Below are 57,671 nucleotides of genomic sequence, written 5' to 3' on the forward strand. Positions count from 1 at the left end.
TCCAAACGGGTTATCGCGGGACCCATTGGTTAATGTACTAATGTGTTAATGTGCTAATGTGCTAATGTGTTAATGTGCTAATGTGCTAATGTGCTAATGAGTTAATGTGTTAATGTGCTAATGAGTTAATGTGCTAATGAGTTAATCTGCGAATAAATCAGTCGACAAAGTCCTTTACCTGTTTACGTTTAAAATAGGAAACAATTGATACAAAAGCTATTACGGCCAGGGTGTAATAAACAAATGAAGGTACCGGCAATGGATCGCCTTTCGCATAGGAATGTAATCCCGACAAATAATAGTTTACACCAAAATAGGTCATAATTACTGTTGAGAATCCAAGTAATGAGGCAAGATTGAATGAGTAACAGCTTCTCATTCCGGGTATCATCCGCATGTGGATAATAAAGGCATATACAAGCACTGTTATAAGGGCCCATGTTTCCTTGGGATCCCAGCCCCAGTATCTTCCCCATGATTCATTTGCCCAAACAGCTCCCAGAAACACACCTATAGTGAGCAAATACAACCCGATAGTCATCGATAACTCAATTGTATCGGTAAGTTCAGCAACCAGGTTACCGAGACGAACCTTATTAACTTCCGAAATGAAAACAATTAGTACAAGATTCAGAAATCCCAAAAGGGCACACATGGCAAGGAAACCATAGCTTGCTGTTATGGTTGCCACATGAATTACAAGCCAGTTTGATTTAAGCACAGGAACCAGGTTGGTTATCTGGGGATCCATCCAGCTCAGATGGGCAACAAACAGTATGAGTGCTGAAAGCACAGATGTGACGCTTAGGGCAACCGGCGACCGCGCTGAAAATACCAGTCCGGCAAGAACTGTAGCCCAGGCAACATATGTTAAAGCCTCATAACCGTTACTCAAAGGAGCATGACCTGACACGTACCACCTTACTATTAATCCTACAGTGTGAATACTGAATATTAAGATTATTAATATAGTAGACAATGCTACAGGAAGCTTTACTTTAATACGGTCAAACAGCAGCGAAACGAACTGAAACAGCAGCAAAACAAATCCGACAAGACCATAAAACTTTGAGATTCGTGAAAAAATATCCGATTTGTTTAATAGCAATTCGGCAGAAATACTCCTTGATGAAGGAATTATTTCTGCAGAATATTTCTGCTGATACCTGTAAATGGCCTCCAATATTTTCTCCGGGGTATCCCAGATGCCAGTTTGCATGCTCTTTTGCACCTCCTGTTCATACAGGTTCAACACATGATTTGTAAATGTTGAATCTTCAGTGATTGCTTTATTTTTAACTGATTGATAAGTATACCATGTTTGAGAACTGTCACCGGGAACCGGGAAAATTTTTAGCAATCCGCCAGAGAATACAAGATAACATATGTTAATTTTTTCATCAAGCCGGATCAATTCATTATCAGTTTTTGAGCGCAACGAAGGTTTCTTCCTGAACGCTTCAGCCACTGAGGCTTCCAGAACATAGCGGTCATCCCTGAAAAAATCGAAGAAACTGAAATACTTTTTGTCGACCCCGACCATTTCCCTGATTTCCTTATTGGATACCCTGATAAGCGGTTCATATTGCCATGTCATCGGATCGCTCATCATTCCCAGGAATACCTGGTCAGCATTCATACCCTTATACCGGTCACTTCGGTATAGTTTACGAAGAACCTGAGAGCTCAGCGTATTTAAGGGCTCAATCCTTCCATCGTTATCCTGTACGAGCATCCGTCCGAATAATCGGGCATGGTCAGCTTTCACCGGTAAAGCAGGTTTCACTTCCTGCGCAGTTCCACAAATTGCGGAACCCATTAGAAGAACAATAATTAATTTCGATGGAAGAGACGCACTCCTGTGAGTCTTTTCGATCTGTTTACTGCGTTTTGATAGTTTTATAAACCTGCTGTTCTTATTAAAAACGCTGAGAATCATGCCCAATGCCATGAGAATATATCCCGAATAGGTAATGGTTGTACCGGTTAAATCATGGTTAACCGAAAGAATGGTTCCCCTTTCATCGGGGTCATAAGATGATTGGTAAAATCTGAATCCTCTGTATTTTAATATATTATTCATGAAAATGCGTTGTTCCCGGGTAATATTCCTTTGCGTGTCGGTCAGAACAACGCGACTTTCAAAAGAAGAAGGACTGGTGGAACCGGGATAACGCTCAACTATGAAATCGTTAAGTTTAAGTTCAAAAGGTATTTCTATCTGTGCTGATCCATAACTAAATATAATTTCAGTATTATTGATCTCTACAGGTTGAGCCTCGCCGGTCCTACCGGATGTCCCTGACAGAATAATTTCCTTTTTTTCGGAACCTGAAGATACTTCAAGTACGACAGCATCCGGGAGTTTTCCCTGCTCCTGAGGTAATTGCTGAACTGCAATTTTTGCATCCTGTAAAAACCGATTTAATACAACAACTTGATTTTTAAATTTATACAGAACTCCCCGATCGAATAAATGTGTTTCTCCGGGCCTGAGGATTGTAAAATTCTGAGAGCCCATGCCGGTTAAAGTTACAGGGAAACCGGCTGTAAAAAACAGGGAATCACCGTGAAAAGTTAAAACTACTGTATCTGAATCCTTTTGATTCTCTTTAAAACTAAAAACATAACCAGTCATTTCCGTGTTACTTTCCTCCGAAACCAGTATACTCTTCCTGCCTGTTTTGTCAGCGTATATCAATTCGGCTGCCGGTATCCCTTTATCCACAGGAGCAATTGTTTTATAAGCGTTAGGAACAAAGTTTTTAAGCTTTACTTCAACAGACTGATCTCCCAGTGAAATTTTATGGTCAAACCTGTTTTTACGGAATTCGTCGAAGGTAACTCTGATATTCCGTGAATATGAACCTTTGCTAATTTGAATGTAAGCTTTATCGGTGAGTACATGGTTGGTTGATTGGCCTTCCCTGATAGATACACTTCCCTCCCAGCCTGTATACCTTGTAAGAAATGCTCCTGCAAGAATCACTATAAAAGCTATATGGAAAAGAAAGATTGTCAGGGTTTCTTTCCTGTATAATTTACGATTAACAATACGGCCAGTGAGATTTACAGCACCCATGAGCAGCAGCAATTCAAACCACCTGGCATTATAAACCAGTACTCTTGCTGATGAACTGCCAAAATCGTTTTCAATGAATGTTGCAATTCCGACAGAAAGAGCAAATACAATAAGGATTACTGCCATTAACTCGGCAGAAAATAAAAAGGCGGTGATTTTTTTCATTACCTGAATATTTAAAGGTATATCCAGGTGTTAAAGTACTATTTTTCCCTGAGCTTATCGGCAAACACTTTTTTGAATTTTTCAATCTTCGGAGTGATTACCATCCTGCAATAGGGCTGTTCGGTATTATTGAAGTAATATTCCTGGTGATAATCTTCAGCTTTGTAGAAGTTTGAAAATGGCTGAATATCAGTGATTACAGGATTATCCCAGATATGGGCCTGGTTTAACCTGTCCTTCATTTCCTGTGCCAGCTTATGCTGTTCTTCGGTATGATAGAAGATTACAGAACGGTATTGGGTTCCTACATCAGCACCCTGGCGATTGAGAGTTGTAGGATCATGTGTTTTCCAGTATACTTCAAGAATTTCACTTAAAGAGATCTCATCCGGATTATACGTAATCTGGCATACTTCAGCGTGCCCTGTATTACCTGTGCACACTTCTTTATATGAAGGATTTTTGACATGGCCTCCTGAATAGCCTGATTCAACCTTATAAACGCCTTTTAATTGCTGAAAAACAGCTTCCACGCACCAAAAACAGCCGGCGCCAAGTGTGATTGTGTCCAGTTTACCCGGTGATGTCATAACCGATTCGATATTTTCATGTTTATCCTGCGCACAGGATGTATTTAAAATCCCTATAAAAATAAGTGTTAAAAAGGAAATTCTGATCATGATCCTTCAAGCATTTTTGAACTGCTGTGATAACACAGGAAGGCATTAAATGTTCAGGTGTTACTTGTTGGCAGTATTCATTTCATCCTCGAAAAACAAAGGAGGCATGAATTTGCTTACCTGGGCTGTGAATCCCTTATTGACAATTACAGTGTAACAGGCTATGTATTGCCATTTATCGGTTAATTTATTATAAAAGAATGAGTTATTAGTGGTATTAGAATGATAGGGTATTACAAAAGCATAACCGAATTTGAGTTCATTTACCGAGGTACAAAGCTTGTTTTTTTCAAGATAAGTGTACAGCATACGGTCGGCATGAATTATAGCTTCACCTTTCTTCACTTCGTCCATCATTGAAGCTGGGTTAAATTCATCAATCACAACAATCTGGTCATGCCACTTAAACACTCCGCATGGATTCAGGGTATCGAATTTCGCCACCACAGATTGATCGGTATATTTTGCCAGTTCTTTTTCCCTTCCCTGCTTATCAAGCAAATCAGAAATAGCCGTTGCCAGGGCCAATTCCTGTTTATTGAAGAATTCACCGCTGAGTGAAGAACCGCTGAGCCTTCCATAATTCTTACAGTAGGAAAGTAATTTCCCAGCTTCATTCAGTTTTTCAATACTGTCGCTTGCAAGCATAGGCTGAAATACCTTATAGAAGAATTTTGAATTGTTTGTCAGGACAGCCAGGTCATATTCTGAACCCACATCAAAAATAAGTGCCTGAACATATGCGTTATATTGTTCGAGCGTTTTAACTGTTTCCGGGAGTTTATTCTCATTGGCATATTTAATGGCAAGTCCTGTAAGCCGCTGAGCTTTATTATATGCTTCAAGGGTGGCCGGTGCGATCCAGCCATCAAAAACCTTTTTAAAATTCTTTTCTTTCAGAAACAGCTTCTGGTAATAAATCCGTTGAAGCTTAATCAGGTTATAGGTATTCAGTTCATAATCACGGTAGAATTTCACCGAAGCCTGGTCGCTGCGAAACTCCGAGCGTTTAAGTTTTTGTTCAACAAGATCTTTGGCCTGATCAAGATCCTCATTCACAACGTATTGTTGATAAGTCTGCACAAACAAAGTATGATCCAGTTCCCGTTGGTAATTCAGGTATGAAACATCCCGGATTTGCTTATTATGCTGAATTTGTTGCTCAAGGTATTTTATCCTGTTATCAATGCTGTCAAAAAATACCGGTGATACCGCAGGAATGGCACGTTCCTGGCCGAGAATAGAAAATATGGGCAAAACAGTCGATGCAAAAAGAAGTACTGATACTATTTTTACCCGGTAAGGCATTGGGAAACTGCTTTTTACAGGTATACGAGATTACACCCCGTAAGTTAGCAATTTCTGAGATTTATGAACCATACAATCAGAATTACGACCCTGTGTTTCAGAACAATTGTCGGGTTTCAGCATTCAGCAATGATTTGATGAATGCCTGTTTACTTTACACCAATTATTCCCGGTTTCCCATCCGGCTTTTGAGAATGTTGAGATCCTTTTTAAGACCGGCAACAGTACGGATGAGTTCATCCGAAGGAATCATGGGATCAGGAATTTCCGAACTGATATAATTCACGAATTTCCAGATCTCTTTTATTTCACTGGCATGTACTTCAAAGGGTTCATAAATGGGATTAAGCGAGAACAGCCTGAGCATATTTTCGCTTTCCATAAGGTTTTCCACGATTTTGAAAACAATGCCCTCGTCCAGGGTCAGCACAATATAGCCATGGCCATTAATAATGCTGTTCCAGTCCTGAACAAACTCTCCGGTTACATAAGACCCGTCAGGAATGGGAAGCATTGAATCGCCGCTAAGCTGGAAGGTCCTGTATTTTTTCTGCCGTGAAAGAAAAGGCAGCTGAAAAACAGGCAATTCCCTTATAAATTCGGGGTCGGCGAAACCGGTAGCATACCCGGCTTTGGCTTTAACGGAGACAAGCTCGATATTTTCCTCGTTATTGCTGTTAACGGTGGTGGCAAGAACCCTGATGTTACTGCCTTTGAGATAGACATCGCCGCCGCGTTCAAGCTGGGAAAACTGGCTTTCGGTGAGAGTTCGCAAATCGATTTTTATAAGGGTATCGATTGCGACGCCAAAATACTTTGAAAATGCAACAAGCGCCTGGATTGTAGGCAGGCTTACTTCATTTTCATAACCACTGAGCGTTGACCGCTTCATGTTGAGCGCAAATGCCACATCGTCCTGGGTGCGGCCTTTTCTCTTGCGCAGGAGTTTGATATTGGAGGAGAAGAACATAATGTGTGGGTTTTACTATAATTATCTTCGTTATTCATAAATCGGTGTTCCTTGTTCGATATTCATTTTATTCATTAATTAACACCGAATATCGAACACCGATTTATGATTTAAGAGCTGGTGCCAGCATCCAGCATCTTTCTTTTTTAACACTTTTTTTCTTGTAAATATACTACATCCTGATTATATTATGATCATAAATATTGATTATTTTATAATCATTTTTATGTTTTTATCAACAACATCAACGGAAAGCAGTGCGCGGAGTATTATCCACTTCGATCTGGATAGTTTTTTTGTATCGGTTGAGCGGCTTATTAATAACAAACTGAACGGAAAACCGGTTGTAATAGGCAGTTTATCGGGTCGCGGGGTTGTCTCCAGTTGCAGTTATGAAGCACGTAAGTTTGGCATTCATTCGGCCATGCCTATGAAAATGGTTCGTCAGCTGTGTGCGGATGCCATTGTGGTTCGGGGTGACATGGACCTGTACAGCAAGTATTCAAACATGGTAACCGAAATTATTGCTGAACGGGCACCCGTGTATGAAAAAGCATCCATCGATGAACATTATATCGACCTTACCGGAATGGACCGGTTTTTCGGAACTCTCAAATGGACACATGAACTGCGCCGGGATATCATGAAACAAACCGGTTTGCCTATATCATCAGGATTATCTGTAAATAAAACCGTTTCAAAAATTGCAACCGGCGAAGCCAAGCCAAACGGGGAAAAGGAAGTCCCCGCTTCACTCGTCCGTCCTTTCCTTGATCCTTTGCCTATCAGCAAAATTCCTATGATCGGTGAAAAAACCTTTCACCTTCTGCGTTCAATGGGAATAGCCACCATAGGCACATTGGGACAGATACCGCCTGAAATGATGGAGAAAGTTCTTGGCAAAAACGGTATCGAAATCTGGAAAAAAGCCAACGGCATTGACACAACACCTGTCATTCCCTGCTGGGAACAGAAATCGATAAGCGCCGAAAGAACTTTTGACACCGATACAACGGATATCGCCATGCTCAACAACACCATTGTAAATATGGTGGAGAAGATCGCTTATGAACTGCGCAGGGAGGAAAAGCTCACGTCATGTGTTACGGTGAAAATAAGGTATTCAAATTTTGACACACACACCCTGCAGCAACGGATCCCTTACACATCATTTGATCATAAACTGATCGACCTGGCAAAATCGCTGTTTCAGCGACTCTACCAGCGACGCATGCTCATCCGGCTTATCGGGGTGAAATTCAGCCACCTTGTAAGGGGAACGCCTCAGCTCAACATGTTCGAGGATACCCCTGAAATGGTAAGGCTTTACCAGGAAATCGACAGGATGCGGAAAAGATACGGCAAGAACGCGGTCGTGCGGGCAGTGGGGGCAGGAAGAGATGAGAGGAGAGAGGGGAGTAAGGAGTAGATGCTGGATGCTGGATACTGGATGCCTCCGGACTCATAGGTCCCATAGGTCGCATAGGTCCCGGAAAAACGAACACAGAACAAGGAACACCGATTTACGATTTAAGAAATTTTCTAACAGACTAAAGACTAACAGACTAAAGACTAACAGACTAATATGAAGCGATTGTTTTTTCTGAAAAATGACGGGTGGACAGAAGAAGAAATCAGCGGCAGAATGCTGCAGTTTACCCAGGAAGAGCTCGTTCTGTGGGCTTATGCCATGATGGAACGAAAAAATTACAGGAATTATCTCATCACTGAAAATCCGGAAAGAGTATTGACCCGCAAAATCCCTGAAAGCCATGTGATCAAAATGCCGCTTTCCGATGTGGGATGATGCTTTAAACCATGTTATGTTATAAGAAAAATGTATCTGAACTGTCATTCATATTATAGCCTCCGCTACGGAACCATGCCGGTTGAAAAACTGGTGGCCCTCGCACAGCAAAACGATGTGCGCACTATGGCCATGACCGATATCAACAACAGTATGGGCATGATGGATTTTATTTCGGAATGCCGGAAAGCGCATATCAAACCGATCGCCGGAATAGAATTCAGGGACGATGATCACAAACTTCTTTATATTGCCATAGCCAAAAACAATAAGGGATTCCGTGAAATCAACGAATTCCTTACAGCACATAACCTGGGGAAGACTCCCCTGCCCGTTCGTGCACCTTCATTTGACAACGCCTGTGTGATTTATCCTTTCAAAAACCGTATTCCGATTAAGCCCGAAGAAAATGAGTTTATAGGTGTAAGGCCGGGTGAAATTAATAAGCTGGTTACTTCACGGTATCGTTACTACGAACAGAAACTTGTAGCACTCATGCCTGTAACCTTTGCCAGTTCAGAAGAACATGAATTGCATCGCCATCTTCGCGCGATCGGAAATAATACGCTGTTAAGCAAGATTACCGATGACGACGTGGCCTCACCCAAAGAACAATTTATACCACCCGATTTCATACCCGTACTGTTTTCTGATTACCCGCAGATAATGAAAAACACTGAAAGACTGTTGGATGAGTGTTCGGTGGAAATGGATTTTGATACAGTGAAGAATAAACGGATCTTTACTTCGAGCCGTTACGACGACCGGTTGTTGCTTGAAAAACTGGCCCTCGACGGCATGTCGTATCGCTATGGAAAATCAAATGCAGAAGCCCGGAAACGCATTCAGCACGAACTTGAAGTGATTGATAAAATGGGATTCTCAGCATATTTTCTGATCACATGGGATATCATCCGGTATTCAATGAGCCGCGGCTTTTACCATGTCGGCCGTGGCAGTGGCGCCAACAGTATTGTAGCCTATTGCCTTAAAATAACGGATGTCGATCCTATAGAACTTAACCTGTATTTTGAACGGTTTATTAACCCCAAACGCACTTCCCCGCCCGATTTTGATATCGATTTTTCATGGAAAGACAGGGATGAAGTCCAGGATTACATTTTCAAGCGCTATGGGAATAAGCATACGGCCCTGCTCGGAACGGTAACCACATTCCGCGACCGGTCGATCTTCAGGGAATTGGGAAAAGTTTACGGGTTGCCTAAGGAAGAGATTGACAGGCTGGTTGATTACCCCGATGCTTCGGTGAACAGGGATGAAATCACTGAAAAATTATTTTCAACGGGAAACCGGTTGATGGATTTCCCCAATATCCGGAGTATACATGCCGGCGGGATCCTCATATCAGAAGAGCCAATAACCTGTTATACTGCTCTTGATCTTCCTCCAAAAGGTTTTCCGACCACCCAGTTTGATATGTATGTCGCTGAAGCCATTGGTTTTGAAAAACTGGATATCCTGAGTCAGCGAGGTATCGGGCATATCAATGAAAGTGTTGATATTATCCGCCAGAACCGGAGTATCAAGGTGGATGTGCACAGGGTCTCCGATTTTAAGAAGGATAAAAAGGTAAACCAGCGCCTTTATAACGGTGAGGCTATCGGTTGCTTTTACATCGAAAGTCCCGCCATGCGCGGCTTACTTAAAAAACTTAAATGTGACAATTATCTTACCCTGGTTGCAGCCAGTTCAATCATCAGGCCCGGAGTAGCCAAATCGGGTATGATGAAGGAATACATCAAACGTTTTCATGATCCTGATAATATCAATTACCTGCATCCGGTGATGGAATCTCAGTTAAAAGAAACCTTCGGTGTTATGGTTTACCAGGAAGATGTTATAAAAATATGCCATCATTTTGCGGGACTTGACCTGGCTGATGCAGACATTCTGAGAAGGGCAATGGCAGGGAAGTTCAGGTCGAAAGGTGAATTTGACAGGATCCGCCAGCGGTTTTTTGATAATTGTGCCGAACGGGGCTATCCCGAAACACTTACGGCCGAAGTGTGGCGCCAGGTGGCCTCTTTTGCAGGATATGCGTTTTCAAAGGCCCATTCGGCATCCTATGCCGTCGAGAGCTATCAGAGCCTTTACCTGAAGACCTATTATCCCCAGGAATTCATGGTAGCTGTAATCAACAACTTCGGGGGATTTTACCGCACCTGGGTATATTTCAATGAAGCCAGGCGGTCAGGTGCCTCAATCAACTTGCCCTGTGTGAATAAGAGCATGTATAAGACCTGTATTTACGGCAGCGATATTTTTGTCGGTTTTATCCATATTGCAAATCTTGAAGCTAAAATTGCCGAAACCATTGTGAGTGAGCGCCTCCGTGAGGGGGAATATACAAGCCTTGAGAATTTTATCTGCCGTGTTCCGGCAGGTATTGAACAGCTCGTTATTCTTATCAGGCTTGATGCTTTCCGTTTTACAGGCAAAACAAAAAAGGAATTGCTTTGGGAAGCCCATATGCTTCTTGGAAAAGCAAGCAGGCAAACGGATATGCCCATGCTTTTTGCTGAAAAATCAAAGACATTTAAACTTCCTGCTCTTGAACAGACTAGGCTTGAAGATGCCTATGATGAAATCGAATTGCTTGGCTTTCCGGTTTCCTGCACGAGTTTTGATATGCTCGAAACGAGATATCGCAGCAATATTTCTTCATCAGAACTTATTCAGCATGTGGGTAAAAAGGTAAAATTATTGGGTGATCTTGTAACGATCAAATATGTACATACGGTTAAAGGCGAATGGATGCATTTCGGATGCTTTCTGGATATTCACGGCGAATTTTTTGACTCCGTTAACTTTCCCAATTCTCTGAAAAACTACCCGTTTCGTGGATACGGGGTTTACCTGATCCTGGGAACTGTAACTGAAGAATTCGGATTTCCCAGTATCACTGTTGAAAAAATGGCTAAGCTGCCGTTTAAGAAGGATCCGAGGTATTAGTTTAGCTGTTTAGCTGTTTAGGGGTTTAGGGGTTTAGGGGTTTAGGGGTTTAGGGGTAGGAAACTTCTTAACTCGTAAATCGGTGTTCGGTGTTCGGTGTTCATTACTGGGACCTATGCGACCTATGGGACCTATGAGACCGTGGTATCCGGCATCTGCTACGGCAAGCTCAGTATCCGTTATCTCTCTTTACAGCGCCCTTCTTGTGCAGGCAGATTGCTTCGTCGCGATACTTGCTGCTATAATCATAATCAGGACATGCTCCTCGCAATGACGATCTTTTGCATCCCCATCCAGTCCCCAGCCTACTGTTCCAATGCCTTAAAATTCCACTTTGTAAAATCCTTTGAGGCTTCGATTTTGTTTTCAATGTCATCAGGAAGTGCAGGAAAAAAGTCGATTCCTGTTATCTTTTCGAGTTCATCAATAGATACTGCGAATGTTTTGGGAGCTCCGGATGCTACATTGCTGCTCATAACAAAACCTATAGCCCTTTCACCGTTCATATCAAGAACAGCTTTATAGTACCTTAAAGGAATACTGATTTTATCAGAACCAAATGAACCGAAAGGTGCATCTGTAATTACAGGTCCCGCCACTATATAAAGGGTATAACCTTCTTTTGCCCATTCGCGGATCAGTAATTCAGTCTTTCTCCATACATTTTTATTGAACGTAGGCTTCTGAGGCGCAGTATTCGAAGTCAGATATGTCTCTTCGGCAGCTTTCGGCAGGTTTAACATGTCTTCAACCGGTACCATCTGACCCATAATAAACCCGGCATCTTTATAATTTTTAACCGAAGCTGAACCGGTAGTTACCATGGCATCCTCCGTGAATTTTTCCTTTACACTGCCGGTTGCTTTTGCCTGTTCAGCGGTCAGCTGATAAGCCACCCATGAAGGAAGTTCGTAGCCTTCATTGTATGAAAGAGTGAACCGGGTGTGTTTAACCTGCTGCTCCCTTGGCATTGAAGCGGGAAGCTCATACTGCTGGGCAAAAAGACTGATGCCGGAGAGTGAAACAAGGAAGATGACGGCCTTTTTCATATGTTTTTTTTCATTTCATACGATAAAAGGAGGGGAATGGTTAGAAAACGAATGTGCCAATGTATTAATGTGCCAATGTGCTAATGTTTCTTGTTGGCACATTGGCAAATTGACACATTGGCAAATTAGCACATTAATTCAGTCCCAATGGAACCAAATCTCAGTCGACTTGTCGCCCTTTGAAAGGAACTGTTTTATTTCGTAGCGCGGAGAATTGCAATTCGCCAGTTCAAGGGCCTTTCTGGTCCAGCCTGCAATGCGATATTCTACCGATTCATCAATCCTGTCGAATTTAAGTATCCGCAGGATGGCATTATTTGAATCGGTTATAGTTGCTTCAATTTCACTGGGTTCGTAAAATGTAGTAAAAATTTTGGAAGCTCTCTGCAAAAGAAACTGTGGTGAAGCAATGAGCAAAAAAACTTTGTAAAATCCTTTAAGGCTGATCTCAGCGCTCCAGCTTCCCAACTGGTCACCCCCGGTTTTACGGTCGCCACGGTAGCATATTTCTACTATTTTTTCTACAGGAACCGAGTAACCATCAAGATAAGGATACCATGCCGTGGCATCAATAGTTGAAGTAAAGAGTTTTTTTGAATCGGGAGTCAGCGAACCGATCCAGCGGTCATACAAATCAGGAAACTTAGCTTTTACAAAATCACGGGTTGTCCTTACTGCAGTGCCTTTAACTTGCATATGAGTTGTTTTTAAGTGCTTTCACCATGGTAGCAGCAATTTCCGCAGGAGATTCCACCACATGTATTCCGCACTCTCGCATGATCTTCATCTTTGCCGCTGCTGTGTCTTCCGCGCCTCCGATGATAGCTCCTGCATGACCCATTCTCCGACCTTTCGGTGCTGTTTGACCCGCAATAAAACCTACAACAGGCTTTTTACCATTATCTTTAATCCAGCGCGCTGCATCGGGCTCCATACTTCCCCCGATTTCGCCTATCATTATAATGCCTTCTGTTTCATGATCTTCCATGAACATCTTCACTGCATCAAGGGTGGTAGTACCAATTATCGGATCTCCACCGATTCCGATGCATGTCGATTGTCCCATCCCCGCTTTTGTAACCTGGTCAACTGCTTCATAAGTGAGGGTGCCGGAGCGGGAAACAATCCCGATATGTCCTTTACGGTGAATAAAACCCGGCATAATTCCTACCTTGGCTTCACCCGGTGTAATAATTCCCGGACAATTAGGACCAATAAGCCTTGTTTTTGAGCCTGACAGATATTGCTTGACTTTTACCATATCAAGAGTAGGTATGCCCTCGGTGATGCATACAACAACCTTTATACCAGCTTCGGCGGCTTCCATAATGGCATCGGCTGCAAATGCAGCGGGTACAAAGATGACAGATGTATCAGCTCCTGTGTTTTTAACTGCATCCGCAACGGTGTTGAATACCGGTCTGTCCAGGTGGGTTTGCCCGCCTTTACCAGGAGTAATCCCACCGACAACCTGTGTACCATACTCAATCATCTGCTGTGCATGAAAAGTGCCCTCACCACCGGTAAAGCCCTGCACAATAATCCGCGAATTTTTATTAACCAGGATACTCATTCTTTCTTTAAATCTTGCGGTTCCAAAAATAATATAAATAAATTATCAATGCGTATTTGAAGATGAATTTTAGATTCGGGGGCTGTAGCCTTGGGACCGCAGGTTCATCAGCGGTCTAAGACCGATAAATTGAATAAATCAATTTCATTTATTGTATTTTTGCCGATTATGTATTCCAAAGAAGATACGATTTGTGCCATATCAACCCCTCCCGGGAAAGGTGCCATAGCGGTTATACGCTGCAGCGGACCTGATGCACTGGCTGTTTCCGGTCGCATAACCCGGTTACCTGGCGGTTTGAACATTACCGATCTTCCTGCCAATACAATTCACTACGGAACCATCCATAACGAGAATGAAATCATTGACCAGGTAGTTGTAAGTATTTTCAGGAAGCCTCATTCGTATTCCGGAGAAGATACTGTTGAAATCAGCTGCCACGGCTCGCCCTTTATCCAGAAGAAAATCCTTGAGTTGCTTGTAAAAGCCGGAGGCAGGCTGGCCACCGCCGGTGAATTCACTATGCGTGCGTTTCTCAATGGAAAACTTGATCTTACCCAGGTGGAAGCGGTTGCCGACCTGATTGCTTCAGGTTCGGAAGCTTCACACCGCATTGCCATTAAACAAATGCGTGGCGGTTTTACAAAGGAAATCAAAAAGCTCAGGGATAAATTGCTGGGATTTACATCGCTTGTTGAACTTGAACTTGATTTCAGCGAGGAAGATGTTGAATTTGCCGACAGAAGCGCTTTAAAAACATTGATTGAAGAAATCATTCTTACGCTGAGTACCCTAAGTGAATCATTCACGCTTGGAAATGTCATTAAGCATGGCATCCCGGTTGCCATTGCCGGAAAAACAAATGCCGGAAAATCGACACTGCTTAACCTGCTGTTAAAGGAGGAAAAGGCCATTGTTTCGGATATTGCAGGCACTACACGTGATTCTATAGAAGATGTCATCAGTATCAGGGGATTGCACTTCAGGTTGATTGACACTGCCGGACTGCGTCACACCGAAGATGTAATTGAAAAGTTGGGCATTGAACGCACATGGCAAAAGATCAGCCAGGCGTATATAATCCTCCAGGTACTCGATAACAACAGCAAGGCTGAAGAAATAACCCAGCTTTCAGAGAAACTCGGCAATGATTCTTCAAAGAACAGGATCATTGTATTGAATAAAATCGACAGACTGCCGCCTGAAAAATTACAGGAACGGATGACTGAATTCGGAAAGCTGCTTAACGATAATGAAAAAATAATACCGGTCTCTGCATTGAATGGCACCAATTTGACCCTGCTTGAAGCTGCATTGATTGAATCGGCCGGTTTTACTGAAAATGAAGAAAATGACGTTATCATTACCAATGTGCGTCATTTTGAGGCACTTGACAAAGCTCTTTCTGCCATGAAAAGGGCTGAAGCCGGGTTAACCAGCGGCCTCCCCGGCGACCTCCTCGCCCAGGATATCCGCGAAACCATTCACTATCTCGGTGAAATCACAGGCGAAATCACCACCGACGAAGTGCTGGGCAATATTTTCAAAAATTTTTGTATCGGGAAATAGTTACTTGACTTTGCCAAATTTCAGTATTATCTTTATATACCTATTATTGATTATTTCCAGTCCTTCAATTGATTATAAATCTTGTTTTGAAAGCTAACCAGGCTTTTTTCGTCGCCCTTTAGTCTAATCTTTTCCGGTTATTTATAATGGATCACAAATGCAATGATTGATCAGTAAGAGAATACCATTCAACCTCAAGTACTTCTGTCAATGATCACTTAATTAACTAAAAATAACCTAAAGCCTGAATTATGAAAACCCTGATTTTATTGGTGTTGATACTTGCAATGGTACATCTGTCTTACGGACAGGATGTAAATATACCCGATGCAAATTTTAAAAATGCCCTGATATCCGCGGGAGTTGACACAAACGAAGATGGGAAAATCAGCTATGCTGAATGTGAGACGATAAAGAAACTGGATGTCGGTTATAAGAACATTTCAGATCTGACAGGGATTGAAGCATTTGTAAATTTAGATACACTTATTTGTTACGGAAACCAATTAATCAGTCTCAATGTCAGTAATAATAGTTCTTTAGTATTCTTATACTGCAGTCAAAATCAATTAGTAAATTTGGATATTGCCGGTTGCATAGCTTTGATATCTTTAATCTGTGACTGTAATCAACTTACCAGTCTGAATTTTACAACTAATACTGCATTAAATTATTTGGATTGCCCTGCCAACCAATTAACCAGCCTGGATGTTACAAATAATCCGGCATTATCACACCTGAATTGCTCTTCAAACCAGTTAACCAGTTTGAATGTTTCCGGTTGTCATGCTTTAACACATTTATCCTGTTTAGGCAACCAGTTAACAAGCCTGGATGTTTCCGCTTGCAAGGGACTTACCTATTTGTCCTGTGATGGCAATCCAATGATGGATGATTTGAATATCTTTGGTTGTACTTGCCTTACATACTTGGGTTGTTCTTGTAACCGGCTGACCAGCCTGGATGTTTCCAATTTTGTTGCACTGAAAGATATGGATTGTTCGTTTAACCAGTTAACCAGCCTGAAAATTTCAGGTTGCACAGCTCTCGAAAATATTGAGATCTTTGATAATCAGTTAACAGAATTAGATGCTTCCGGCTGTGTTGCTTTGACCTATTTGAGAATTTTTAACAACCCGTTAGTCAATCTGGATGTTTCTGGTTGTATCGCTTTAGAAGATCTTTATTGTATGGACAATACATTAGCCAGCCTGGATGTTTCCGGATGCAGTGCTCTTCAATACTTATATTGCTACAATAATAAATTAACCAACCTTGATGTTTCCAGTTGTATTTCTTTATCATTTTTGAATTGCGCCTATAACCAACTAGCAAGCCTAGATATTTCCGGTTGTATTGCTTTATCATTTTTGGGATGCACCAATAATCGCCTAACCAGTCTGGATGTTTCCGGTTGTGTCGGTATTGAAGCTTTGGACTGCTCCAATAATCAGTTAACCACCCTGGATGTTTCTGTTTGTAATGCTTTATGGTCTTTGTCCTGCTCAGGTAATCAGTTAACCGGACTGGATCTTTCTGCCTTAAGTGGTTTATATATACTGAATTGTGGTGGTAATCCATTCACCATCCTGGATCTTAGCATGGATACGGCATTAATAAATCTGTCGATAAATGACATGCCTGCCCTTTCTAAGGTTTGTGTATGGGAAATACCTTTCCCTGTTCCTTTTGATACAACAAACAGTCCGAATGTTTATTTTACGAATGAATGTGTAATCAATTCTTTAAATCCAGTTAAAGCATCTGACAAAATAGGATTATATCCAAATCCGTCCAATGGTATGCTGAATATAAAGATTGAAAAGGAAAATGATGCTAAAATTGAGATTTATACAATCACTGGCAAACTGATATACAGTAAAGGATTTAATTCAACATCTGAAAAAATTGACATTTCAGGCTTCCCGGGGGGTATATACCTTGTGAAGGTGAAACAGAACATGGAAGTTATTGTTAATGAACTTGTTCTGAGATAATTACTCCATTATACCACTAACATGATTGTTTTAAGTTTGTAAATATAGCCGTTTGTTTTGGCTTTCACTGCAGTATTGATGGGTCTAAAAGTTATACATCAGGCTTAACAGCAACCGGGTTCCGCTGATACTCTTGGAATTGATGATATTTCCCCTGTCGCCATAATCAATAGTACCCATCCAGGCAATATTTTGCTCCACTTCGAATGCAATCACTGACTTACCTGATGTATATGAAATTGTGGGCGTAATGCGTATAAACCGGTCAATACTTTCCCCGAGTCCAAATGTATTCGGGGCGTTAATAAACGGGGCAATCAGATCTTTTCCTGTACCCAGGTTCTTTAAATATCCGCCGAACAAACTTCCTTTTAATTTGGCTCCATATGAAATGTTTCCCCATAAAAACAGATGCCTGAAATTTGAGTATTGTTCATAACCGCTTACTGTATCGAAAGAAGATATTCCATATCCTCCCAACATAAGGCTTTCACTCGTGTTGGCAGCTAATATTGCTTTTCCGCCAATGGTGAACTTTCCGGGTTTAACCTGGCCGTAAGCCAAAATAGCACCACAATCCAATGCTTCACGGGTCTTTGTCCTGGACTTATCAATGGGGGATTCAACATAAGAACGAGGCATAAGTCGTTTATAATCAATACCTAAACCCAAAACCGTATTTTCACTTTTATACTTAATCTGTGCATGCAAATTAGGTATAAGTGAGTTGTTCTGGTAGGTAAATACTTTTCCGGAAGGTCCGCTGTTGTTATAGTCATTTTGATAAGATGCCGAAAGAATAAGATTCAAATTTCCCATTTTGTGGGTAATTGTAATCTGATCACTGCGGTTGAAAGGCTGAAATGGTGCGCCCATACTTAATGCTGCAATTCCCGGCAACACATCCATTGAGGCAAGCGGATGCCAGGCTCTTCCCACCAATAATTCGGTTTTTTCCCAGTTAAATTTTACCCATCCCTGCCTGAAACGCAATGTCGCGCAGTTCGCACGTGCCGTGAAATCAAATTCCAGTAATCCCGACGTCTTAGCTCCGAAAGCATCCGGCCCAGAAATACCGAATTTCAGCCGTGAAGCAAACGATAAAAGCGTCATGTTGGGAACTTTGTTAAGATCGTCGCCATTGATGTCAGGCGACTCCGGTAAAGGATATAATAAAACCATTCCATCAAGCGCATCCAGATTTTTGCGGTTATCATAAAATAGGTTGTTCATGATGAATCCTGAGATTTTAACCTCCGCAGGCTTTTCTGAATTTGCTGCTTGTTGGGAATAGATTGGAAGTAGTGTTATAATGCTAAAAATGAATAAATAAAATATCCTCATTATATTAATTTTATTTTGGAATAATACTATTTATTGTTTTCAGGGGATTTCATAAAAAGTACAGGAACAGTTCCCAATAAAAGCAATATGCCTGCAGCAATGTAGGAAGTTGTGTATGTTCCGGTCTTCAGAACGGCATAGCCCCCCAAAATAGGTCCGATAACCGCAGCGATTCCCCAGCCCGAAAAGACCAGTCCATAGTTCACACCCAGATTCTTAATACCGAAACGGTCAGCTGTGATCGAAGGCATTAGTGAAAACAGTGAACCATATGCCAGACCGGCAATGGCAGCTCCCGCAATGAGGGCAGGTATTGACTGATACTGGCTGAATATGAACATATTCACCGCCTGGATAAGAAATACAAGGATAAGTGATGGTTTACGACCAATTTTGTCTGAGATTAAACCAACTAGTATTCTGCCCAACGCATTAAAAAGCGAAAGAACAACAACCAGCAGAAATCCTGCCTTCCAGCCTGCCTGTGTTTGAGCGATACTTGCCATATGGGCGATAAGCATTAATCCGGCTGTTGCTGAAAGCAGAAAAGTAAGCCACAGCAAAAGTAACTCCCGGCTTTTAATGGCATCCTTCCATGAAATACCGTTAATTGCAGGCAAAACAGTTTTGCTTTTGGAATCGCCATTTTCCGGCGGATTTCTCAGAATCAAAGAAAAACCAACTATTGTAAGTAAGGCAATAACGCCCAGAATGAAGAATGTGTACTGTATTCCATACTTTTTAATTAAAAAAGCAGTCAGGGGCGCAATATAAACCGGAGCCAAACCGACTCCTGAAACCACGATACCGGAAATCATTCCTTTTTTCGAAGGAGGAAACCATTTAATGGCACAGGGTGTGGTGGCTGCATAACCCAATCCCAATCCTACTCCACCGAGAATACCAAAGGTAATCACCATGACGACCGGTGTAGTAGCAAAGCCGGAAGCAAATAAACCCAAACCTAAGAGTACTCCTCCAAGCATAGCTATGAATCGTGGCCCATATTTATCCTGGGCCCTTCCGGCAAAAATCATGATAAAAGCAAATATGGCAGCCGAAAAAGTAAACGGCAGGGATGCTGTTACATCGTTCCAGCCCCATTCCGTAACCAGTGCTTTTTTAAATACACTCCACGCATAAAGCAGTCCTAATATCAGGTTAATGCCAAGCGCAGCACTGGTTATAATCCAGCCAGTCGTTTCTTTTGGTTTCATATCAAATAGGATTGAATAAAAGGCGTGAATTTATTCACTCATTTTTCATAAATATTTTAACAAAGAAAATCAAAAAAATTAATTTTCCTTTTTTTGCGCGATGAATTTTGTTTCCTTCCGTGGTATGAATGAATTACAACCCGCCAAAACAATTTGATACGAATATTGTATGTATCAAAAAGTTGATTATGAAGACCAACCCTGAAATCAATAAAGATACTCTGCAGATGGCAGGAGGCGAACTGTATATTTGCCCGATGCGCTGTGAGGGTGACAAAACTTATCCTGAAGCGGGCAGATGCCCTGTATGCGGAATGTATCTTGTTCCGGTCAAGGGAGGCATTCAAAATACAACCCATCACGAATCACATACGCATGAGCATCAGAAAGTGGCTGATTCGGAACAAAAAGAACCGGTTAAGAATGATGGGGTGATTTACACCTGTCCCATGCACCCTCAGATCAGGCAAAACAAACCCGGAAACTGTCCGATATGCGGTATGAACCTGGTTCCTGAAAAGCCACAGGATTCAGATGAAGAAGAAATAGCGTACCGGAAAATGGCAAAGCAATTCTGGGTGGCTTTGGCTTTTTCTATCCCTGTATTTATCATAGGGATGTCGGATGTTTTTCACATAAGGCTCCATGCCATGGCACCCATGAAGGTATGGGGTTGGATCCAGCTCGTACTGGCAGCCCCTGTTGTATTCTATTCTGGCTTTGACTTTTTTAAGCGTGGCTGGAGTTCTGTTGTCCGGAAATCACCGAATATGTGGACCCTGATATCGCTTGGCGTGGGTGCAGCTTTTGTTTTCAGCGTATTAGCGCTTATAGCTCCCGGCATATTTCCCGGACAGTTTAAAGATACAGAGGGAAATGTTCACCTTTACTTTGAAGCAGCCTCGGTGATCCTCACTCTGGTTCTGCTTGGACAGGTTCTTGAACTCAGGGCCCACAGCAGAACGAATTCAGCTATTAAAGCATTGCTGAACCTGGTTCCCCCGGTGGCACGCCTGGTGGAAAATAACGAAGAAAAAGAAATCCCTCTTGAGCATGTGAAACCAGGTCAAACACTTAGGGTAAAACCCGGGGAGAAAATACCGGTGGACGGTATAATTACTGCTGGAAATGCGGTTATAGATGAAAGCATGATCTCCGGTGAATCAATGCCGGTTGAGAAATCAGTTAATGACAGGGTAACTGGCGGAACCATCAATGGAAGAACAGCATTTGATTTCCTTGCTGAAAAAGTGGGCAGCGATACACTGCTTTCGCAAATCATTGAAATGGTCAACCAGGCAAGCAGATCAAGAGCGCCCATACAGCGGCTTGCAGATGTGGTATCAAAATATTTTGTTATAATAGTTGTATCGGTTGCCATCTTAACCTTTGCCATATGGGCTGTCTGGGGACCCGACCCTGCTTATCTTTACGCTTTTGTCAATGCTGTATCGGTTTTAATTATTGCCTGTCCGTGTGCTCTCGGACTGGCTACCCCGATATCCGTTATGGTGGGCACTGGTCGTGGTGCTCAATCTGGCATTCTTGTAAAAGATGCCCGGGCCATTGAAGAAATGAATAAAGTGGATACATTGATTATTGACAAAACAGGAACAATTACTGAGGGAAAACCCTCCCTGGTATCTTATAAGTCATTTGGCAATCTTTCTGATGACGATGTTCTTAAGTATGCGGCATCCATAGATGCAAAAAGTGAACATCCGTTAGCTGAGGCTATTGTTAAAGGAGCCCGCGAAAAAAAGATTCCCCTGGTTGAGATGAGCCACTTTGAATCCCTTACAGGGAAAGGAGTTCAGGCAACAAATGATGGTAAAAAAATATTACTGGGAAATAAGAAAATTATTGATGAGTTAAAGGTTACTCTTGAAAAGGATAAATCGGAGACAGTGAAGAAATGGCAATCTGAAGGAAATACAGTAGTATACCTTGTAATCGAAGAAAAAGTCGAGGGTATTTTAAGTGTTGCTGACAAAATAAAGGAAACCTCTTTTGAAGCCATACAAGACTTACGGAAAAATGGTGTTAAAGTAATTATGTTAACCGGAGATAATGAGTATACAGCCAAAGCGGTTGCTGAAAAGCTTCATCTTGACGATTATAAAGCGGATGTTTTACCTGAAGATAAATACAAAAAAGTAAAGGAACTCCAGCAAAAGGGTAATATAGTGGCCATGGCGGGCGACGGTATTAACGATGCACCTGCACTGGCACAGGCCAATATAGGCATTGCCATGGGAACAGGTACCGATATCGCTATGCAGAGTGCTGAAATTACTCTTGTTATAGGCGATTTGAAAGGGATTGCCAAAGCAAAAGACCTAAGCCGGAGAGTGATGAGGAACATCAGACAGAACCTGTTCTTTGCCTTTGTATACAACGCATTGGGAGTGCCTATCGCTTCTGGTTTGCTATATCCGTTTTTTGGAATATTGCTGAGTCCCATGATTGCAGCAGCTGCTATGAGTTTCAGTTCCGTTTCAGTAATTGCAAACGCATTGAGAATCAGGTTGAAATAAATATAGCGCACAAAAGATACTTTGAATTGTTATCATTTAAAATAACAGTTGATTATGGAGACAACTTCAGCGAAAAGGCAATTGACTTCTGAACAACAGACAAAACTGATAACCATTTTAAAAACCCGCTTTGAGAAAAACAGGAACCGGCATAAAAATATTCAATGGGATAAGGTATTGCAAAAAATCGAATCAAAACCCGAAAAATTATGGTCCCTGTATAAAATGGAGAATACCGGAGGTGAACCGGATATCATAGGATATATCGAACAAACAGGGGAATATGTATTCGTTGATTGCTCTCCGGAAACTCCTGCTGACAGAAGAAATGTTTGTTACGATGATCAGGCCCTGGAATTACGCAAGGAACACAAACCAAAAAACAGTGCGTTAGGCATGGCTGCGGAAATGGGCGTTGAAATACTTACCGAAGATCAATACCGTGAACTACAGAAACTGGGCGATTTTGACACAAAAACTTCAAGCTGGATTTGGACACCGCCGGAAATCAGGAAACTTGGCGGGGCTCTTTTCTGCGACCGGAGATATGATCACGTCTTCGTTTATCATAATGGAGCTGAATCTTATTATGGTGCCAGGGGATTCCGTACTGTTCTGAAATTATGAAGGTAATCCTTGTCTTCGTTCAAAGTCTTGACGGGAAAATTACAAAGTGGGGCTACCCTATAGTCCGTTCCTGGTCTTCAAAGGAAGATCAGGATTACTTTTCATCGCTTATGAAAAAAAGTGAACTTACCGTGGTGGGCAGTAATACATATAATTTCGATCCGTTTAAACCATCGCCGGGTCATTTGCTTGTAGTAATGACAGGACATCCTGAACTCTATAGGACTATTCAAGGGAGTATAGAATTCTCAAACCTTTCGCCTACTGAACTTGTAAAGGAATATTCAGCCCGTTATGATCAAATGTTAATGGTCGGAGGACCTCATTTGGCTACCTCGTTCTTCACGGAAAACCTGATTGATGAAATATGGCTTACTATTGAACCCAAAATTTTCGGTTCAGGCGGCAATTTTGTAACGGATCAAAACCTGGATATCCGGCTTCAATTGAAAAGTCTCGAAAAAATCAATAACTCCGGTACTCTTATTTTAAAATATTCAGTTTTAAAGCTGTAAGAAAGTCACAGAACTGCAGAAATAAGCAAATACACATTAAAACCAATTACAACTCCCGCAATAATCCACACCGAGGTTTTCAGCCATGTCTTATTGGCAAATTCACCCATTTTTCTTTTGCTGTTGGTAAACATCACAAGCGGCACAACAGCAAAACTGAGTTGCATGGAAAGAATAACCTGGCTTAAAACAAGCAAATCGGCAGTACCTCTCTCACCATAGGTTATTGTTACGAAAAAGGCAGGAACAATGGCAATAAGGCGGGTAATTAGCCTGCGTAACCATGGCTTTAACCGTATATTAAGAAATCCTTCCATAACAATCTGGCCGGCAAGGGTTCCGGTTAAAGTTGAGTTCTGACCCGATGCCAGCAATGCAACTGCAAAAAATGTGCTCGCCATGGCGGTTCCCAGGAGCGGAGCCAGAAGCTTGTGCGCATCATTTATATCGGCAACCCCGGTATTGCCAGATGTATGAAAGGTGGCAGCCGCTACGATGAGAATGGCCGCATTAATAAAAAATGCAATGAAAAGTGAGCCTGTACTGTCAATTGTGGCATACTTAATGGCCATCCTTTTACCTTCGTTTGTACGGGGATAATTCCGGGTTTGCACAATACTTGAATGCAGATAAAGATTATGAGGCATTACAGTGGCACCAAGGATGCCTATGGCAATATAAAGCATGGATACATTGCTGACGACTTCCTTTCGGGGCATCAAACCGGATAACATCGGCATAAGATCGGGCTTTGCCAGAATTATTTCATAGAGGAAACAACCGAGTATGGTGATAATCAGAACTGCTACAATGCTTTCAATCATCCTGAAGCCTTTATATTGAAAAAATAAAATGATCAACACATCAAGAGATGTAATCAGAACACCCCAGGCCAGGGGTATTCCAAACAGCAGGTTGAGTGCAATGGCTGATCCTATCACCTCGGCCAGATCACAGGCAGCAATGGCAAGTTCACATAGTATCCACAAAATGAAATTGGTAACCGGTCCGTAATGATCGCGACAGGCCTGCGCCAGGTCCCGTTCTGCTACAATCCCGAGCTTGAGCGATAAATGCTGCAGGATCATAGCAAATATGTTTGATATAAGAATAACTGATAACAGGGTAAAACCAAACTGTGATCCTCCGGCAATGTCGGTTGCCCAGTTGCCAGGGTCCATATATCCGACTGCAACCAGAAGTCCGGGTCCTGCAAATGCGAACATTTTCTTCCACCATTTGGGTGTATCCGGAATTTTGATGGATGCAAATACCTCGGGAAGTGAATGGGTCAGTTTTTCTTTTCTCCACACTTTAACGTCTACATTTTCCATAACAGGCGATTTTGGAATAATAAATTAGTTGAGCTAAACTTTAGTTATTAGGTTAACCAAATTTATTTAACTTTGTTCATCTATAAATTATTAAAACAACAGGCCTCTGAGTAAATAAAACCGTATGCAAACCCATACTGAAGAAAACTACCTGAAATCGATTTACAATCTGGCCAGTCTGAACACCGGTAAAGTCAGTGTCACCGGTCTCGCTGCTGCACTGGGTAATAACCCGGCATCAGTCATCGATATGCTCAAAAGAATGGTGGATAAAAGACTTATCCGGTATGACAAGGTTAAAGGGGTCAGGCTCACTGAAAGCGGTGTAAAGTCAGCCCTTGAAACAATCCGCAAACACAGGTTATGGGAGATGTTTCTGCAGGAAAAACTTGGTTATGGTTGGGATGAAGTGCATGAAATTGCTGAAGAACTTGAACATGTAAGGGGTATCAACCTGGCCGACCGGCTGGATAAGTTCCTTGGATACCCTGAATTTGATCCACACGGAGAAGTGATACCAAAAGCCGATGGAAAATTCACCCACCTTGATGAAAAAGCGTTGAATGAAACCGAAACAGGCCGGGATTATAAGGTTGTTTCAGTTAAGGATACATCCCGGTCTTTCCTGAAATACCTTGAGAAATTGAATATCAGTATTGGTACGATTATCAGGGTGCTTGAAAAGATTGACTTTGATGATTCACTGATTATTTCAGTCAAAGGCGTGAAAAACACCATATCCAGCAAACTGGCTTCTAATATTCTCATTGGAACGAACTGAGAAAAGTACCTGTTATTTTCATGTCGTATTATCTTTTAGTTATTTTTGTTTCGGATAGCGAACATGAAAATAATTGCATACATACTTGCACTTTATGTATTTGTTCTGTCTGTCATGCCCTGTTCGCATGACCCGGAATGCAATCCATCACGGTACCTGACTGAACTGAATTCAGTTTCTCACCGGATCGATACGGATCATTGTTCTCCTTTCTGTAACTGCAACTGCTGTTCATCCCCGGTGGTCTATCAAAATATCGTGCTCCATTTCGATTATTTTTCTTTTCAGGATAAACCTTATTTTTCTACTATCCAGGGAAAGGTCAAATCACACTTCATCTCATTCTGGCAACCGCCAAAAATAGGTTAATACATAAACCCGGCCGGTTCCGGGGCTATATCTCATTGTATTAATCCATCATTTTTTCACATGATTGAACGTGTTATTCATTTTTCGATAAGGAATAAATTCATTATAGGTTTGTTCACCATTGCCCTGGTGTGTTGGGGCTCTTATTCACTATCACGGCTTCCGGTTGATGCCATTCCTGATATTACAAACAACCAGGTTCAGATCATAGCCATTGCTCCATCACTGGCTGTGCAGGAGGTAGAAAGTTTCATTACTTCACCTGTCGAAGTTGCCGTTTCGAGCATTCCTGATATTCTTGAACTCAGATCCATTTCAAGGCTTGGCCTGTCGGTTGTGACTGTTGTATTTGACGACGACGTAGATGTATACTGGGCCAGGCAGCAATTGAATGAACGGTTGAAAGAGGCTGAAGAAAGTATACCGGAAGGAGTAGCTAAAATTGAACTGGCTCCGATTTCAACTGGTCTCGGAGAAATATACCAATATCGTTTGGCCGTGGCACCCGGACTCGAATCTAAGTACAATCCAATGGAACTCCGAACGATCCAGGACTGGATTGTAAGGAGGCAAATGCTTGGTACACCCGGAGTGGCCGATATAAACAGTTACGGTGGTTTTGTAAAGCAATATGAAATTTCTGTAAATCCTGAAATACTTCGGGGCATGGATTTAACCCTCACCGATATCTTTGAGGCTCTTGAAAGGAATAATGAAAATACGGGCAGTGCCTATATTGATAAAAAACCTTCAGCTTATTTTATTCGTGGTATAGGTCTTGTTAAAAGCCTTGAGGATATTGAACAAATTGTAGTTAAAACAACATCCTCCGGTCTTCCTGTTCTTATAAGGGATGTTGCACGTGTACAATTTGGCGCAGCCATACGATACGGTGCGTTTGTGGTGGATACTACCGAAGCCGTGGGTGGTGTAGTAATGATGCTGAAAGGGGCCAATGCTCATAAGGTTATCGACCAGGTACAGAGCAGAATTAAAATTATCCAGAAGAGTTTACCGGATGGCGTCTCCATTGAGCCCTATCTTAACCGAAGCGACCTTGTGGGGCGGGCCATTGGCACTGTATCTGAAAACCTGATCATTGGTGCACTGATCGTTGTTTTTGTACTCGTTTTGTTATTGGGTAATCTAAGGGCAGGCCTGATCGTGGCGTCCGTGATACCGCTAGCCATGCTCTTCGCTATTTCAATGATGAATCTTTTCGGGGTATCAGGAAACCTGATGAGCCTTGGAGCCATTGACTTCGGCTTGATTATCGATGGCGCCGTAATTATTGTCGAAAGCGTTGTGCACAGGATCACATTGAGCAAGCATCATCATCAGGGAATTGAAACACTTTCACAGGAACAAATGGATGAGAATGTTTTTGATTCGGCCCGGAAGATGATGAGTTCTGCTACTTTCGGACAAATCATCATTCTGATCGTTTACCTTCCTATTATGGCATTGACCGGAATTGAAGGAAAAATGTTCCGGCCCATGGCACAGGTTGTTGTATTTGCATTGCTTGGTGCAACCATCCTCTCACTTACCTATGTACCAATGGCTTCAGCATTATTCCTGAGTAAAAAAACAATTCATACAAGGAACATTTCCGATAAACTGATCGATTTATTCCACAGGGTTTTCAATCCTATAATCCGATATGCACTAAACCATAAACGATTGGTTTCGATTTCAGCTCTTATCCTTTTTATTATCAGCCTTTTCATTTTTTCAAAACTCGGAGGTGAATTCATTCCCCAGCTCGAAGAAGGGGACCTTGCAGCCGGGGTAATGACCTTGCAGGGAGGCTCCCTTTCAAACACAATTGAACAGGTTGAAAAAGCCAATAAAATTTTGCTCACGAACTTTCCTGAAATCAAACATGCAGTCTGCAAGATCGGTGCCGGTGAAATTCCTACCGACCCAACACCCATGGAAACAGGTGATTATATTATTACACTGAAACCGAAAAAAGAATGGACTTCAGCCAATAACAGGGAAGATCTTGTTGCATTAATGGAGGAAAAACTGGTAACCCTTGCGGGGGTAAAATTTGAATTTCAGCAGCCCATCCAGATGCGGTTTAATGAACTTATGACCGGTTCAAAACAGGATGTTGCAGTCAAACTATATGGTGATAAACTGGACGTCCTTGCGGAGAAGGCATCGGAAATAGAAAAACTCATTTTGAACATCAAAGGAGTGGAGGACATCAATGTCGAAAAAGTTACCGGACTTGCCCAGATCCAGGTTGAATTCAAAAGAGAAAGACTTGCCCAGTACGGCCTTTCAATTGATGAAGTAAACCGTTTGCTTAGGGCTGCTTTCGCGGGTAGTGAAGCCGGTGTTGTTTTCGATGAGGAAAAGCGTTTTGGTCTTGTTGTAAGGCTTGACAGGGATTACAGGCAGAACCTGGAGGACGTGAAAAACCTTTCGGTTGGTATGCCCGGAGGAAACCAGATACCTTTTGAACAACTCGCTGATATCACTATAAAATCGGGACCTGCACAGGTTTCTCGTGAACATGCCAATCGGCGGATAACGGTTGGTTTTAATGTAAGGAACCGGGATGTGCAAACGGTTATTAATGAAGTTTCGGATATAATTGACAGGAAAATCTCGCTTCCTTCAGGGTACTATATCTCCTACGGCGGCCAGTTTCAGAACCTTCAGGCAGCTAAAAACCGCCTTGCCATTGCAGTGCCTGTTGCTTTGCTTCTCATCTTTGTCCTTTTATACTTCACATTCAATTCTTTAAAGCAAACCGTCCTGATTTACACGGCTGTTCCCCTTTCTGCTATCGGAGGTATCTTTGCCCTTTGGATTCGGGGTATGAATTTTTCAATTTCTGCAGGTGTCGGTTTTATAGCGTTGTTTGGAGTCGCTGTTTTAAATGGTATTGTACTAATCGCTGAATTCAACAGACTGGAAAAGGAAGGTATAGCCGATATCACCGAAAGAGTATTAAAAGGACTTCATACCCGGTTACGGCCCGTTATAATGACTGCTGCTGTAGCCTCACTGGGTTTCATGCCTATGGCAATCTCAACATCTGCCGGTGCTGAAGTTCAGAAACCTTTGGCCACCGTTGTCATAGGCGGGTTGATCACTGCTACTTTCCTTACACTGGTTATTCTTCCTGTGTTCTATATTATGCTCTCGCGGTTCTCACTAAAAATAAAATTAAGAGGAAAATCTTCAGGAATGGCTTCCTTTCTTATCCTTTTGCTTTTAGCAACTTTTATAAACAATAGTTTACGAGCCCAGGAAAAGATAAATGAAAAACAAGCGGTTGAGATAGCCTTGAATAACAACCTGGAAATCAAAGGTTCAACATATGAAACACAAGCATTGAAAGCATTGCGAGGCTCTTCATGGGATATACCAAAAACAGAAGTGGAAGCGCAGTATGGACAGTTCAATTCATATGATAAGGATAACAGTATATCGGTGAGTCAGTCGTTTTCATTTCCCTCGCTCTACATAAACCAGGACAAACTCGCCGGTGCAAATTACAGGAGCGGTCAATGGCTGCTTAAAGACAAAGAGATTGAAATAGCAGCACAGGTCAGACAGGTATACTGGCAAATCGCTTACCTGTATTCCAAGCAAAAGCTCCTGCTATACCAGGACAGCCTGTTTGCAGGATTTCTGCGCGCAGCGGAATTAAAGGCCAACTCAGGAGAAACCAACCGACTTGAAATGATCAATGCGCGTTCGCAGAGCCTTGAAATCAGGAATAACCTGAACAAGGTATCAACTGATCTGATGACCTACAATCAGCGACTGATGATACTTCTCAATTCTGACAAACCTTTGGTAATAGCTGATTCAGCAATTACAATCATAACTATTGTAAGAACAGATTCAGGTGGAATTGAAAACAATCCGAAAATTGCCTACATGCAGGAACAAGTACAGGTTGCCCGTATGCAGAAAAAAGTTGAGAACAGCCGGATTATGCCTGATTTAAGCATTGGCTGGTTCAGCCAGACTATGAAAGGCACCCAGGATGTGAACGGAATTCCAAGGGAATTTGGTCCCGGTGACCGTTTCACAGGTTTTCAGGCAGGTATTTCAATTCCTCTTTGGTTTGTGCCCTGGGTATCTCAGGCAAAAGCCGCTAAACTAAGGCAACAGGCTGCCGAGGTAAATGCTGAATCATATCGGAAAACAATTTCGGATCATTTAGTAATGCTTGAGAATGATTATAAAAAATTCTCAGCTACAATCAGATACTATGAAAATCAGGCAATCCCTGAGGCAGACCTGATCATTGATCAGGCTTCACGCAGTTATCGCGCGGGGGCAATGGATTACAATGATTACATCATGAATCTGAACAGGGCGCTAACAATCCGGCACAGTTATCTTGATGCAATGAATGAACTGAATCAGACCCTTATCAATCTTGATTATATAACAGGAAAAGAATTTTAATTGAATAATTTACATGATCATGAATAAGTATTTGAATTTTATATTGGTATGTTCTATCATCCTTCAGTTTTCATGCAAGCAACGGAAGGCAGTTGAAAGTGTTGCCGAAGAAGTTTTGCCTGAAGATGTGGTGGAAATGCGTGATGACCAGATTAAGCTTGCAGGAATTGAAATCGGTGCCATTGAATACAGGTCAGTGAGCAGTACAATAAAAGTTAGTGGAATAGTAACGGCTTCACCCCAAAATTCGGCCACCATCTGTATGCCTATGGGCGGTTTTGTTAAAAGTACTTCAATGGTTGCCGGAAATGCCATAAAGAAAGGACAGACACTTGCCGTTCTTGAAAACCAGGAGTACATTGACCTTCAGCAAAATTACCTTGATACAAAGAATAAATTCGAGTTTGCAGAAAACGAATACAAACGGCACAATGAGCTTTACAAAGAAGATGTGTATTCAAGGCAAAACGTCCAGCAGGTAACTTCGGAGTATAAAAGCCTCATGGCTCAGCTTAAGGCATATGAACAAAAGCTTTCTCTTATCGGAATTCATGCAGCTGATCTGCACGAAGACAATATAAGCAGTTCTGTGGCATTAACAGCTCCCATTTCCGGATACATTAAATCGGTTAATATTAATCTCGGCAAGTATGTATCACCTTCCGACGTACTGTTCGAAATAGTAAACACTGACAACCTGCTTCTTGAGCTTACTCTATTTGATAAAGACGCTGATAAAGTTAACCTCGGGCAGAACATCCGGTTTTCCATCAATAATGAATCCGAACAACATACAGCTGCCATTTACCAGACAGGCAAATCAATAGGAACTGACAAAACCTATAAAGTATACGCAACTGTCAAAGGTTCATGTAAAAACGTAATTCCGGGAATGTATGTGAATGCCCTTATCGAAACCTCCGGAAACAAAGTTGCTGCCCTGCCCTCTGAGGCTATTGTAAACTTTGATGATAAGGACTATATCTTTGTTTTTGATAAGGATAAGGTTGAAGATGGCAAACCTTTTTGTGAATATAAAATGATAGAGGTACATAAGGGTTCGACCGAAAACGGTTTTACAGAAGTTCAGCTTCCTGAAAATTTTAATATCCAGACGAGTAAAATTGTAATAAAGGGTGCATACAACCTGCTATCGGCCAAAAAAAATGCGGGCGAAATGGCATGTTGATTATATTTGGATATATTTGTAAGGAGAACTTAAATCAGACACTGACTTGACAGCTGACCTCACCATTTTATTAATAACTGCGGCATCTATAGGATTCATGCATACGCTTACAGGTCCTGATCATTACCTGCCGTTTATAGTTATGGGGAAAGCCAGGAACTGGAAAACAGCTAAAACACTGGGCATTACCTTTTTATGCGGACTTGGACATGTGGGTAGTTCGATTCTTATCGGTGCAATTGGCATTATCCTGGGTCTGGGAGTAAAAAAGCTTGTTATTTTTGAGTCGTTCAGAGGTAACATTGCTGCCTGGGCATTTATTGCCTTCGGCTTTATCTACTTCATCTGGGGTCTTTGGAAAGCAAGGAAAGATAACCCTCATAATCATCTCCATATTCACCATAATGGATCCATACATGTGCATGAACATCATCACTCACCGGTTCTTACGCATAACCATGAACACCCGCAGCCAAAACCGGTAAACCTTACCCCCTGGATACTTTTCACCATTTTTGTTCTTGGCCCCTGTGAACCATTGATCCCTCTGCTGATGTATCCTGCGGCTGAAATTCATACAGGAGCAATTGCAATGGTTGCCGGTGTTTTCTCAGCGATAACAATCGTAACCATGATGGGAATTGTAATTCTGACGTTGCAAGGCATTAACTTCCTGCCGATGAAAGCTTTTGAGAAATATATGCATGCAATTGCCGGAGCTGCCATCTGTCTCAGCGGTCTTGCCATTGTATTCCTCGGATTATAGTATATCAGCATTCACAAAGTCCGATTTCAGTTTACAACATTAACAACTTGTTTCTGTTGATTCAGGTAAATGTTATAAGTAATGCCTGAGGGCCCGACTGTTGTCATACTTAAGGAAGAAGTGCAGCCGTTTGCCGGGAAGACGGTTATTGAAGCTGCAGGTAATTCTAAAATACCGTTGGGAACGATTCAGGGTCAGACAATCAGGCAATTTAAAAGTTGGGGTAAGCACTTCCTGATCTGTTTTAACGGTTTTGCGCTCCGGGTTCATTTCCTGATGTGGGGATCTTACAGGATTAATGTGGAAAGACAACTTGCCCCCAGGTTAAAACTTGTATTTGAAAACGGCTTTGTTTGCTTTTATTCATGCGCTATCCGCTTCATTGACCGGGATCCTGAGACAATTTATGATTTTTCCTCCGATGTGATGAGTGATACATGGGATACGGAAAAAGCCAGGGCAAAAGTCACAACCCATCATGAATCCCTTGTCTGTGACGTCCTTCTTGACCAGGAAATATTTTCAGGAGTAGGAAATATAATTAAAAACGAGGTTTTGTACAGGATAAAAGTTCATCCGGAATCGCAAACAGGAAAAATCCCGTCAAATAAAATTGATGAACTGGTTAAGGAAGCAAGAAACTATAGTTTTGATTTTTACGAATGGAAAAAAAAGTTCGAATTGAAAAAGCACTGGCTTGCGCACAACAGGAAGGTTTGTGTCCGTTGTAACCTGCCTCTTGTAAGAAGGCACACAGGATTAAAAAACAGGAGGAGTTTCTTTTGCGGAAATTGCCAGGTATTATATTAAACTTTCATGCGCTCTGCTTGTTTTCCAAAGTATACAGCAGTAAAACTAAATATAATACGTTATGGAAACAATGGAAAAAAACATCAAATCCAAGATGGATCAGATTAATCCCGAAAAGAAAGAAGGACGCTTAGCTGAAGCCATTGAGGAACAAACTGCAAAACTGCCTTCTGACCTTTTCCTTTGGGCTTCGCTCGGATCAATGGCCGTTTCATTAACTCTCAAGGCAATCAGAAGGGATGAGCAGGCTTTATTTGTTGGCCTTTGGGCTCCGGCATTCCTGCTTTTCGGAATATATAACAAGCTGGTGAAACAACTCGGGCATGACTCTGAATCTGAATAGAGTTCAGGGATCAGTAATCGGTAAATCAGTAATCAGTGATCGGTAATCAGTGATCGGTAATCGGTGATCGGTAATGGCTAGTGAAATACTGAATACCGATTACTGAATACCGATTAACGATTAACGAATACTTAATACCTATTTTTCCTCTTTCTTTTTGGCTCTTTCCTCCTGTATACTGTCTCGCTTAGCCTGTCTTTCTTTCTTGTTAAAGTATCCTCTCAGGAGTATATTTCGTTTGGCGGCCTCCATGTTTTCATTGAGGCCTTTTGTACTCTTTTTAAGATTTACTACCATATCACTCAGATTCTGAGAAATGACAGAATCCTGTATTAGCCTTCCAAGGGTTCCTTCACCGTTATTTATGCGAACCATAATTTCAGCAAGTTGCCCTGAAATGATTTTAAAGTTATCTGCAGTCACTGATAAACTGGATATTATGGCGTCAGTTTCAATGGGCTCAGCGGATGCCAGCACGTATCCATTCCTTGCGAACGGAGAATCCGAACTCCCCTGGTTAATTGTAAGGATCCTGTCTCCGATTATTCCTTCGGATCCAATCGTTACAAGGCAATCGGTTTTTATAAAAGGCTGAAGGTTTTTTTTAAGGACCATATCCACCTGGACTGTTGTATCGTTGACGATTACAATATTTCCTATTGATCCTATATTGATTCCGGAAAACCTCACATTGTTGCCTACTTCGAGGCCGCTTACATTACGAAACGTGGTGGAAAGCCTGTAAACCGGATTGAAAATATTCTTTTGTCTTCCGATCAGAAAGATGGCAACGACAAAAAGGATCAGTCCAACCAGAATAAAAGCACCCAGCCTTAGCATATAAGATTCTGATTTATTGTTCATTATCCTTATTTAAAAAATGATTTTATAAAGTCATCTGTCGAATTTTCAAATAGTGCAAAGTCACCTTCGCTGTATACCTTGCCCTGGTTGAGCATAATAACCCTGTCAGCCGTTTTGCGGGCACATGAAATATCATGTGTAATGATCATGGATGAAGTTTTATATTTTTCTTTCACATCATTGATAAGCTGGCTGATTTCATCTGTTGTGGCGGGGTCCAATCCGGTAGTCGGCTCATCATAAAGCATTATTCGTGGCTCCACTACAATTGTGCGTGCAAGGCTTACCCGTTTTCTCATTCCCCCTGATAATTCAGAAGGCATTTTATCATGCGTCCCTTTCAGACCAACATTTTCAAGTGCTGAATTTATCTTTTCATCCACTTCACCATCATCCAGGTTCTTTTGGATGCGTCTCAGATGAAATTCAAGATTTTCTTTTACAGTCATTGAATCGTACAAGGCACCTCCCTGGAATAAGAAGCCGATTTTTTTGCGCACTTCAGCCAGTTCATCATCACCCAGTGTTGCGACATCCTGACCGAAAACCTCAATAATTCCTCCATCCGGAACGAGTAAACCTATGATACATTTTATGAGAACGGATTTACCGCAACCTGACTTTCCCATTACAACAAGATTCTCTCCGTCATTCAACCGAAGCGTAATATCCTTAAGGATTTCCTGGTGATCAAAACCGATCCTCAGATTCTTAATATTTATAACTGATTGATTCATTGAATAATATCCGTAATTTGAACAGCAATCAGGTCCACAACAATTACAAGAAGAGAGGCGGCTACTACAGCGCTATTGGCTGCTACCCCAACGTTTTCGGTTCCTCCTGTTACAGTGAATCCTTTATAACATCCGGTTAATCCGATAACCCATCCAAAAACAAAGCTTTTTACAAGTGCAGGGAAAAAATCGTAAAAATCAACAGATCCGAAGGCTCTTGAAATAAAGAGGATGAGACTGACACTACCTTTCAAATTGATACCTATCCAGCTTCCGGCAAGCGCAAAGGCATCAGCAAAGACAACCAAAAGGGGAAGCATTAACATACAGGCTAAAACACGGGTAACCACAAGATATCTCACTGGATTTATTGATGAAACTTCCATGGCATCAATTTGTTCTGAAACCCTCATCGATCCTAACTCGGCGCCCATTCCTGATCCGATTTTTCCGGCAAAAATCAGGGCTGTAATTACAGGACCTATTTCGCGGATTATTGAAACGGCTACCATTCCCGGAAGCATGCTAACCGCTCCGAATTCATCCAGGGCAGGTCTTGACTGTATAGTCAGTACCATTCCCATAATGAATCCGGTTATACCAACCAGGGGAAGCGATTTATTGCCAATTTTGTAACACTGGCGCATAAACTCCCTGAATTCAAAACCAAATGAAAACGTTTCTTTAAGAACCTGGCCGGTGAATGCAGCCACATTTCCTATTTGTAAAAGGAAGCCCTCCATTTGCAAAGAGTTGACTTTTAACGACTTTTTCATAACGGCTTTAAACGCGGTTGGCGTTAAAGAAACAGATTTCAGCGACGTTTTGTTTTGAAAGGGGTTCTGGGGTTCAAAAGTTCAGAAGTTCAAAAGTTCGGAAGTTCAGAAGTTCGGAAGTTCAGAAGTTCTGAAGTTCAGAAGTTCTGAAGTTCAGAAGTTCAAAAGTTTGGAAGTTCAATGGTCAAAGCTCACTGGTTCAGAGGTTAATATGTTCAGACCAAAACCTCTAAACCTCTAAACCTCTAAATCTCTAAACCTCTAAACCTCCAAACCTCTAAATCTCTAAACTTCTAAACTTCTAAACTTCTAAACCTCTAAACTTTATTATCTTTATAAACCACGAATTCAAAATCAAGATCATGAAAAAGCGATTCAGCCTGCCTTTACAAATAGCGACTGCGATAGTACTGGCCGTCATTCTGGGGTCGGTGTTCCCTTCCCTTTCACCATACATCTCATGGATAGGAACATTATTCCTCAAAGCGCTTAAAATGATTGTTGCCCCGCTGGTGCTTGTTTCCATAATATGCGGAATGACGAAACTCCAGGGTGGCAAAGATTTTGGCCGTCTTGGTGTTAAAACATTAGCGTGGTATATAGCCACCAGCCTGATAGCCATTATTACCGGTCTCATACTTGTAAACCTCATTAAGCCGGGTGTGGGAACAACGTTAAATTTAAAGGCACATATTGCAGGATTATCTGTTCAAACCGCATCCATCTGGGACAGTCTGATGCGGATTGTGCCTGATAATATGTTCAGGGCACTTGTTGAAACTGAAATGCTGGCTATCATTTTTATAGCTATGTTATTCGGATATTTCATCACAGTTCTTGAAGATCAGCATAAAAAGACTCTCACCTCCTTTTTTGAAGCAGCCAACGAGCTTGTCATGAAAGTGACTGGTCTGATAATTTCTTTTTCACCGCTGGGAATCTTCGGAATTGTGATTAAGATAGTTGCGGAACAGCCGAACCTGGGAGAGCTTATATACCGGCTGGGGTTATACATGTTTGTTGTTATTGCAGGCCTGATTATTCATTCGGTGATTATCCTTCCGCTTATCCTTAAATTGTCGTCCGGAATAAGTCCGTTACGTCATGCAAAGGCCATGGTGACTCCTTTGCTTACTGCATTTTCTACATCTTCTTCCAATGCTGCCCTTCCCCTTTCGATGGATGCCATGGAAAAAAATGCTGGTGTATCGGTAAAACTGACAAGCTTCACACTGCCGCTTGGAACTACAATAAATATGAACGGTACTGCTTTATATGAAATAGTAGCCGCCCTATTCATTGCACAGGCTTATGGAATAAATCTGACTGTAGGACAGCAGGTAATCACAGTATTCACTGCCTTAATGGCCGCTGTAGGAGCCGCCGGAGTACCCATGGCAGGAATGGTTACAATGGGTATGGTTCTAACAGCTGTAGGATTACCCATGGAAGGAATAGGACTGATACTGGCAGTAGACAGAATACTGGATATGTTCAGAACAGCGGTGAATGTATGGGGTGATACAACAGTATGTGCAATCATTGCAAAATCGGAGGGTGAAAAGATATATACTTAATGATATCCTAATGGCATCTTAATCGTTCCTTAATTTAAAATAGTTGTTTTTGGGATAAGTTTGAATAAGGCAATTGATATAAAAATTAATACCCTATGTTATGAAAAATAAAGAAAGACTTATCCGTAAAATGAAAAATGCTGTTGAGGATCTTCAGCCATATTCATATGAGGAGTTCCGGGAAAAACTTCCGGCACTTGTCGATCGTTCTTACAGTTTTGGCCTCCTCGATACAATTTTCACAAAAAGAACCGGCAAATCGTTAAAGGATTATTTTAACCAGAGAAAACTGGAAAAAGCAAGTGAACTCATAGAACAGTATCATCTGACGGCATTGGAAGTTGCCTACCAGCTTGGCTTTAAAAGTATTTCAGCAATGATTAAAACAATAACCGATCTGCACCGATCCATTAGCACAGATATCATCGCCAATCTTCAAAGACAATTCGGATCAATGCTCCCGGCTATGTGATTTAAATGTTAAAATTTTTTAAACAATATTTAACGAACGCTTGTTATTGAATGTAAATTGAGATAAATTCATATTCTGTACATATAGCTTATCCTTTTCAGTATTAAACTATTTTTATGAAAATTTCACCTGCCCTCGTTTCATTAGCGTGTTTTTTCATTCTACAGTGTACAATCTATGGACAAAGCGATACGGGCCAGGCGAAACAGCTGAATGATTCAGGACAGGCTACCCTTGCTTTAAAAGATTCAGCCCAGGCCCAGGATCTTAGTAAATGGAATTCCTATACGAGCCATGACGTCAGGGCAGGTGAAAGAATTTTTCACGGCTTTGTTTCTTCCCAGTTGAACACTGTCAATTGTGCGTCCTGTCATAATGTCCAGGCAATTGATACGTTTAACTGGAATCCTTCGGCATTTGAACTCGGACTAAAGTATCAAGAAAGAGGTTTTAATTCATTTAAATCAGCTATAATGGAGCCGACGGGGCAGGTAATGTCCCGTATTCATCAGAATCTTAATCTTACCGATGAACAGATCCACCAGGTTAAAAGTTACCTCACTGACCTGGCCATCAAAGGTCAGGAACCTTTAAAACCACTTAAAACCAACCGGATCCTTTTCTTTTTATTGATTTTTGTCTTCATACTGGCATTTGTTGACCTCGCTTTTACCCACATTATAAAGCTAAGGCTGCTTCATTTTGCCATAATGGGTATTTCACTGCTGCTGATCACACGATATCTTGTTATTTCAGCAATCGATGTCGGAAGATCACAGGATTATCAGCCTGACCAACCTATCAAATTTTCACATGCCGTACATGCCGGACAAAACCAGACAAGTTGTCTTTATTGCCATTTCAATGCCGAACGAAGCAAATTTGCAGGAATTCCTCCGGCAAATGTTTGTACTAACTGCCATGTGCTTGTTAAGGAAGGCGCAAGGAGCGGCAAATTTGAAATTGCGAAGATTTATGATGCACTCGAAAAAAATGAACCCATAAAATGGGTCAAAATCCATAACCTGCCTGATTTTGTATTTTTCAGTCATTCACAACATGTGGTGGCAGGAAAAATCGATTGCATCCAGTGCCATGGCGATGTGACCAAAATGGACCAGGTAGCGCAGGTAAAAGATCTTTCAATGGGATGGTGCATTAATTGCCACAGGACAACGAAAGTTCAGTTCGACAACAAGTTTTACGGAAAGTACGCGGAATTGCATAAAATGCTAAGAGAAGGAAAAATTACCGGTGTCACCGAAGAACAGATCGGTGGTACTGATTGTATGAAATGTCACTATTAAACCGGTATATCCATATGAAAAAATACTGGCGCAGCCTCGAGGAAGTTGTATCAGGACCTGTTAATGAACAGGAAGAATATATTGAGTCAGCTGATAAGGAGAATATTCTTTCTTCCATGCTTGAAGGCATTCCGTTTAAGCAGAATGCCTCACGCAGGGATTTTATCAAGCTGATGAGTTACAGTGTTACATCAGCTGCTTTGCTGGCTGCGTGCCAAAAGCCTGTTCAACACGCGATCCCTTTCCTTATTCAGCCCAGTGATGTTACTCCGGGTATAGCCTCCCATTTCGCTTCAACCTTTTTTGACGGATCAGAATTCTGCCCTGTTGTGGTTAAAGTAAGAGACGGACGACCCATCAAACTCGAAGGAAATAAACAATATTCATGGGCCAATGGAGGAACATCGCCCAGGGTACAGGCTTCCGTATTAAGCTTATATGATAATGCCCGGTTAAAGGGGCCGTCATATAAAGGCAAACCCATAACCTGGAATAAGCTTGACAGTGAGGTAATTGCAAAACTTACAAAGATTAACCAGGAAGGTAAAGAAATCGTATTTCTGGCTTCTAGTATATACAGTCCGTCTACACGAAACGTTATTGAAAATTTCAGTAAAGCATTTTCTCAAACCCGGGTGGTGTATTACGATGGTATCTCTTATTCGGGTATCCTGGATGCGTACCGTGAAGTTACAGGGATAGAAGGAATTCCTTACCCGCTCTTTGAAAAGGCGGATGTGATTGTGAATTTCGGTGCCGATTTCCTCGGTACCTGGCTGATGCCAACTGAATTCGCTTTATCCTATGTCAAACGCAGAAAGGTAGAAAAGGAAAAAACAAATATGAGCAGGCATATTCAGCTTGAACCGAATATGTCACTTACAGGAAGCAATGCTGACGAAAGGATACAGATAAAACCATCCGATGAACCGGCAATTATGGTCAGGTTGTATAATCTGATCGCTTCAAAAGCAGGAGGCGAACCTATTCCTGTTCAAAATGCGAATAGTGATCTGCCTCTTGAAAAAATTGCTGCCGAACTTCTTTCTGCAAAGGGAAAATCAATTGTGTTGTCGGGTTCCAACGACATCACGGTTCAAAAGATTGTCATTGCCATAAACCGGCTCCTCGGAAATTTTGGTAATACTCTCGTTACTGACCGTCCCATACTGATAAAGAAAGGATCTGATAAACAGTTATTTGATCTGGTTGGCAGAATGCAGGATGGCCGAGTAGGTGCCGTGCTATTCTATAATACAAACCCTGTGTATGATTACTATGACCAGGGTGCATTTGTAAAGGCGATGGAAAAGACGGAATTAAAAATTTCGTTTAACTCATTTCCTGATGAAACCTCTAATCATTGCGATTATGTTTGTCCCGATTACCATTTTCTTGAATCATGGAATGATTTTGAGCCCAGAAAGGGTATTTACAGTGTTTCACAGCCGACAATCTATCATATATTCGATACCCGCCAGGTGCAGGACAGTTTGCTTACCTGGATGAGTGCACCCGAATCATATGCCGATTTTCTTCGCAATAACTGGAAAAACAATTTATATCCTCAGATTAAAACTGAAAGTGATTTTGAAACTTTCTGGGTAAAACTGTTACAGAACGGTTGTTTTGAAACAAACACAGGTTCGGAATCCGCTGTTCCGTTTAATGCTGATATGAGAAATGTGACTGTACAGGAATCAACCACTAAGTTCGAACTTCAGCTTGTGGTTCCTGTGCCGGTTTCGTCCCCATATCATTCGAATAATCCATGGTTGCAGGAATTACCTGACCCTATTACACGGGTTACCTGGGATAATTATGCTTCGGTTTCCCCGAAACTCGCAGAGGAAAAAGGAATTGAAACCGGGGATATTCTTAAAATCGGTGATCTTGAGATTCCAGCCCTTGTTCAACCCGGACAAAAATTCGAGGTCGTTTCAATTGGACTGAACTATGGAAGAAAAAATGCAGGAAAGGTAGCTGAAAATGTAGGGGTTAATGTTTATCCTTACCTGGCAAGGAGCAAAGATGATACCATCCAATATTATCGTGAAATTCCCGAACCGCTGAAAACAGGTAAAAAGGAAGTCCTTGCACAGAGCCAGACACATCACACCCTTGAAGGCAGAAATATAGTAAGGGAAACCACACTCGCAGAATATAAAAACAAGCCGAATGCCGGCAACGAAATGCATGAGGAATTTGAAAAGATGCATCATACGCTTTATCCTGACCGGGAGTATACTAATTTTCACTGGGGGATGGGCGTTGATCTCAATTCATGCATTGGTTGCGGCGCCTGCACAATCGCGTGCCAGGCTGAAAATAATGTAGCCGTGGTAGGTAAAGAGCAGGTTATCAAGCGTCGTATCATGCATTGGATCAGGATAGACCGTTATTACCTAGGTGCTCCTGAAGCCCCGTCGGTTGTATACCAGCCGATGACCTGCCAGCACTGCGATAATGCACCCTGTGAAAATGTTTGTCCTGTTGCCGCCACCACCCACAGCAATGAAGGGTTGAATCAAATGGCTTATGCACGGTGTGTGGGAACCCGTTACTGTATTAACAACTGTCCCTACAAAGTAAGACGCTTTAACTGGTTCAGGTTTACTGATAACCCTAAATTTGATTACAACCAGGCTTCCGAACTGGGTAAACTGGTTCTCAACCCGGATGTTATCGTGCGTGAACGCGGTGTTGTTGAGAAATGCACATTCTGCGTTCAGCGAATACAGGAAAAGAAACTTGCAGCAAAACTTGAAAACCGGACTTTGCAGGATGGTGAGGTGATTCCGGCATGTGTGCAGGCTTGTCCCGTAGACGCTCTTTCATTCGGAGATCTGAATGACAAGCACAGCAATATTTTCAAATTATATACCAATGAGCGGAATTATCATGTACTTGAGGAATTGCATACATTGCCGAAAATTGGTTATTTAACAAAAGTAAGAAACACAGAAGCCTGAGCCTATGGATGCCCGAGAAATACGAGGTGATCTGATTACCGGTAACAAAAAGATGTCGGATGTTACACGTGACATTATCCGCCCGATAGAAGCGCCGGCTCCCAAATGGTGGTTTATTGCCATGGGATTAAGCACTATTACTATGTTATGGGGCTTGTATTGCATGTACCTGACTGTCCGTTTTGGGATTGGTATGTGGAACCTGAATAACAGTGTCGGATGGGGCTGGGACATCATTAACTTTGTCTGGTGGATCGGGATCGGCCATGCCGGCACTGCGTTTTCTATCTTTCTCCTGGTTTTGAGGCAGAAATGGCGTACATCAATCAACCGCGCGGCAGAAGCCATGACCGTTTTTGCAGTAGTCTGCGCTGCTCTGTTCCCTACTCTGCATATGGGACGTGTATGGAATGCATTTTTCATTTTTCCTTACCCGAATACGCGCGGTCCCCTGTGGGTCAATTATAATTCCCCGCTGTTCTGGGATTTCACTGCCATTACAGCTTACCTCATCATTTCAGCATCATTCTGGTACCTGGGTATGTTGCCTGATTTCGGTACCATACGCGACAAAACAAAATCGAAAATACGTAAAGCAGTCTATGGCTTTTTTGCTATGGGCTGGACAGGTTCCTCAGGGCAGTGGCAGCGTTTTGAAGCTCTTGCCTTTGTGCTCAGCGGACTGGCAGCTGTACTTGTTGTTTCTGTACATTCAATTGTATCCACCGACTTTGCCTCATCTGTCATTCCGGGATGGCACACTACCCTTTTCCCTCCTTACTTTGTTGTAGGAGCCATCTTCTCAGGTTTTGCGATGGTTCTTACTCTCATGATCATGATCAGGGTGTTGTATAAGCTTCATAATTATATTACCGATTCACATCTCCAGGCAACTGCAAAGATCCTGACTTTTGTGAGCCTTATCATGGGCACTGCATACATGACTGAAATTTTTATCGCCTGGTACTCGGGTAACAAATACGAGTTGTTTACCTTCTTTCATAACCGGATCACCGGCGATTTTGCCCCCCAATTCTGGGTTATGTTCGTATGTAACGCACTGGTGCCCCAGTTGTTCTGGATTAAAAAAGTAAGAAGCAACCTGTTCATGATGTTCCTTATTTCGTTGATTATCAATGTAGGTATGTGGTTTGAACGGTTCAATATTATTGTCACAAGCCTGTCAAAGGATTATCTGCCCTCCAGTTGGGCAACCTATCACGCTTCATGGGTGGAAGTGGGTGTGTTTCTGGGGACCATAGGAATCTTTGCAATCGGTATCCTGCTTTTCTTCCGCTATATTCCTATGATGGCGATCAGCGAGCTTAAAGTGGCCCTTACCGATAAAGAAAACAGTCCGCATTCACCTTCACAATCTGGACTCAAATAGTTTTGAATATGGAACAGAAAAAAATACTGGGCATTTTTGAAGACGAGGAAAAGTTTGAACATGCTGTTAAAGCGCTTAAGGATGCAAACACTGAAATTTTTGAACTGTTTGCCCCTGTCCCTGTTCACACAGCTGTGAGGATGGTAACCGGCAAATCACGGATACCTACGATCTCATATTTTCTAGGAATAGTAATGATGCTTGCTGTTTTGTCATTTTTATATTACACAGCCGTTATTGACTGGCCGTTGAATTTCGGTGGAAAACCCACCAATGCCTTTCCTTCATTTATAGTGGTTACCCTTATTCTGACCATCCTTTCAGTTACTCTTATCAGCTTACTAATCTTTTCGATGCGGGCAAAACTTTACCCGGGTAAAAAAACGACGGTTATGGATGACAGAGCTGTGGATGATAAATTTATAATCGTTCTTGATCCGCACCGCGTAACTGAAGCCAGGGATTTACTTTTAAAAAATGGTGCCGAAGAAGTGATTCAATATACCGGAGAACATGAATAAAACTCTATCTGTGCTGATTTTATTTGTAATCAGCCTTCAGGGCTGCGACAGGGATAAGAACAACCCGGGGTATGATTATTTCCCGGATATGTTTTATTCCAGCGCCTATACAACCTATGAGCCCAATCCGAATTTTAAGGACAGCATGACTCTGCAGCCTTATGTAAAAGGAACTATTTCAAGGGAAGCTGAAATTTATCCCTATGAAAGAAGTGATGAAGGAATTGCAAAAGCGGCTTCGTTGAAGAATCCATTATTACCTGATTCGCTAGTTTTAAACAGGGGCAAGCAGGTTTATACAAATGTTTGCCTTCAATGTCACGGAGAAACCGGGGACGGAAAAGGACACCTTTTTACATCGGGAAAATATCCATTTCCCCCTGCCAACCTTATAAGCCCGAAGATTGTTAATAGAACTGACGGCCAGATTTACCATGTAATCACGGTAGGATTCGGCATTATGGAACCTCATGGCCTTATAGTCCGCCCCGACGACCGTTGGAAAGTCGTGCTTTATGTTAGAAGTCTGCAGGCTAACGCATCACAGAGTCAAACGAATCAGTAATCATGGAAAACAGAATCAGACTTTCAGGAAAATTTCTGGTAATTAGTGTCATCCTGGTGCTTATTGGAGTGGCAGCACTTGTTTACGGATTTATTACAGATCCTCAAAGAACCTGGGCCAATTATCTCCTCACTGCTTTTTATTTCTTTTTGCTTTCCGTAGGCGCCACATTTTTCCTGGCCCTGCAGTCAATTACCCGTTCAGGCTGGTCATCGGGTTTCAGAAGAGTACCCGAAGCGATGATGATGTATTTGCCGGTAGCCGGTTTACTCATGATTGTGTTGTATTTTGGACTCCAGTACCTGTATCCGTGGACACAACATGCCGGCGGTGCTGATGAAGTGGTTCAACACCAATCGCCTTATATGAATGTGCCTTTTTTCTTTATTCGTCTAGTTGCGTTTTTTGCCATATGGACTCTCCTTGCCTACCTGATAAGGAGAGCATCACTAAGGGAAGATCTAAACGCAGGATCCGGCACATTGAGAAAAATGGAAAAATATTCCGCCATCTTTATCTTTTTCCTTGCCATTTCCTTTTCTCTTCTGGGTTTTGACCTGATTATGTCCACTCAGGCACATTGGTTCAGTACAATTTTTTCGCTGAAATATTTCATTGCAGCCTTTCAGCACGGCACTGCGCTGATCTTTATACTGATTGTCCTGATGAACCTTAAAGGGCATTTCGGATTTCTAAACGTCTACCATGTGCATGATTTTGCCCGGTATATATTTATTGTTTCCATTTTCTACGGGTATTTCTGGTTCTCCCAGTTCATGCTGATTTGGTACAGCAATATTCCCGAAGAAACTTTTTATTATTATGTAAGGTGGGCGCCAGAATGGAAATCAGTATGGATTCTGGATATCCTTCTCAACTGGGCCATACCATTCTTTGTACTTCTACCCGTTGCTACAAGCAGGCAGAAATGGATTGTTTTTGTCATTGCAGTAACCGTTTTGATCGGGCAATGGGTTGATTTATACATCACCCTTTACCCGGCAGCAGTTGGAAAAAGTTCTGTCGGATTTATTGAAGCAGGGTCGTTTCTGGGATTTGCCGGATTATTCGCATTAATTACTGGTTATCATCTTTCAAAAGCCTCACTCGTTCCTGAAAACAACCCGTTTATACAGGAAAGCTATGAACATCACTTTGAATCATATATTTAGCATCATGCATAAAAATAATTACAGCAGTTTATTCATCGGACTCTTACTTACATATTGTTTTACTGCTAATAGTGCCGAAGTTAAAGACTCAGCCGCTATAAGGGATCCGAATGTTGAGATCGGAATCGTTGAGCATCTTAACGAATATATACCGGACAACATTGAACTCACGGATGAACACGGAAAGCTTGTTAATCTGAAAAGTCTGATCAACAAGCCCACTATAATAAACTTTGTCTATTTTGAATGTCCGATGCTCTGTACGCCTTTAATGAACGGGCTTTCAGAAGTAATTGACAAAACGGATCTGAAACCTGACAAAGATTACCAGGTGCTTACAATCGGTTTTAACACTGCAGAACCTTTATCACTTGCCATTCAAAAAAAGGCAAATTATGTGAAAAACATGAAGACAAAGGAGGCTGCAGAAGGATGGAAGTTTTTCATTGCGGACAGTGTAAATATCAAGCGTGCCACTGAAGCGACGGGATTCCGTTACAAAAAGGCCGGTAACGTATTCCTTCATTCAGCCACACTTATTTTTGTAAGTCCCGAAGGCAAAATCACCCGCTATCTCAATGGTACATATTTCCTGCCATTTGAGTATAAAATGGCAATTATTGAAGCATCAAAAGGCCAGGCGGGACCCACGATCAATAAATTGTTGCAGTACTGTTACGGTTATGATTCTCAGGCACAAAGGTATGTGCTTGATGTCACCAAAGTAGGAGGAGGATTGATCCTTCTGATCCTTGTTGGAATCGTTTTATGGCTTATATTAAGGCCACACAGGAATAGTGTAAAACAACAGGTAACCCAGTAGATCATTAACAGATATTCATCATATCATGAACCAGGAGTCAGTCAGTTATTTAAAATACCAGGGTAAACATAAGGGAATTCTGGCGTGGATCTTATCCACAGATCATAAAAGAATAGGCCTTCTTTACCTTTACAGTATCATGTCATTTTTCATCATAGGGGCTCTGCTCGGACTCCTGATGAAACTTGAACTTATAGCACCGGGAAAGACAATTATGAATGCAGCCACTTACAATGCATTCTTTACGCTTCACGGTATCACCATGATATTTCTTGTTGTAATTCCGGGTGTGCCGGCAATTTTCGGAAATTTCTTTTTACCTATCATGATTGGAGCAAAGGATGTTGCCTTTCCCCGACTCAATTTATTATCGTGGTGGCTTTATATCCTGGGTGCGGCAATAGCGCTTACCTCACAATTCCTTGGTGATGGTCCCCCGGATACGGGATGGACATTTTATGCACCTTACAGCCTGAGGATACCTACGAATGTTGTATCGGCTGTTCTGGGCGCCTTTGTACTCGGATTTTCCTCTATACTTACCGGTATAAACTTTATTACAACCATACATCGTATGAAAGCGCCTGGCATGAAATGGATGAAAATGCCACTTTTCCCATGGTCACTTTATGCGACAGGATGGATCCAGATTGTAGCTACGCCGATTATTGGCATTACTCTCCTTATGATTGTGGCAGAAAGAATTTTCAAGATCGGCTTCTTTGATCCTTCACTGGGTGGTGACCCGATACTATACCAGCATTTATTCTGGATTTATTCGCACCCGGCAGTTTATATCATGATTCTTCCGGCTATGGGAGTAATATCTGAAATCATACCCACATTTGCTCGTAAAACAGTGTTCGGATACCAGGCGATTGTGATTTCTTCCTTTGGAATCGCCTTCCTGGGATATTTTGTTTGGGGTCATCATATGTTTGCAGCAGGGATGAGCGCTGCATCCATGTGGTTCTTCTCATTTCTCACTTTTCTGGTTGCTATCCCAAGCGCCATTAAAGTATTCAACTGGGTCGCCACATTGTATAAGGGTTCAATAAACGTTCAGACGCCCCTATACTGGGCATTGGCATTTATCTTTGTTTTTATGATCGGCGGATTGACTGGTCTTTTCCAGGGTTCGCTGGCCGTTGATGTCCATCTTACGGACACCATGTTTATAGTCGGCCATTTTCATTTCATCGTTTTCGGTGGTACAGGGTATGCTTTCATGGCCGGAATGCATTACTGGTTTCCGAAGATGTTCGGACGGCAATATGATAAAAGCTGGGCAAATACCGGCTTCCTCATATTTTTTATGGGTTTCCTTGCCCTCTATTTCACCATGTTCATCCTCGGAATGAATGGTGAACCCAGGAGATCAGCTGACTATCTGCCCCAGTTCCACGGAGGAAACATTGTTTCATCACTGGGAGCCATTGTAATGATTTTCGGACTGGCTATCATAATTATCAACCTCATTCGTTCAGCCCGTCATGGTGAACCTGCACCGGCAGACCCATGGGGTGGTAAGACACTGGAATGGACTGTTCCCTCGCCTCCCCCGCTCGAGAATTTTGAGGAAATACCGGAAATAACACATGGCCCTTACGATTACAAATAAATATTACTATGCCGGACTTTAATAACCAGATTGAACACGCATTAACCCTGGAGCATCGGGATGATGATGCATCCCGGATAGGAATGTGGCTGTTTATTTTCACAGAACTCATTCTGTTTTCAGGTTTGTTTTTGGTTTACTCCGTTTACAGGTATAAATACAGCGAAGGATTTCACATTGCTGCACAGGAACTGAATGTTACCATTGGCACAATTAATTCCATTATCCTTTTATTCAGTGGTTTAACAATGGTGCTGGCTTATGCGGCAAACAAAAAAGGCAACAAAAAACTCACTTTGATGCTGCTTTTTGCTACCATGATCCTTGGTATTGTGTTTCTTATCAACAAGTACTTTGAATGGCATATAAAATTTGAACATGGTTTATACCCGGGATCAGGCGAGCTGGTTTCTCTGAGCCACGGCGATATCATGTTTTTCGGCCTGTATTTTTTTATGACTGGTTTGCACGCACTCCACCTGATTGTGGGATTATCTTTCATCGGAGTGGTTATCAAGAGAACATCCTCCGGTCGGATTCATTCAGAAAATTACTCATTGCTTGAAAATTGCAGCCTTTACTGGCATATGGTCGACCTGATCTGGATATTCCTGTTTCCTATTTTCTATCTAATAAACTGAACTTATGCCTGAAAGCAGAGAAAATCATGGGAACGTGCACGACAGTGCAGTTCAGACAACGAAGAAAGAGTCAGGTTACAACCTGTATATTTTCACATTTGTAGGCCTTTCAATACTTACTCTTATTGCAGTTGCCCTTACACAAATAAGGATTTCACCGGCCGTAACGGTAGGGCTTGTCCTGCTGATTGCCACCATACAGGCATCCATTGTTCTTTTTTACAACATGCACCTGAAGTTTCATGATAAGGTGCTTATCATTTTTGTAGGGATTATATTTACATTAATATTTTTAACCATTATAATAACCCTGGTGGACTATATCTACCGATAAATGCTGCGATATGTTTACAGGCGTTTCAAATTTCACAAACAGTGTCGACAGAACAACCATGTTCATCTTTGCTGTAGCTATGTTCTTCCTTGTGGGTATCAGTGTGGTCATGATTTATTTTGTGATCCGCTACAACAAAAAACGTAATCCCAAATCGGAACACATTGAAGGCAACCTCAAACTTGAATTGGTTTGGACTCTCATTCCACTGATTATAGTCATGGTTATGTTCTTCTATGGATGGAGCGATTGGAAAATGCTGAAATCACCGCCTAAGGACGCCTTTAAAATTTCGAGCACCGCAAGGATGTGGAGCTGGTCATTCCAGTATCCGAACGGGAAAGTAACCGATACACTTTTTGTTCCTCTCGACAAACCTGTGATAGTAAATGTAACGTCGGCCGATGTGATTCATAGTATGTTCATTCCTGCCTTCCGTATTAAACAGGACATGGTTCCGGGAAGCAATAATTTCCTTTGGTTTATCGGACAAAAAGAAGGGAGCTATGAAATTTTCTGCGCTGAATATTGCGGATTGCAGCATTCGTATATGGCCACTGCAGTGAATGTTATGCCCCAGGCAGCATTTGATAAATGGTACAATGACTCCACCCTTGTGGTTCCGGGCGGAAAAACCGCTGCAATCGGTTCTGCAGGTCTGAATATCATGCGGAAAAACGGATGCATTGCATGTCACTCTATCGACGGCTCAACTATTGTAGGACCTTCGTTTAAAGGAATTTTCGGTGAAAAAACAACGGTTCTTGTGGATGGAAAAGAACAGCAGGTGACAGTTGATCAAAATTATGTTCATGAATCCCTGATGGAACCGAATGTCAAAATCGTGAAAGGTTTCCGGCCCGGTTTAATGCAATCGTATAAAGGCATAATCACAGAGGACGAAATCAAACAGATTGTGGAGTACCTTCAAACGCTGAAAAAGTGACTTGTGATTAGTGATTAGTGACTAGTGATTAATTAATACCAGTACTAACAGTACTAACAGACTCACAGACTCACAGACTAACTGCCTACTTCAGAGCTTGAACCATTAAAATCGCAAGCACCGAAAGCTGGTAGATATAGAGTGAACCAAAAGCACTTCCAATATTAAATGTAAGATTCCGATTGAAAACTGAACGGTAGAAATATCCGACCATGAGGATATTCAGAATAATCATTAATGCGATCAGTCCTATTCCGGAAACTATGCCGAAAAACGGGAAGAAGAGTGTAATCAGGGATGTACCAAGTATCCATGCAAAAGTTATCGATTTGATCTGGTTGTCATTCAAAGTATTGGTAGCGGATCTGAATCCTGCTCTTTTATAGTCTTCCTTATACCTGAGCAGCAGCAGCAGAAAATGCGGTATCTGCCACAAGAAAAAGAAAGCAGCCATTAACAGGATTCCCTTGTCGGATAATCTACCTCCAGCCGCAGTCCAGCCCATCATGGGAGGAATGGCTCCGGTTACAGCCCCGACTATTACTACAAAGCCAGTTTTGCGCTTTAATGGTGTATAAACCCCGTTATACCATAGGATGTTAAAAAGACCGAGGGCTGCAGTAAGCGGCGTTGAAAGAAAATATAGCAGGATGATTCCTGCAAGTCCCATAATCAAAGCATAAACAAGTGCTGTTGAAGGCTTCATGTCTCCTGACGGAATAGGCCTGTTTTTTGTACGGCTCATCAAAGCATCCTGTTCTCTTTCCTGGTACTGGTTTAATGCTGTAGCTGAACCGGCAAGTAAAAGTACACCCGCAAAAACAGCAAGTACTTCCGGATGCAGGCCTTTTGCTTTAAATACATATCCCGTCACTGCTGAAAAAGCAATGGCGGTTGACATATTGATGCGTGTTAATTTTAGTAATTGCTTCATCTTTTGAACTGAAATCTTTTGAACTGAAACCGTTTGAATGAAACCGTTTGAACTGAAATCGTTTGAATGAAACCGTTTGAACTGAAACCGTTTGAATGAAACCGTTTGAATGAAACCGTTTGAAATCGCATAAACTTCTTTCAAACTTCTTTCAAACTTCTTTCAAACTCCCTTCAAACTTCTTTCAAACTCTTTTTCAAACTTCTTTCAAACTCCCTTCAAACTTCTTCTTCAAACTCTTTTTTGAACTTTTTTCAAACTCTTTTTCAAACATTACTTTCATCCTTCTCTGGTTCTCCCATGCCAGGATTGCCACAAGACCTATTATTGCCAGGGTATAATAAACAAAAGACGGAACCGGCAGCGGATCTCCTTTTGCATAAGAGTGCATGCCTGACAGGTAATAATTCACACCGAAATAGGTCATTATAATTGAACTGAAGGACAATACCGAAAACAAGTTAAAGAGATAATTTCCCTTTAATCCGGGCACCAACCTCATATGGGCAACAAATGCATAGATCAGAACCGATACAAGCGCCCATGTTTCTTTCGGATCCCAACCCCAGTATCGGCCCCATGATTCATTTGCCCAGACTCCTCCCAGAAATGTGCCGATCGTTAACAAATATAATCCAATAATGAGCGTCATTTCTATTACAATTGAAAATTCGCTTATCATCCTTGAGGTGTTGTTATAATTTCCTGATGTCTGTGAGATCATCAGAATGAGATTCAGAAATGCAAGCATTGCACCCATGGCCAGAAAACCGTAACTTGCTGTAATAACGGCAACATGGATCAGAAGCCAGTAAGACTTAAGCACCGGAACAAGATTCGTTATCTGCGGATCCATCCAGTTGAGATGTGCCACAAACAGGATAAGCCAGGCAAGTAAAGAAGTAATTGCAAGTGTTATGGATGATTTCCTTGAAAATATAAGCCCGGCTAATACGGTGGCAAATGCGATGTAAATAAGCGATTCGTAGCCATTACTCCAGGGGGCATGACCAGAGATGATCCAACGGGAAATAAGTCCCGTAAAATGAGTTAAAAACAGAAACAGGACTATCCAGGTGAAAATCCTGAGCAATGACTGAAGTTTTACCGAAGGCCTGAAAATCAGTATAAAATGCACGATCAGCAGAAGTAAACCGATTAATCCATAGGCATTGCTTAACTTATCAAATATATTCAGGCGGTTATACAGCACTTCAAGCCGAATACGAAATGGTGATGGCATGATCTGCGAACCATAGCGTGCCTGGAAATTATGAATAGCCGTTAATGCTTCATCAGGTGGAATTTTGTTTGATGATGAAGTACTTGCGGAAAGAGATTGCAGGTAAAGGGGAACAATGGAAGATACAAATACGGAATCATTGCCATTGAAATGTCCGCCTACTGTGGCGGGAGAGTACCAAGTTGATCCCGGATCTCCGGGTTTCGGAAACAGCCTTAAAAAGCTTCCGCTGTATAACTGGTAACAAAGATTCACCCTTTCATCGAGGCGAATAATTTCAGTATCAAAAGTAGACCGTGCGGCAGGTTTTTTCTGATAGGCAGCATTAACGAACCTGCTCAGCTTATAAGGAACATTTTCGAGTCTCAGATCAAAGAAATCGGTAAATGAAACCAGGTTCCCGGAAACATTCAGCACTTTTTTTATTTCAGGATGGCTAACCCGTATCATAGGGATTTCCTGCCAGTAGGTTGGATAAACAAGCATTCCCAATAAAACCTGGTCGGGCGTCTGACCCATAAATTCAGTGGTTCTGCTTACTTTTCTCAGCAACTCCGAGCTCAATGTATTAACCGGTTTTATTCGTCCTGCCGGATCCTGAATAAGCAGTTTCCCGAATTTTGCCGCATCACCGGCGTTAATTCTCACACTATCCGGAATGTTGTCACCCGCAATGGCTGAAATACCTGACGCAAAGAAAAACAAAAGGATAATCAAAGGTAGCTTTCCCCTCATGGACTCGAGCTGAACCGACAACTTCTGAAAACGGCTTCCTTTATTGAAAAGGCTGAACAGGATGCCGATGGCAAGCAAAAGGTATCCTGCATAGGTCACTATAGTTCCGGCCAGGTCATGATTGACTGAAAAAATTGTCCCTTTTTCATCAGTATCATAAGATGACTGGTAAAACCTGTATCCGCCATACTTCAATATATTATTCATGTAAACCCTTTCAGGCCGCTGAATTCCCCTTACTGCGTCGGACAAGGTTATCCGGCTTTCAAACCATGACGGGCTTTCGGAACCCGGATACCTTTCAATAATGAACTGATTAAGTCTGAGTGCAAATGGAATCTGGACTTCTCTTGCACCGACTGAAATACTTACATGGATATCTTTCATGGCTATTTCAGCAGGCTTATTCACTGCATCACGAACTGAAAAATATCGGAACTCTTTTGTTGAACCACCGGCCATAAGCTGCAGAAAAACTGCATCAGGAAAGGATTTGGATTCGTTACCCGTGCCTGATGAAAGCGAAACGGAAGCAGAGGAGATGAAATTATCAGGAACCAGCATTAAACCGGAAAGATTATAAAGTGATTTTAATTGCAGCGGATAATATTTATGTGCTAAAAGGCTATCCGATTTTTGGCTCCTCATATTCATAACCATGGCAGAAACCGGAATGCGTATGAATAAGCCGCTTGTGTCCGACCTGATATCGACTCCTTTACTGTTGGCTGAGTCGTTCATTGTAAAAAGAAGTTCACCTATTTGTTTAGGCTGACTTTCCGCGACAACAACAGTCTGTCGTCCCTGCATTCCTGAAAACACAAGCTGAATCATAGGTTTTCCTGACGGATCATACACCATGTTTTCGATGGCGTTCGGAATAACCTTAAGGATCTTCGCCGATATTTTCTGATTGTTCAGCCGGAGGTCTACTTTGTATTTATTGTCGGTTAACTTTGAAAAATGCACCTGCTTCAGTGCAGTTGCACTTTTACCTTTTGAATCAGCCTTTAAAATAAGGTAGTTATTGCTGCTTACAATAGTATTGGATTGTTCACCCGACCGGATATGCATCATCCCTTCAAATCCTATAAACCTCGTAATTGCAGCGCCGGTAAGGATTAACAAAAAGGCAAAGTGAAAAAGAAAGATTGATAATTTTTCCTTTCGGTAAAGTTTACTGACGAGAATGGTTCCGGCAAGATTGATAATTCCCAGAAAAAGAAGGGCATTAAACCACCATGCGTTATAAACTACTGACCTGGCTGTGGCACTGCCAAAGTCGTTTTCAATAAAGGTGGCGGTGGCAATTGAAATCGCAAACAGCAGGATTAAAATTACCATTAGTCGGCTTGAAAATAGCAAACCGGTCAGTCTTTTGATGAATACTTCCATATGAGACTTGTTAACTGCGTTGTTTCCGGGCTTCAATAAAACTGCGTATATAAAATGCCAGGGATAAAAGAGATGTGAACATCATGATAATAATCCTTGCAATGGCAGCTGAATCATGTCTTGAAAGGCTTCCGGAAAGAGGTTTAAATAAAGCAATAAACAGGATGAGTGTCAGAATAACTGCAGCGTGTGCAACATGTCGGTTCTGATTGCGAATTCCTGCTGAAAGGATTAAAAGGACAACTCCGGCTGCGACCGGAATGAATGCAGTTACAGATGGATCATTTGAACTGAAATAACCCCATAAACCCATAACAACCAGTGTTATGGCATTAACTAATGTGAATATAAATGGCTTCATGAATTGTAAAAGGTGATTATAAATGGGTAACACTTTTAACCCCGTTATGTTCATGAACATTTCAAACTGCAGGATGTTGATAACTGAAAATAAGGTACATAGTTGTATGGACCTGTTAAAACGTTAGTCATGAAAGGAGTAAAAAGGACATTGGTGTCGTTAGGTGCGTTAATACTTGTAAGTGTTACTCTTTCGTCGCAATCATTTAATGCAGACTATAAAGTGGCATTGGGATTAAGAGCGGGTTACCCCTCCGGAATCACATTGAAATTTAAAACGGCTAATGAATCAAGCGTGGAATTGCTGGCAGGATTCTGGACAGGCATGTTCAACCTGACTGCCTTATATGAAAAAAATGTACCTGCTTTCGATGTGGAAGGTATGAATTGGTATTTCGGCGGAGGTGGCCATATTACTTTTCTGTCAACAAGAGATAAAGAGCATGACTGGTATTATAACAGGGGCGAAGGATATGCCATAGGACTTGACGGCATAGTCGGACTTGAGTATAAGATTCCGCCTGTACCTTTTGCTATCAGCATTGATCTTAAGCCAACCATTGAAATTGACCGCAACAGCAGTGTATATTTTGGTATCGATCCGGGATTGGGAATAAAATTCACCTTTTAAAACATAGTAACTTTTAATTTACGCTATTGTTAGTATTGAAATTTTCAAACTAATAATGCTGTGTATGAATACACGTAAATTATGGACCGGCTTTATAATCGTGATGACCGTTTCTTTTGCGGTACTTCTTTATTATGGCCGTGAGATATACCGCGAGGCCCCGCCTGTTCCTGAAAAAGTAATCACAGCCGATGGCCATGTCATATTTACCAAAGAAGATATTTTAAATGGTCAGAATGTCTGGCAATCGATGGGTGGACAGGAACTTGGCACGGTATGGGGGCATGGTGCATACCAGGCTCCTGATTGGAGTGCCGACTGGCTTCATCGTGAAGCTTTGTTCATGCTCGATAAGCTTTCTCTTGACAAAACAGGTAAGAATTATAACCAGCTATCCGAAGATGAACAGGCTTCAATAAAAGTCAGACTCAGGCAGGACATCAGAAAAAATACGTATGAACGGTCAACGGGAAATATCACGGTGTCTTCCGCCCGTGCTGAAGCAATCCGCCAAAACAGCGATTATTACAAAGGATTATTCACCAATAACCCTGAATTGCATAAGGAAAGAGATGCTTACAGTATACCCGAAAATCTTCTGAAAGATGCTCAACGGGTTAATGAGTTGAATGCCTTCTTTTTCTGGACATCATGGGCCTGTGTTACTGAAAGACCGGGTAAAAATATAACCTACACCAATAACTGGCCTGCAGAAGACCTGGTGGACAATCGTCCTGCCGGAAATCTTTTGTTATGGACGGGATTCAGCGTGATCATGCTGCTTGCGGGAATTGGTTTGATGGTTTGGCATTATGCCAACCGAAGGGGTGAAGGAGGTGAAGAAATACCTGAGATTGTGCCATTCAGAAACGAAGTTCAGACCCCTTCGCAGAAAGCCATTGTAAGGTACTTCTGGATTGTAACCATATTACTCCTGGTACAGGTTGTGATGGGGGTAATAACAGCCCACTATACGGTTGAAGGGCAGGCATTCTATGGTCTTCCGCTGGCCAGCATACTTCCCTACTCCATTTCGAGAACATGGCATGTTCAGATTGCGATCTTCTGGATTGCCACATCATGGCTTGCCACAGGATTATATTATGCACCTGCCATTTCAGGACATGAACCCAGGTTTCAGCGTTTCGGTGTCAACTTTCTGTTTATAGCCCTCCTGATTATTGTGGCCGGGTCATTAACCGGCCAGTGGCTGGGAGTCATGCAGCGGCTTGGACTCATTGAAAATTTCTGGTTCGGACACCAGGGTTATGAATATGTCGATTTAGGCCGGTTCTGGCAAATATTCCTTCTTGTAGGACTTGTTCTGTGGCTTATTTTAATGGGCCGGGCCATCTGGCCTGCACTTACGCAACGATCGGAAAGCAGGAATCTTCTTATGCTTTTCCTGATCTCGTCTGTTGCCATCGCCGGATTTTACGGAGCGGGGCTAATGTGGGGCCGTCAAACCAACCTTGCCGTTGCAGAATACTGGAGATGGTGGGTTGTGCATCTGTGGGTTGAAGGATTTTTTGAAGTTTTTGCCGCTGTAATTACCGCCTTTTTATTCGTACGGATGAAAATTATAAAAGCATCCACTGCCACTGTGGCTGTTTTGTTTTCAACTATCGTATTCCTTTCCGGCGGTATCCTCGGAACATTTCATCACCTGTATTTTTCAGGAACCCCCACAGCAATCCTGGCGCTGGGAGCAACTTTCAGTGCACTCGAAGTGGTACCTCTGGTTCTGATGGGATTTGAAGCGTACGATAACCTGAAATTAAGTAAAAGCAATAACTGGATAAGAGCATACCGGTGGCCGATTTACTGTTTTATATCCGTGGCCTTCTGGAATTTCACAGGAGCGGGAATTTTTGGTTTTCTCATCAACCCTCCCATTGCACTATATTATATGCAGGGATTGAATACTACTGCCGTTCATGGTCACACTGCACTTTTCGGAGTTTATGGTATGCTGGGAATCGGACTGATGCTTTTTGTCCTTCGGGATATCGATAAAGAAAGACCATGGAATGAGCGATGGATCCGGCTTTCATTCTGGGCAATTAATATAGGCCTCGCAGCAATGGTTTTACTAAGCGTGCTGCCTGTAGGCTTATCACAGGCAGTGGCAAGTGTTCAGCATGGCTTATGGTATGCCCGGTCAATTGAATTTATGCAACAACCCTATATTCATACTTTCAAATGGA

Annotated in this window: 45 protein-coding genes (1 of these 45 running past the window's edge); 29 read left to right on the plus strand and 16 right to left on the minus strand. The window is 42.0% G+C overall.

Translation table 11 applies throughout. The features are described 5' to 3' along the window. Positions 1-157: 157 nt before the first annotated feature. From ccsA (VK179_08715) to VK179_08730, 4 genes are all read right to left on the minus strand, one after another. Positions 158-3,247 (minus strand): cytochrome c biogenesis protein CcsA, encoded by a 3,090-nt coding sequence (gene ccsA, locus VK179_08715; GenBank protein ID HLO58807.1) that lies wholly within the window; start codon positions 3,245-3,247, stop codon positions 158-160. Positions 3,248-3,285: 38 nt separating this feature from the next. Further along, the gene (msrA, locus tag VK179_08720) at positions 3,286-3,927 is read right to left on the minus strand and encodes a peptide-methionine (S)-S-oxide reductase MsrA (protein HLO58808.1); all 642 of its coding nucleotides are present in this window, start codon (positions 3,925-3,927) and stop codon (positions 3,286-3,288) included. A gap of 60 nt (positions 3,928-3,987) precedes the next feature. Then, a complete protein-coding gene (locus VK179_08725; GenBank protein ID HLO58809.1) occupies positions 3,988-5,235 on the minus strand; it encodes a hypothetical protein in 1,248 nt (415 codons plus the stop codon). 163 nt (positions 5,236-5,398) lie between these two features. Beyond that, complete coding sequence (locus VK179_08730; protein HLO58810.1) at positions 5,399-6,205, minus strand: LexA family transcriptional regulator; 807 nt, start codon at positions 6,203-6,205, stop codon at positions 5,399-5,401. Positions 6,206-6,431: 226 nt separating this feature from the next. On the opposite strand from VK179_08730, the gene dinB reads away from it, so the two are divergent. The 3 genes from dinB to dnaE all read left to right on the plus strand — a co-directional run bounded on the left by dinB (position 6,432) and on the right by dnaE (position 10,985). After that, on the plus strand, positions 6,432-7,634 hold the full coding sequence (dinB, locus tag VK179_08735; GenBank protein HLO58811.1) for a DNA polymerase IV: 1,203 nt from the start codon (positions 6,432-6,434) through the stop codon (positions 7,632-7,634). A 156-nt stretch (positions 7,635-7,790) separates the two neighbouring features. Then, the gene (locus VK179_08740) at positions 7,791-8,012 is read left to right on the plus strand and encodes a hypothetical protein (GenBank protein ID HLO58812.1); all 222 of its coding nucleotides are present in this window, start codon (positions 7,791-7,793) and stop codon (positions 8,010-8,012) included. Between the two features lie 30 nt (positions 8,013-8,042). Continuing rightward, positions 8,043-10,985, plus strand: coding sequence for a DNA polymerase III subunit alpha (dnaE, locus tag VK179_08745; GenBank protein ID HLO58813.1), 2,943 nt, complete (start codon positions 8,043-8,045; stop codon positions 10,983-10,985). A 305-nt stretch (positions 10,986-11,290) separates the two neighbouring features. Here dnaE and VK179_08750 read toward each other — a convergent pair whose 3' ends face one another. The 3 genes from VK179_08750 to sucD form a co-directional block, all read right to left on the minus strand. After that, positions 11,291-12,034, minus strand: coding sequence for a DNA/RNA non-specific endonuclease (locus VK179_08750; protein HLO58814.1), 744 nt, complete (start codon positions 12,032-12,034; stop codon positions 11,291-11,293). 138 nt (positions 12,035-12,172) lie between these two features. Then, complete coding sequence (locus VK179_08755) at positions 12,173-12,730, minus strand: hypothetical protein (protein HLO58815.1); 558 nt, start codon at positions 12,728-12,730, stop codon at positions 12,173-12,175. Next, a complete protein-coding gene (sucD, locus tag VK179_08760) occupies positions 12,720-13,607 on the minus strand; it encodes a succinate--CoA ligase subunit alpha (GenBank protein ID HLO58816.1) in 888 nt (295 codons plus the stop codon). Before sucD ends, VK179_08755 begins: the two co-directional genes overlap by 11 nt. Before the next feature lie 168 nt (positions 13,608-13,775). Between sucD and mnmE the strand changes: the two genes are divergently transcribed. Together mnmE and VK179_08770 are read left to right on the plus strand one after the other, a co-directional pair. After that, positions 13,776-15,176, plus strand: a complete 1,401-nt coding sequence (gene mnmE, locus VK179_08765; protein HLO58817.1) for a tRNA uridine-5-carboxymethylaminomethyl(34) synthesis GTPase MnmE — start codon at positions 13,776-13,778, stop codon at positions 15,174-15,176. Positions 15,177-15,427: 251 nt separating this feature from the next. Further along, a complete protein-coding gene (locus VK179_08770) occupies positions 15,428-17,173 on the plus strand; it encodes a T9SS type A sorting domain-containing protein (GenBank protein HLO58818.1) in 1,746 nt (581 codons plus the stop codon). Positions 17,174-17,257: 84 nt separating this feature from the next. On the opposite strand, the gene VK179_08775 is transcribed toward VK179_08770, so the two are convergent. Together VK179_08775 and VK179_08780 are read right to left on the minus strand one after the other, a co-directional pair. After that, positions 17,258-18,406 carry a hypothetical protein gene (locus tag VK179_08775; protein HLO58819.1) on the minus strand — a complete coding sequence of 383 codons (1,149 nt, stop codon included), beginning with the start codon at positions 18,404-18,406 and terminating at the stop codon, positions 17,258-17,260. A 137-nt stretch (positions 18,407-18,543) separates the two neighbouring features. Further along, positions 18,544-19,734: an OFA family MFS transporter gene (locus VK179_08780; GenBank protein HLO58820.1), complete on the minus strand. Its 1,191-nt coding sequence runs from the start codon at positions 19,732-19,734 to the stop codon at positions 18,544-18,546. A gap of 188 nt (positions 19,735-19,922) precedes the next feature. On the opposite strand from VK179_08780, the gene VK179_08785 reads away from it, so the two are divergent. The 3 genes from VK179_08785 to VK179_08795 are packed head-to-tail and all read left to right on the plus strand — an operon-like array spanning position 19,923 to position 23,413. Next, positions 19,923-22,271, plus strand: a complete 2,349-nt coding sequence (locus VK179_08785) for a copper-translocating P-type ATPase (GenBank protein HLO58821.1) — start codon at positions 19,923-19,925, stop codon at positions 22,269-22,271. A gap of 54 nt (positions 22,272-22,325) precedes the next feature. Next, entirely contained in the window at positions 22,326-22,898 is a 573-nt protein-coding gene (locus VK179_08790) for a DUF4256 domain-containing protein (protein ID HLO58822.1), read from the plus strand. Further along, positions 22,895-23,413: a dihydrofolate reductase family protein gene (locus VK179_08795; protein ID HLO58823.1), complete on the plus strand. Its 519-nt coding sequence runs from the start codon at positions 22,895-22,897 to the stop codon at positions 23,411-23,413. The genes VK179_08790 and VK179_08795 overlap by 4 nt, the downstream gene beginning before the upstream one ends. A gap of 5 nt (positions 23,414-23,418) precedes the next feature. Here the strand turns inward: VK179_08795 and VK179_08800 are convergent, their stop codons facing one another. Then, positions 23,419-24,747, minus strand: a complete 1,329-nt coding sequence (locus VK179_08800; GenBank protein ID HLO58824.1) for an Nramp family divalent metal transporter — start codon at positions 24,745-24,747, stop codon at positions 23,419-23,421. A gap of 124 nt (positions 24,748-24,871) precedes the next feature. Here VK179_08800 and VK179_08805 point away from each other — a divergent pair, with 124 nt between their 5' ends. The 6 genes from VK179_08805 (at position 24,872) to VK179_08830 (ending at position 33,448) form a co-directional block, all read left to right on the plus strand. After that, positions 24,872-25,528: a metal-dependent transcriptional regulator gene (locus VK179_08805; protein HLO58825.1), complete on the plus strand. Its 657-nt coding sequence runs from the start codon at positions 24,872-24,874 to the stop codon at positions 25,526-25,528. A gap of 429 nt (positions 25,529-25,957) precedes the next feature. Next, positions 25,958-30,340, plus strand: coding sequence for a CusA/CzcA family heavy metal efflux RND transporter (locus VK179_08810; protein ID HLO58826.1), 4,383 nt, complete (start codon positions 25,958-25,960; stop codon positions 30,338-30,340). A 19-nt stretch (positions 30,341-30,359) separates the two neighbouring features. After that, on the plus strand, positions 30,360-31,529 hold the full coding sequence (locus VK179_08815; GenBank protein HLO58827.1) for an efflux RND transporter periplasmic adaptor subunit: 1,170 nt from the start codon (positions 30,360-30,362) through the stop codon (positions 31,527-31,529). 46 nt (positions 31,530-31,575) lie between these two features. Continuing rightward, positions 31,576-32,295, plus strand: a complete 720-nt coding sequence (locus VK179_08820; GenBank protein HLO58828.1) for a hypothetical protein — start codon at positions 31,576-31,578, stop codon at positions 32,293-32,295. Between the two features lie 81 nt (positions 32,296-32,376). After that, a complete protein-coding gene (locus VK179_08825; protein HLO58829.1) occupies positions 32,377-33,105 on the plus strand; it encodes a DNA-formamidopyrimidine glycosylase family protein in 729 nt (242 codons plus the stop codon). 61 nt (positions 33,106-33,166) lie between these two features. Beyond that, positions 33,167-33,448, plus strand: coding sequence for a hypothetical protein (locus VK179_08830; protein ID HLO58830.1), 282 nt, complete (start codon positions 33,167-33,169; stop codon positions 33,446-33,448). Positions 33,449-33,586: 138 nt separating this feature from the next. Here the strand turns inward: VK179_08830 and VK179_08835 are convergent, their stop codons facing one another. From VK179_08835 to VK179_08845, 3 genes are read right to left on the minus strand one after another with little or no spacing between them, the layout of a single operon-like run. Then, the gene (locus VK179_08835; protein ID HLO58831.1) at positions 33,587-34,312 is read right to left on the minus strand and encodes an MlaD family protein; all 726 of its coding nucleotides are present in this window, start codon (positions 34,310-34,312) and stop codon (positions 33,587-33,589) included. 5 nt (positions 34,313-34,317) lie between these two features. Then, positions 34,318-35,049, minus strand: coding sequence for an ATP-binding cassette domain-containing protein (locus VK179_08840; protein ID HLO58832.1), 732 nt, complete (start codon positions 35,047-35,049; stop codon positions 34,318-34,320). Next, positions 35,046-35,825 carry an ABC transporter permease gene (locus VK179_08845; GenBank protein ID HLO58833.1) on the minus strand — a complete coding sequence of 260 codons (780 nt, stop codon included), beginning with the start codon at positions 35,823-35,825 and terminating at the stop codon, positions 35,046-35,048. Before VK179_08845 ends, VK179_08840 begins: the two co-directional genes overlap by 4 nt. Positions 35,826-36,187: 362 nt before the next feature. Between VK179_08845 and VK179_08850 the strand changes: the two genes are divergently transcribed. The 13 genes from VK179_08850 to coxB all read left to right on the plus strand — a co-directional run bounded on the left by VK179_08850 (position 36,188) and on the right by coxB (position 50,166). Beyond that, the gene (locus tag VK179_08850; GenBank protein HLO58834.1) at positions 36,188-37,402 is read left to right on the plus strand and encodes a dicarboxylate/amino acid:cation symporter; all 1,215 of its coding nucleotides are present in this window, start codon (positions 36,188-36,190) and stop codon (positions 37,400-37,402) included. 100 nt (positions 37,403-37,502) lie between these two features. Beyond that, on the plus strand, positions 37,503-37,874 hold the full coding sequence (locus VK179_08855) for a helix-turn-helix domain-containing protein (GenBank protein HLO58835.1): 372 nt from the start codon (positions 37,503-37,505) through the stop codon (positions 37,872-37,874). Positions 37,875-37,990: 116 nt separating this feature from the next. Then, the gene (locus VK179_08860; GenBank protein HLO58836.1) at positions 37,991-39,181 is read left to right on the plus strand and encodes a cytochrome c3 family protein; all 1,191 of its coding nucleotides are present in this window, start codon (positions 37,991-37,993) and stop codon (positions 39,179-39,181) included. Positions 39,182-39,195: 14 nt separating this feature from the next. After that, complete coding sequence (locus VK179_08865; protein ID HLO58837.1) at positions 39,196-42,153, plus strand: TAT-variant-translocated molybdopterin oxidoreductase; 2,958 nt, start codon at positions 39,196-39,198, stop codon at positions 42,151-42,153. A gap of 4 nt (positions 42,154-42,157) precedes the next feature. Continuing rightward, positions 42,158-43,543 carry an NrfD/PsrC family molybdoenzyme membrane anchor subunit gene (gene nrfD / locus VK179_08870; protein ID HLO58838.1) on the plus strand — a complete coding sequence of 462 codons (1,386 nt, stop codon included), beginning with the start codon at positions 42,158-42,160 and terminating at the stop codon, positions 43,541-43,543. 8 nt (positions 43,544-43,551) lie between these two features. Beyond that, positions 43,552-44,064, plus strand: a complete 513-nt coding sequence (locus VK179_08875; GenBank protein ID HLO58839.1) for a DUF3341 domain-containing protein — start codon at positions 43,552-43,554, stop codon at positions 44,062-44,064. Next, positions 44,057-44,629 carry a cytochrome c gene (locus tag VK179_08880; protein ID HLO58840.1) on the plus strand — a complete coding sequence of 191 codons (573 nt, stop codon included), beginning with the start codon at positions 44,057-44,059 and terminating at the stop codon, positions 44,627-44,629. The genes VK179_08875 and VK179_08880 overlap by 8 nt, the downstream gene beginning before the upstream one ends. 2 nt (positions 44,630-44,631) lie before the next feature. Further along, on the plus strand, positions 44,632-45,801 hold the full coding sequence (locus tag VK179_08885) for a hypothetical protein (GenBank protein ID HLO58841.1): 1,170 nt from the start codon (positions 44,632-44,634) through the stop codon (positions 45,799-45,801). Positions 45,802-45,805: 4 nt separating this feature from the next. After that, positions 45,806-46,624, plus strand: coding sequence for an SCO family protein (locus tag VK179_08890; protein HLO58842.1), 819 nt, complete (start codon positions 45,806-45,808; stop codon positions 46,622-46,624). Positions 46,625-46,649: 25 nt separating this feature from the next. Next, entirely contained in the window at positions 46,650-48,245 is a 1,596-nt protein-coding gene (locus VK179_08895) for a cbb3-type cytochrome c oxidase subunit I (protein HLO58843.1), read from the plus strand. Positions 48,246-48,253: 8 nt separating this feature from the next. Further along, a complete protein-coding gene (locus VK179_08900) occupies positions 48,254-48,886 on the plus strand; it encodes a cytochrome c oxidase subunit 3 family protein (GenBank protein ID HLO58844.1) in 633 nt (210 codons plus the stop codon). 4 nt (positions 48,887-48,890) lie between these two features. After that, positions 48,891-49,220 carry a cytochrome C oxidase subunit IV family protein gene (locus VK179_08905; GenBank protein HLO58845.1) on the plus strand — a complete coding sequence of 110 codons (330 nt, stop codon included), beginning with the start codon at positions 48,891-48,893 and terminating at the stop codon, positions 49,218-49,220. 10 nt (positions 49,221-49,230) lie between these two features. Continuing rightward, complete coding sequence (gene coxB, locus VK179_08910) at positions 49,231-50,166, plus strand: cytochrome c oxidase subunit II (GenBank protein HLO58846.1); 936 nt, start codon at positions 49,231-49,233, stop codon at positions 50,164-50,166. Between the two features lie 85 nt (positions 50,167-50,251). Here the strand turns inward: coxB and VK179_08915 are convergent, their stop codons facing one another. The 3 genes from VK179_08915 to VK179_08925 are packed head-to-tail and all read right to left on the minus strand — an operon-like array spanning position 50,252 to position 54,834. Further along, positions 50,252-51,244, minus strand: coding sequence for a protoheme IX farnesyltransferase (locus VK179_08915; protein HLO58847.1), 993 nt, complete (start codon positions 51,242-51,244; stop codon positions 50,252-50,254). Positions 51,245-51,296: 52 nt separating this feature from the next. After that, complete coding sequence (gene ccsA, locus VK179_08920) at positions 51,297-54,473, minus strand: cytochrome c biogenesis protein CcsA (GenBank protein HLO58848.1); 3,177 nt, start codon at positions 54,471-54,473, stop codon at positions 51,297-51,299. Positions 54,474-54,483: 10 nt separating this feature from the next. After that, positions 54,484-54,834 (minus strand): hypothetical protein, encoded by a 351-nt coding sequence (locus VK179_08925; GenBank protein ID HLO58849.1) that lies wholly within the window; start codon positions 54,832-54,834, stop codon positions 54,484-54,486. Between the two features lie 129 nt (positions 54,835-54,963). Between VK179_08925 and VK179_08930 the strand changes: the two genes are divergently transcribed. Both VK179_08930 and VK179_08935 read left to right on the plus strand, forming a co-directional pair. Further along, positions 54,964-55,464, plus strand: coding sequence for a hypothetical protein (locus VK179_08930; protein HLO58850.1), 501 nt, complete (start codon positions 54,964-54,966; stop codon positions 55,462-55,464). Between the two features lie 64 nt (positions 55,465-55,528). Next, positions 55,529-57,671, plus strand: partial view of a nitric-oxide reductase large subunit gene (locus tag VK179_08935; protein ID HLO58851.1) — the 5' portion only. It continues 125 nt past the right edge of the window; only the first 2,143 of its 2,268 coding nucleotides appear in the window; it begins with the start codon at positions 55,529-55,531; its stop codon lies off the right edge, out of view.

Source organism: Bacteroidales bacterium (assembly GCA_035299085.1).
In the GTDB taxonomy this organism is placed as follows: domain Bacteria; phylum Bacteroidota; class Bacteroidia; order Bacteroidales; family UBA10428; genus UBA5072.

Coding starts and splice junctions, on each gene's coding strand:
- ccsA (HLO58807.1), bottom strand. CDS start 3,247: ATGAAAAAAATCACCGCCTTTTTATTTTCTGCCGAGTTAATGGCAGTA.
- msrA (HLO58808.1), bottom strand. CDS start 3,927: ATGATCAGAATTTCCTTTTTAACACTTATTTTTATAGGGATTTTAAAT.
- VK179_08725 (HLO58809.1), bottom strand. CDS start 5,235: ATGCCTTACCGGGTAAAAATAGTATCAGTACTTCTTTTTGCATCGACT.
- VK179_08730 (HLO58810.1), bottom strand. CDS start 6,205: ATGTTCTTCTCCTCCAATATCAAACTCCTGCGCAAGAGAAAAGGCCGC.
- dinB (HLO58811.1), top strand. CDS start 6,432: ATGTTTTTATCAACAACATCAACGGAAAGCAGTGCGCGGAGTATTATC.
- VK179_08740 (HLO58812.1), top strand. CDS start 7,791: ATGAAGCGATTGTTTTTTCTGAAAAATGACGGGTGGACAGAAGAAGAA.
- dnaE (HLO58813.1), top strand. CDS start 8,043: ATGTATCTGAACTGTCATTCATATTATAGCCTCCGCTACGGAACCATG.
- VK179_08750 (HLO58814.1), bottom strand. CDS start 12,034: ATGAAAAAGGCCGTCATCTTCCTTGTTTCACTCTCCGGCATCAGTCTT.
- VK179_08755 (HLO58815.1), bottom strand. CDS start 12,730: ATGCAAGTTAAAGGCACTGCAGTAAGGACAACCCGTGATTTTGTAAAA.
- sucD (HLO58816.1), bottom strand. CDS start 13,607: ATGAGTATCCTGGTTAATAAAAATTCGCGGATTATTGTGCAGGGCTTT.
- mnmE (HLO58817.1), top strand. CDS start 13,776: ATGTATTCCAAAGAAGATACGATTTGTGCCATATCAACCCCTCCCGGG.
- VK179_08770 (HLO58818.1), top strand. CDS start 15,428: ATGAAAACCCTGATTTTATTGGTGTTGATACTTGCAATGGTACATCTG.
- VK179_08775 (HLO58819.1), bottom strand. CDS start 18,406: ATGAACAACCTATTTTATGATAACCGCAAAAATCTGGATGCGCTTGAT.
- VK179_08780 (HLO58820.1), bottom strand. CDS start 19,734: ATGAAACCAAAAGAAACGACTGGCTGGATTATAACCAGTGCTGCGCTT.
- VK179_08785 (HLO58821.1), top strand. CDS start 19,923: ATGAAGACCAACCCTGAAATCAATAAAGATACTCTGCAGATGGCAGGA.
- VK179_08790 (HLO58822.1), top strand. CDS start 22,326: ATGGAGACAACTTCAGCGAAAAGGCAATTGACTTCTGAACAACAGACA.
- VK179_08795 (HLO58823.1), top strand. CDS start 22,895: ATGAAGGTAATCCTTGTCTTCGTTCAAAGTCTTGACGGGAAAATTACA.
- VK179_08800 (HLO58824.1), bottom strand. CDS start 24,747: ATGGAAAATGTAGACGTTAAAGTGTGGAGAAAAGAAAAACTGACCCAT.
- VK179_08805 (HLO58825.1), top strand. CDS start 24,872: ATGCAAACCCATACTGAAGAAAACTACCTGAAATCGATTTACAATCTG.
- VK179_08810 (HLO58826.1), top strand. CDS start 25,958: ATGATTGAACGTGTTATTCATTTTTCGATAAGGAATAAATTCATTATA.
- VK179_08815 (HLO58827.1), top strand. CDS start 30,360: ATGAATAAGTATTTGAATTTTATATTGGTATGTTCTATCATCCTTCAG.
- VK179_08825 (HLO58829.1), top strand. CDS start 32,377: ATGCCTGAGGGCCCGACTGTTGTCATACTTAAGGAAGAAGTGCAGCCG.
- VK179_08830 (HLO58830.1), top strand. CDS start 33,167: ATGGAAACAATGGAAAAAAACATCAAATCCAAGATGGATCAGATTAAT.
- VK179_08835 (HLO58831.1), bottom strand. CDS start 34,312: ATGAACAATAAATCAGAATCTTATATGCTAAGGCTGGGTGCTTTTATT.
- VK179_08840 (HLO58832.1), bottom strand. CDS start 35,049: ATGAATCAATCAGTTATAAATATTAAGAATCTGAGGATCGGTTTTGAT.
- VK179_08845 (HLO58833.1), bottom strand. CDS start 35,825: ATGAAAAAGTCGTTAAAAGTCAACTCTTTGCAAATGGAGGGCTTCCTT.
- VK179_08850 (HLO58834.1), top strand. CDS start 36,188: ATGAAAAAGCGATTCAGCCTGCCTTTACAAATAGCGACTGCGATAGTA.
- VK179_08855 (HLO58835.1), top strand. CDS start 37,503: ATGAAAAATAAAGAAAGACTTATCCGTAAAATGAAAAATGCTGTTGAG.
- VK179_08860 (HLO58836.1), top strand. CDS start 37,991: ATGAAAATTTCACCTGCCCTCGTTTCATTAGCGTGTTTTTTCATTCTA.
- VK179_08865 (HLO58837.1), top strand. CDS start 39,196: ATGAAAAAATACTGGCGCAGCCTCGAGGAAGTTGTATCAGGACCTGTT.
- nrfD (HLO58838.1), top strand. CDS start 42,158: ATGGATGCCCGAGAAATACGAGGTGATCTGATTACCGGTAACAAAAAG.
- VK179_08875 (HLO58839.1), top strand. CDS start 43,552: ATGGAACAGAAAAAAATACTGGGCATTTTTGAAGACGAGGAAAAGTTT.
- VK179_08880 (HLO58840.1), top strand. CDS start 44,057: ATGAATAAAACTCTATCTGTGCTGATTTTATTTGTAATCAGCCTTCAG.
- VK179_08885 (HLO58841.1), top strand. CDS start 44,632: ATGGAAAACAGAATCAGACTTTCAGGAAAATTTCTGGTAATTAGTGTC.
- VK179_08890 (HLO58842.1), top strand. CDS start 45,806: ATGCATAAAAATAATTACAGCAGTTTATTCATCGGACTCTTACTTACA.
- VK179_08895 (HLO58843.1), top strand. CDS start 46,650: ATGAACCAGGAGTCAGTCAGTTATTTAAAATACCAGGGTAAACATAAG.
- VK179_08900 (HLO58844.1), top strand. CDS start 48,254: ATGCCGGACTTTAATAACCAGATTGAACACGCATTAACCCTGGAGCAT.
- VK179_08905 (HLO58845.1), top strand. CDS start 48,891: ATGCCTGAAAGCAGAGAAAATCATGGGAACGTGCACGACAGTGCAGTT.
- coxB (HLO58846.1), top strand. CDS start 49,231: ATGTTTACAGGCGTTTCAAATTTCACAAACAGTGTCGACAGAACAACC.
- ccsA (HLO58848.1), bottom strand. CDS start 54,473: ATGGAAGTATTCATCAAAAGACTGACCGGTTTGCTATTTTCAAGCCGA.
- VK179_08925 (HLO58849.1), bottom strand. CDS start 54,834: ATGAAGCCATTTATATTCACATTAGTTAATGCCATAACACTGGTTGTT.
- VK179_08930 (HLO58850.1), top strand. CDS start 54,964: ATGAAAGGAGTAAAAAGGACATTGGTGTCGTTAGGTGCGTTAATACTT.